This window comes from Enterovibrio calviensis DSM 14347, assembly GCF_000621165.1.
Taxonomy (GTDB): Bacteria; Pseudomonadota; Gammaproteobacteria; order Enterobacterales; family Vibrionaceae; genus Enterovibrio; species Enterovibrio calviensis.
Genome location: NZ_JHZA01000010.1, coordinates 230,435 through 277,932, shown reverse-complemented (window position 1 = coordinate 277,932; position 47,498 = coordinate 230,435). Strand labels below are relative to the sequence as shown.

General features: G+C 46.9%; 41 protein-coding genes and 1 pseudogene (1 of these 42 cut by a window edge). 21 read left to right on the top strand and 21 right to left on the bottom strand.

Annotated elements, in window-relative coordinates:
- Positions 1 to 1,776 precede the first annotated feature (1,776 nt).
- From Q365_RS0111105 to Q365_RS0111085, 4 genes are all read right to left on the bottom strand, one after another.
- A complete protein-coding gene (locus Q365_RS0111105) occupies positions 1,777 to 2,082 on the bottom strand; it encodes a hypothetical protein (protein WP_028023413.1) in 306 nt (101 codons plus the stop codon).
- A 114-nt stretch (positions 2,083 to 2,196) separates the two neighbouring features.
- Complete coding sequence (locus Q365_RS0111100; protein WP_211254252.1) at positions 2,197 to 2,652, bottom strand: GNAT family N-acetyltransferase; 456 nt, start codon at positions 2,650 to 2,652, stop codon at positions 2,197 to 2,199.
- A gap of 432 nt (positions 2,653 to 3,084) precedes the next feature.
- A complete protein-coding gene (locus Q365_RS0111095) occupies positions 3,085 to 3,606 on the bottom strand; it encodes a hypothetical protein (protein ID WP_028023411.1) in 522 nt (173 codons plus the stop codon).
- 1,703 nt (positions 3,607 to 5,309) lie between these two features.
- The gene (locus Q365_RS0111085) at positions 5,310 to 5,666 is read right to left on the bottom strand and encodes a DUF6404 family protein (protein WP_028023410.1); all 357 of its coding nucleotides are present in this window, start codon (positions 5,664 to 5,666) and stop codon (positions 5,310 to 5,312) included.
- Positions 5,667 to 5,966: 300 nt separating this feature from the next.
- Here Q365_RS0111085 and Q365_RS0111080 point away from each other — a divergent pair, with 300 nt between their 5' ends.
- Positions 5,967 to 6,929, top strand: coding sequence for an integron integrase (locus Q365_RS0111080; protein WP_028023409.1), 963 nt, complete (start codon positions 5,967 to 5,969; stop codon positions 6,927 to 6,929).
- A 176-nt stretch (positions 6,930 to 7,105) separates the two neighbouring features.
- Here Q365_RS0111080 and Q365_RS0111075 read toward each other — a convergent pair whose 3' ends face one another.
- Entirely contained in the window at positions 7,106 to 8,620 is a 1,515-nt protein-coding gene (locus Q365_RS0111075; protein ID WP_028023408.1) for a fumarate hydratase, read from the bottom strand.
- Between the two features lie 316 nt (positions 8,621 to 8,936).
- On the opposite strand from Q365_RS0111075, the gene pabB reads away from it, so the two are divergent.
- The 4 genes from pabB to Q365_RS0111055 all read left to right on the top strand — a co-directional run bounded on the left by pabB (position 8,937) and on the right by Q365_RS0111055 (position 14,063).
- A complete protein-coding gene (gene pabB / locus Q365_RS0111070) occupies positions 8,937 to 10,304 on the top strand; it encodes an aminodeoxychorismate synthase component I (protein ID WP_028023407.1) in 1,368 nt (455 codons plus the stop codon).
- A 49-nt stretch (positions 10,305 to 10,353) separates the two neighbouring features.
- Positions 10,354 to 11,049 carry a CoA pyrophosphatase gene (locus Q365_RS0111065; protein WP_035024810.1) on the top strand — a complete coding sequence of 232 codons (696 nt, stop codon included), beginning with the start codon at positions 10,354 to 10,356 and terminating at the stop codon, positions 11,047 to 11,049.
- 202 nt (positions 11,050 to 11,251) lie between these two features.
- Positions 11,252 to 12,517 carry an HAAAP family serine/threonine permease gene (locus Q365_RS0111060; protein WP_028023405.1) on the top strand — a complete coding sequence of 422 codons (1,266 nt, stop codon included), beginning with the start codon at positions 11,252 to 11,254 and terminating at the stop codon, positions 12,515 to 12,517.
- Positions 12,518 to 12,701: 184 nt separating this feature from the next.
- Complete coding sequence (locus Q365_RS0111055) at positions 12,702 to 14,063, top strand: L-serine ammonia-lyase (RefSeq protein WP_028023404.1); 1,362 nt, start codon at positions 12,702 to 12,704, stop codon at positions 14,061 to 14,063.
- Positions 14,064 to 14,294: 231 nt separating this feature from the next.
- Here Q365_RS0111055 and Q365_RS0111050 read toward each other — a convergent pair whose 3' ends face one another.
- The 4 genes from Q365_RS0111050 to Q365_RS25660 form a co-directional block, all read right to left on the bottom strand.
- Complete coding sequence (locus tag Q365_RS0111050) at positions 14,295 to 14,876, bottom strand: RNA polymerase sigma factor (RefSeq protein ID WP_028023403.1); 582 nt, start codon at positions 14,874 to 14,876, stop codon at positions 14,295 to 14,297.
- 334 nt (positions 14,877 to 15,210) lie between these two features.
- A complete protein-coding gene (locus Q365_RS0111045) occupies positions 15,211 to 16,434 on the bottom strand; it encodes an L-lactate MFS transporter (RefSeq protein WP_028023402.1) in 1,224 nt (407 codons plus the stop codon).
- Between the two features lie 428 nt (positions 16,435 to 16,862).
- Positions 16,863 to 17,585, bottom strand: coding sequence for an oxygen-insensitive NADPH nitroreductase (gene nfsA / locus Q365_RS0111040; protein WP_028023401.1), 723 nt, complete (start codon positions 17,583 to 17,585; stop codon positions 16,863 to 16,865).
- A 183-nt stretch (positions 17,586 to 17,768) separates the two neighbouring features.
- A complete protein-coding gene (locus Q365_RS25660) occupies positions 17,769 to 18,950 on the bottom strand; it encodes an iron-containing alcohol dehydrogenase (protein WP_035024807.1) in 1,182 nt (393 codons plus the stop codon).
- A gap of 317 nt (positions 18,951 to 19,267) precedes the next feature.
- Here Q365_RS25660 and Q365_RS0111025 point away from each other — a divergent pair, with 317 nt between their 5' ends.
- The 4 genes from Q365_RS0111025 (at position 19,268) to Q365_RS0111005 (ending at position 23,649) form a co-directional block, all read left to right on the top strand.
- Positions 19,268 to 19,531: a GrxA family glutaredoxin gene (locus Q365_RS0111025; RefSeq protein ID WP_028023400.1), complete on the top strand. Its 264-nt coding sequence runs from the start codon at positions 19,268 to 19,270 to the stop codon at positions 19,529 to 19,531.
- Between the two features lie 227 nt (positions 19,532 to 19,758).
- Entirely contained in the window at positions 19,759 to 21,444 is a 1,686-nt protein-coding gene (locus Q365_RS0111015; protein WP_028023399.1) for an aspartate:alanine antiporter, read from the top strand.
- Between the two features lie 181 nt (positions 21,445 to 21,625).
- On the top strand, positions 21,626 to 22,300 hold the full coding sequence (locus Q365_RS0111010) for a response regulator (protein WP_028023398.1): 675 nt from the start codon (positions 21,626 to 21,628) through the stop codon (positions 22,298 to 22,300).
- A 5-nt stretch (positions 22,301 to 22,305) separates the two neighbouring features.
- Entirely contained in the window at positions 22,306 to 23,649 is a 1,344-nt protein-coding gene (locus Q365_RS0111005) for an ATP-binding protein (RefSeq protein WP_028023397.1), read from the top strand.
- 261 nt (positions 23,650 to 23,910) lie between these two features.
- Here the strand turns inward: Q365_RS0111005 and pgsA are convergent, their stop codons facing one another.
- From pgsA to uvrY, 3 genes are read right to left on the bottom strand one after another with little or no spacing between them, the layout of a single operon-like run.
- Positions 23,911 to 24,462 (bottom strand): CDP-diacylglycerol--glycerol-3-phosphate 3-phosphatidyltransferase, encoded by a 552-nt coding sequence (gene pgsA, locus Q365_RS0111000; RefSeq protein ID WP_028023396.1) that lies wholly within the window; start codon positions 24,460 to 24,462, stop codon positions 23,911 to 23,913.
- Positions 24,463 to 24,505: 43 nt separating this feature from the next.
- Positions 24,506 to 26,332 carry an excinuclease ABC subunit UvrC gene (gene uvrC, locus Q365_RS0110995; protein WP_028023395.1) on the bottom strand — a complete coding sequence of 609 codons (1,827 nt, stop codon included), beginning with the start codon at positions 26,330 to 26,332 and terminating at the stop codon, positions 24,506 to 24,508.
- Between the two features lie 14 nt (positions 26,333 to 26,346).
- Positions 26,347 to 26,991, bottom strand: a complete 645-nt coding sequence (gene uvrY, locus Q365_RS0110990) for a UvrY/SirA/GacA family response regulator transcription factor (protein ID WP_028023394.1) — start codon at positions 26,989 to 26,991, stop codon at positions 26,347 to 26,349.
- A gap of 364 nt (positions 26,992 to 27,355) precedes the next feature.
- Between uvrY and Q365_RS0110985 the strand changes: the two genes are divergently transcribed.
- The 5 genes from Q365_RS0110985 to uraH all read left to right on the top strand — a co-directional run bounded on the left by Q365_RS0110985 (position 27,356) and on the right by uraH (position 31,392).
- Positions 27,356 to 28,099, top strand: a complete 744-nt coding sequence (locus tag Q365_RS0110985) for a type 1 glutamine amidotransferase (protein WP_245621539.1) — start codon at positions 27,356 to 27,358, stop codon at positions 28,097 to 28,099.
- A gap of 160 nt (positions 28,100 to 28,259) precedes the next feature.
- Positions 28,260 to 29,147 carry a sulfotransferase gene (locus Q365_RS0110980; protein WP_028023392.1) on the top strand — a complete coding sequence of 296 codons (888 nt, stop codon included), beginning with the start codon at positions 28,260 to 28,262 and terminating at the stop codon, positions 29,145 to 29,147.
- Between the two features lie 162 nt (positions 29,148 to 29,309).
- Positions 29,310 to 29,471 (top strand): hypothetical protein, encoded by a 162-nt coding sequence (locus Q365_RS26975; RefSeq protein WP_169737849.1) that lies wholly within the window; start codon positions 29,310 to 29,312, stop codon positions 29,469 to 29,471.
- A 57-nt stretch (positions 29,472 to 29,528) separates the two neighbouring features.
- On the top strand, positions 29,529 to 30,743 hold the full coding sequence (locus Q365_RS0110975) for an MFS transporter (protein WP_028023391.1): 1,215 nt from the start codon (positions 29,529 to 29,531) through the stop codon (positions 30,741 to 30,743).
- Positions 30,744 to 31,038: 295 nt separating this feature from the next.
- Positions 31,039 to 31,392, top strand: a complete 354-nt coding sequence (gene uraH / locus Q365_RS0110970) for a hydroxyisourate hydrolase (protein WP_028023390.1) — start codon at positions 31,039 to 31,041, stop codon at positions 31,390 to 31,392.
- 117 nt (positions 31,393 to 31,509) lie between these two features.
- On the opposite strand, the gene Q365_RS0110965 is transcribed toward uraH, so the two are convergent.
- The gene (locus tag Q365_RS0110965; RefSeq protein ID WP_028023389.1) at positions 31,510 to 32,058 is read right to left on the bottom strand and encodes a cytochrome P460 family protein; all 549 of its coding nucleotides are present in this window, start codon (positions 32,056 to 32,058) and stop codon (positions 31,510 to 31,512) included.
- A 12-nt stretch (positions 32,059 to 32,070) separates the two neighbouring features.
- Positions 32,071 to 32,697 carry a cytochrome P460 family protein gene (locus tag Q365_RS0110960; protein WP_028023388.1) on the bottom strand — a complete coding sequence of 209 codons (627 nt, stop codon included), beginning with the start codon at positions 32,695 to 32,697 and terminating at the stop codon, positions 32,071 to 32,073.
- A 100-nt stretch (positions 32,698 to 32,797) separates the two neighbouring features.
- On the opposite strand from Q365_RS0110960, the gene Q365_RS0110955 reads away from it, so the two are divergent.
- Positions 32,798 to 33,742 (top strand): AraC family transcriptional regulator, encoded by a 945-nt coding sequence (locus tag Q365_RS0110955; protein WP_028023387.1) that lies wholly within the window; start codon positions 32,798 to 32,800, stop codon positions 33,740 to 33,742.
- A gap of 123 nt (positions 33,743 to 33,865) precedes the next feature.
- On the opposite strand, the gene Q365_RS0110950 is transcribed toward Q365_RS0110955, so the two are convergent.
- The 3 genes from Q365_RS0110950 to Q365_RS0110940 are packed head-to-tail and all read right to left on the bottom strand — an operon-like array spanning position 33,866 to position 36,678.
- Positions 33,866 to 35,161, bottom strand: coding sequence for a TRAP transporter large permease (locus Q365_RS0110950; RefSeq protein ID WP_028023386.1), 1,296 nt, complete (start codon positions 35,159 to 35,161; stop codon positions 33,866 to 33,868).
- Positions 35,158 to 35,664, bottom strand: coding sequence for a TRAP transporter small permease (locus Q365_RS0110945; protein WP_028023385.1), 507 nt, complete (start codon positions 35,662 to 35,664; stop codon positions 35,158 to 35,160). Before Q365_RS0110945 ends, Q365_RS0110950 begins: the two co-directional genes overlap by 4 nt.
- A 9-nt stretch (positions 35,665 to 35,673) precedes the next feature.
- Entirely contained in the window at positions 35,674 to 36,678 is a 1,005-nt protein-coding gene (locus Q365_RS0110940) for a sialic acid TRAP transporter substrate-binding protein SiaP (protein ID WP_028023384.1), read from the bottom strand.
- Positions 36,679 to 36,964: 286 nt separating this feature from the next.
- Between Q365_RS0110940 and Q365_RS0110935 the strand changes: the two genes are divergently transcribed.
- The 4 genes from Q365_RS0110935 to Q365_RS0110920 are packed head-to-tail and all read left to right on the top strand — an operon-like array spanning position 36,965 to position 41,046.
- Entirely contained in the window at positions 36,965 to 37,609 is a 645-nt protein-coding gene (locus Q365_RS0110935) for a GntR family transcriptional regulator (protein ID WP_028023383.1), read from the top strand.
- A 41-nt stretch (positions 37,610 to 37,650) separates the two neighbouring features.
- A complete protein-coding gene (locus Q365_RS0110930) occupies positions 37,651 to 38,715 on the top strand; it encodes a Gfo/Idh/MocA family protein (RefSeq protein WP_028023382.1) in 1,065 nt (354 codons plus the stop codon).
- Between the two features lie 19 nt (positions 38,716 to 38,734).
- On the top strand, positions 38,735 to 39,196 hold the full coding sequence (gene aroQ, locus Q365_RS0110925) for a type II 3-dehydroquinate dehydratase (RefSeq protein ID WP_028023381.1): 462 nt from the start codon (positions 38,735 to 38,737) through the stop codon (positions 39,194 to 39,196).
- Entirely contained in the window at positions 39,193 to 41,046 is a 1,854-nt protein-coding gene (locus Q365_RS0110920; RefSeq protein ID WP_028023380.1) for a bifunctional sugar phosphate isomerase/epimerase/4-hydroxyphenylpyruvate dioxygenase family protein, read from the top strand. Before aroQ ends, Q365_RS0110920 begins: the two co-directional genes overlap by 4 nt.
- A gap of 162 nt (positions 41,047 to 41,208) precedes the next feature.
- Here Q365_RS0110920 and Q365_RS0110915 read toward each other — a convergent pair whose 3' ends face one another.
- From Q365_RS0110915 to Q365_RS26130, 3 genes and pseudogenes are all read right to left on the bottom strand, one after another.
- Positions 41,209 to 43,020, bottom strand: coding sequence for a M28 family metallopeptidase (locus Q365_RS0110915; RefSeq protein ID WP_028023379.1), 1,812 nt, complete (start codon positions 43,018 to 43,020; stop codon positions 41,209 to 41,211).
- A gap of 326 nt (positions 43,021 to 43,346) precedes the next feature.
- A pseudogene (locus Q365_RS27170) lies at positions 43,347 to 43,508 on the bottom strand (GNAT family N-acetyltransferase); the annotation flags it as partial.
- Between the two features lie 192 nt (positions 43,509 to 43,700).
- On the bottom strand, positions 43,701 to 44,195 hold the full coding sequence (locus Q365_RS26130) for a GNAT family N-acetyltransferase (protein WP_028023378.1): 495 nt from the start codon (positions 44,193 to 44,195) through the stop codon (positions 43,701 to 43,703).
- A 438-nt stretch (positions 44,196 to 44,633) separates the two neighbouring features.
- Here Q365_RS26130 and Q365_RS0110905 point away from each other — a divergent pair, with 438 nt between their 5' ends.
- Positions 44,634 to 46,274: an MFS transporter gene (locus tag Q365_RS0110905; RefSeq protein WP_028023377.1), complete on the top strand. Its 1,641-nt coding sequence runs from the start codon at positions 44,634 to 44,636 to the stop codon at positions 46,272 to 46,274.
- Positions 46,275 to 46,345: 71 nt separating this feature from the next.
- Here the strand turns inward: Q365_RS0110905 and Q365_RS0110900 are convergent, their stop codons facing one another.
- Complete coding sequence (locus Q365_RS0110900) at positions 46,346 to 46,840, bottom strand: DUF2867 domain-containing protein (RefSeq protein WP_028023376.1); 495 nt, start codon at positions 46,838 to 46,840, stop codon at positions 46,346 to 46,348.
- A gap of 391 nt (positions 46,841 to 47,231) precedes the next feature.
- Here Q365_RS0110900 and Q365_RS0110890 point away from each other — a divergent pair, with 391 nt between their 5' ends.
- On the top strand, positions 47,232 to 47,498 hold the 5' portion of the coding sequence (locus tag Q365_RS0110890) for an NRAMP family divalent metal transporter (protein ID WP_028023375.1). The gene runs 954 nt beyond the window's last position; only the first 267 of its 1,221 coding nucleotides appear in the window; it begins with the start codon at positions 47,232 to 47,234; its stop codon lies beyond the right edge, outside the window.

Genomic DNA, 47,498 nt, shown 5'->3' with positions numbered 1-47,498 from the left:
ACTTCCGCGGCTCACCGCCAACCCGCTTTAGAAACAAACCGATAAAGTTTCAATCACTGCCAAACCAGATACAAATCACCCGCTATGAAAAGCAGGTTTAGCTATCCAAAGCTCGAAGCAAAGTGCATTCATTATGAACACGGGATAACGTTCTAATAACGGGCGTTTACTAGCCCAAACTGATTGAAGCGCCTAAATCACAGCGTTTCTATGTAAAAATGCGCCACGAGTAAACGTCCGCGTTGATTTGCTTGTTAGCCCTTTCACCGTACTTTCGCGGCTTGCCGCCAGCCCGCTTTAGAAACAAACCGATAGAGCTTCAATCACGACCAAACCAGATACAAATCAACAGCGATGAAAAGCAGGTTTAGCTATCCAAACCTCGAATCAAAGTACCTTCATTATGAACACGGGATAACGTCGTTTTAAGGGGCGTAAAACATTAGCTTTACGCCAAAAAGCCACCGTAATCGCCATAAGTTGATATAAAAAAATTTGCGGAGATGTTTTGCGTCCGCCTTGAAAACCTTTGTTATAAAGCTGCCACCAAAACTTTTTGACTAGCCGCACCTCGCCTTTTGCCTTTGCAAGCAGCCCTGGGATGCTTGATTTGTTATGGCCATTGATGGCTTGTTTGCAACACTTTCAATGGTGAGCGGCGATCCAAAACCAAACCGCTTTTTTGTTGAGAAAACCACCGTGTTTGAGTTTCAAACTCACTGGCTTACATGTAAGTAAAATCACAGCGTATAACGTTCTAATAACGGGCGTTTACCAGCCCAAACTGTTTGAAAAGCCTAAGTCACAGCGTTTCTATGTAAAAATGTGCCACGAGTAAACGTCCGCGTTGATTTGCTTGTTAGCCCTTGCTCCGCACTTCCGCGGCTTGCCGCCAACCCGCTTTAGAAACAAACCGATAGAGCTTCAATCACGACCAAACCAGATACAAATCACCAACTATGAAAGCAAGTTTAGCTAGCCAAACCTCGAAGCAAAGTACATTCATTATGAACACGGGATAACGTTCTAATAACGGGCGTTTACTTGCCAAAACTGTTTGAAACACCTAAATCACAGCGTTTCTATGAAAAATGCGCCACGAGTAAACGTCCGCGTTGATTTGCTTGTTAGCCCTTGCTCCGCACTTTCGCGGCTTGCCGCCAACCCGCTCTAGAAACAAACCGAAGCTCGAGACCTCGACACTGTTGTTTGTTTAAACAACCAAGAAACAACATGTTGGATTTGAATTCAACTGGGCCAGCTAAGGTTTAAACGCTGGATACAAACCGATAAAGCTTCAATCACGACCAAACCAGATACAAATCACTAGCTATGAAAAGCAGGTTTTGCTATCCAAACCTCGAAGCAAAGTACATTCATTATGAACACGGGATAACGTTCTAATAACGGGCGTTTACTAGCCAAAGCTGAGTGAAGCACCTGATTCACAGTATTTCTATGAAAAATGCGCCACGAGTAAACGTCCGCGTTGATTTGCTTGTTAGCCCTTGCTCCACACTTTCGCGGCTTCGCCGCCAACACCCAAAAAACGCACCGTTTTGTGAATTCAACTTAGCAAAGATAGCCACATGATTTTGCATCGAGTTTGGGATTGGTTTGGTGAAGGTTTTGAGTTTAAACAACCTAAGACGAAGAGAGGAACGGTCTAGCCAAACATCACAAACTAAACACTGAGAAGAACTGAAGGATAATGCTTTGACTTACTGGTGGATGCGTGAAGGGCCGGAACGAACTGCAGCTACTTGTTAAGCATCTTCATAGCAATGATAACCATTCGATATTCTCAGACTGCGTGCTAACCATTACTGCAATATGGTTAGGATCCTTTGTAGCTACTGCAGGATCATCATTATCCAAGTCAAAATATACAGACCAATACTCTTGGCCCTCCTCAACTATCGTAATCCACGACATGCCGCGTTTTCTGCGATTAAGGATGGCGAGCCCAGTTTCGTAAGCCACAGGGATGTCGGATTGCTTTCTTTGCTCTTTAATAAAATTAGTAGCAAGTTCAACTGCTTTAGTTTCAGATATACTCATTTTTATGCTTAACGCTGGCATAACACGTTTATTACCATGCAAACCAACCTGAATTTTACTGTCTTAATCACGAAACCCTGGGCAAACCCAGAACGCCGAATGTAATAAATCGTGTTGATGCGATTGTTATGTTTATTAACTAACGTTGCGTGCAATCATTAATATTTCATCCGCAGAATATAGATTAGTAATCGTTGCTTCCACTTCTGCGCCTAATGTTGATTTATACAATTCTTGAGCAAAATTGTCGGCTCTCGTTGTAACAAACACATGCTTTAATACTGAGTCATTCTCTGCCAATTTTGCTTTTACTAATGGTAAAGAGTTCATGATTAAGCTGCGCCCAATACCTTTTCTTTGGTGGTTAGGAGAAACCGCTAATTGCTCAATTTCCATTACGACTTCAGGACGAAAACCACTTTTCTGAGTCCAAATAATATAACCAATAATCCCATTGCTATCTTCAGCGACAAAACACAAGACTCGCGGGAAAGCATTGAAATTACACACTAACCATTCATAAGATTGTTTCTGTCTTACGAAAGCTAATTTATGTACTTCTGCTGTATCATTTAAATCAGACTTTTCCATTAACCTCACTTTCATAAGTACCTCAATTTATTGGATAACGTTCTAATAACGGGCGTTTACTAGCCCAAACTGATTGAAACACCTGAATCACAGCGTTTCCATGTAAAAATGCGCCACGAGTAAACGTCCGCGTTGATTTGCTTGTTAGCCCTTGCACTGGACTTCCGCGGCTTGCCGCCAACCCGCTTTAGAAACAAGCCGACAAAGCTTTAATCACGACCAAACCAGATACAAATCACCAGCTATGAAAAGCAGGTTTAGCTATCCAAACCTCGAATCAAAGTACATTCATTATGAACACGGGATAACGCCGCATTAAGGTGTGAGCAACGCAACCACGGAACTTAACCAAACCACCGTAAACACGAAACCCAACGATGAAATGAAAAATGCCAAGCGTTGGGAATCACTCTTAAATGCTTTGTTATGTGCCTACTTCCAACGCTCCAGTTCCACTAACAAAGTTTTCCATTCATCTGAAGCAAACAATTTTTCTCGATTCTTTAGATTTTGATCTATCACTTGCTCTAACTTACCCCCATATTCTTTTAGTTCATTTACGTTCATAGAACTCTGAATATGTTGATTGCAACGTGCTGATTGTAAGCACAAGTTTTGGGCACAATGCGCAGCATCACCATTCTGATTTCGAGACTGAAGATGCCCCCACTCATATTTTATATAATCAATATCCCAGCCGTTTTTAGATGGAGAGTTCCAACAGTAAGGAAGTCCTGAGAGGGACTCAATATGAAAAAATGGTTTACGATCTTGAGCTTCAAAAATGAGGTCAACAAACTGCTTTATTGTTGACTCTGCACGATTTAAGGTAATTCGTTTATAGCCTGCATCTTTCAAGTGTTTAACTACTGTGCCGTAGCACCTTTCAATATCTACTTCATATGCTTGAACATTATTTTTTAAATTTTCACGATGCTCTAATAAGCTTTTCATTTTTCCAACCTAATTATTACTACTGCCTAGCACATAACGTTCTAATAACGGGCGTTTACCAGCTCAAACTGATTGAAGCGCCTAAGTCACAGCGTTTCTATGTGAAAATGCGCCACGAGTAAACGTCCACGTTGATTTGCTTGTTAGCCTTTGCTCCGCACTTTCGCGGCTTGCCGCCAACCCGCTATAGAAACAAACAGATAAAGCTTCAGTCACGATCAAACTAGATACAAATTACCAACTATGAAAAGCAGGTTTAGCTATTCAATCCTCGAAGCAAAGTACATTCATTATGAACACGGGATAACGTTCTAATAACAGGCGTTTACTAGCCCAAACTGATTGAAGCGCCCAAATCACAGCGTTTCTATGTAAAAATGCGCCACGAGTAAACGTCCGCGTTGATTTGCTTGTTAGCCCTTGCACCTTACTTTCGTGGCTTCGCCGCCAACACCCAAAAAACGCACCGTTTTGTGAATTCAACTGCGACCCTAAAGATAAAATCACTCAATAAAACCAAGGACGTTAAATTCAACTTAGCAAAGATTACTACATGATTTTGCGTCAAATATGGGATTGGTTTGAGGAGGGTTTTGAGATTATACAGCCTGCGACAGAGAGAGGAACTGGCCAGCCAAACATCGCTTTCTAAACACGAAAAGAACAGACGGATAACGTTCTAATAACGGGCGTTTACTAGCCCAAACTGATTGAAGCGCCTAAATCACGGCGTTTCTATGAAAAAATGCGCTACGAGTAAACGTCCGCGTTGATTTGCTTGTTAGCCCTTGCTCCGTACTTTCGCGGCTTGCCGCCAACCCGCTTTAGAAACAAACCGATAAAGCTTCAATCACGACCAAACCAGATACAAATTACCAGCTATGAAAAGCAAGTTTAGCCCGCCAATCCTCGAAACAAAGTACATTCATTGAGAACATGGGATAACGTTCGAATAACGGGCGTTTACTAGCCCAAACTGATTGAAGCGCCTAAATCACAGCATTTCTATGAAAAATGCGCCACGAGTAAACGTCCACGTTGATTTGCTTGTTAGCCCTTGCTCCGTACTTCCGCGGCTTGCCGCCAACCCGCTCTAGAAACAAACCACTGCACGAGACGTCGATACAATTGCTTGTTTAAACAACAAAGAAACAACAGCTTTGCTTTGAATTCAAATTCGTCAGTGACCGTTTCGACACTGGACACAAACCGATAAACCTTCAGCGAAGACCAAACCAGATACAAATCATCAGCTATGAAAAACAGGTTTAGCTATCCAAACCTCGAAGCAAAGTACATTCATTGTGAACATGGGATAACGTTCTAATAACGGGCGTTTACTAGCCCAAACTGATTGAAGCGCCTTAATCACGGCGTTTCTATGAAAAATGCGCCACGAGTAAACGTCCGCGTTGATTTGCTTGTTAGCCCTTGCTCCGCACTTTCGCGGCTTGCCGCCAACCCGCTTTAGAAACAAACCGATAAAGCTTCAATCACGACCAAACCAGATACAAATCACCAACTATGAAAAGCAAGTTTAGCTAGCCAAACCTCGAAGCAAAGTACATTCATTATGAACACGGGATAACGTTAAAATAACGGGCGTTTACTAGCCCAAACTGATTGAATCGCCTTAATCACAGCGTTTCTATGAAAAATGCGCCACGAGTAAACGTCCACGTTGATTTTCTTGTTATGGCGCTTTACTTATAGTGTTGCTGACACCAAGTTTCCCAGTTTGTTTCACCCAAAAGCTTTCGAGCCTTAATGGTGCGAAATACGTCGATAAATCCCATACAAACACCAAATAGAGATACTGAGACAAGATATGTTACCCAACTATTTGGCTCTGAATGCCAAAAAAATACCCACATCAAAGCTCCCCATAATAGCCCCATAAATAAGCCACGTGTTATGAGTATTTTTGCAGGAGATTGAAAAACTAGAGGCTTTTGGGAAGGGTCTTTATATCTAGACCAAATAAACGCTGTTGACTTAGTTAAATCTGCTGGGACACCCTTCTCAATTAGGTGTTTTTGAATGAATTCTGCCTTTTCCATCTTCGTCTCACTATACGTACGCTAGTTTGAATTCTAAGGCTTTATCAAAATTTATCGAGAATGATGATTGAAGTGGTGCGACTGACTTCAAAGCCAGACTGCGCTATAACAGTGTATTAGACACCCAAAGTGTCCAATAATAGCGTCTTAACCATTCGTGGTCTCTGAGCAACATATTGATTTCATGAATTCTTTCGGAAACCTCTCACAAATTGCCTGCGGAAATGCACCTATGCCCAATTGTGGCTACATTCCAAGCAAAGCGTAGACGTTTCCACCTTGTCGACATCAGGAAGAATCATGAAATCCCCCTATTTACTCTCAATCCAAAAATACATGTACAAACGCAGGTATGCGAAACGGACGACCGAGAGCTATTTAAGGTGGATAGCCTACTTCATTAGACATAACAGTATGCAACATCCAGATGACTTAGGTGATAAGGAAGTTGAGAATTTTCTCTGTTTTTTGGCCAACAAAAGAAACGTCGCTCAAAGTACTCAATCTCAAGCCCTAAACGCTTTGGTATTTCTATATCGTGAAATTGTTAAGTCACCTTTATCCGTATCACTGAACTATGTTTCCAGTTCAAAAAAGAAGAAACTACCTGAAGTTTTGACGCATGATGAAGTGCGAAGGTTTTTAAATTTGTGCCCAGAAAAACACAAGCTAATTTGCTCACTGCTCTACGGGAGCGGCCTAAGAATCATGGAGGCTGTCAGGCTCAGAGTGAAAGATATCGATTTTGAGTACAGTTGCATCAAAGTCATTGATGGCAAAGGTGGAAAAAGCCGTGTTGTGACGCTTGCTTCAGAACTACATCCCTTATTGCGGGCTCAAATTAAAATGGTTGAGCAGCAACTCTCTATCGATTTGGAGACCCCCGAATTCGGCGGGGTGTGGATGCCCCACAGGTTAAGGTACAAATATCAGGCCGAATGCAAAGACTTACCGTGGCAATATTTATTCCCATCATTAAATACCAGTGTGGATCCCGAATCTGGCGTGTTGCGCCGGCATCATATTGATGAAAAACCCGTGCAAAGATGCGTACGCTCGACGTCGAAGAGGGCAAACATTCAAAAGCACGTAACACCGCATACCTTGCGACACTCTTTCGCCACTCATCTTTTGCAATCAGGTGCAGACATCAGAACGGTTCAATCCCAGCTTGGTCACTCTGATGTACGAACAACCCAAATTTATACCCATATCCTTCAAAACGGGGCCAATGGCGTGAAAAGCCCTTTATCCGCAATTTAGGCAAGCTACCGCACCTAGAGGTCAATCCAGCAGCACGACTAGTGATGATTGTATCTTTCGGTGTGCACTATGAACGCCAAACTTTCCCCAACTTCGGCGCATTTCAAAATATCACGCACAAAAAAACCGCAGCCAAAACTGCGGTTTTTAATAAACGTCGAGATAGGGTTTAAGAATTAGCTATCCATCTCAGCGATTTTCACTTTCCACGTATCAGGGCCGATTTGGTGAGCGTTGTCTCCACGTGAATCGACGGCTACCGTCACCGGCATGTCTTCCACTTCGAACTCATAAATGGCCTCCATACCCAAATCTTCAAACGCCACTACGCGGGATTTCTTAATCGCCTTAGCAACCAAGTATGCTGCACCGCCCACTGCCATTAAATACACGGCTTTGTGCTGTTTGATAGATTCCACGGTGGCAGGGCCACGTTCGGCTTTACCAATCATGCCCATCAAACCGGTGTCACCCAGCATCATCTCGGTAAATTTGTCCATGCGTGTTGAAGTCGTTGGGCCTGCAGGGCCAACTGCTTCATCACCTACTGCATCAACAGGGCCGACGTAATAGATGAAGCGACCATTAAAGTCGACGCCTTCTGGCAAACCTTCACCGTTATTCAACATTTCTTGAATACGTTTATGTGCGGCATCACGACCAGTCAGAATTTTGCCGGACAGCAGAACGGTTTCGCCGGTTTTCCACTCTTGGATATCATCTTTACTGATGTTATCGAGGTTAACGCGACGTACGTTATCGCCCACTTCCCACGTCACTTCTGGCCACTCTTCCAGTTTTGGTGGCTGAAGGTCAGCAGGGCCTGAACCATCAAGCGTAAAGTGAACGTGGCGTGTTGCTGCGCAGTTCGGGATCAAACACACGGGCTTTGATGCTGCGTGTGTTGGCGCAGTTTTGATTTTCACATCAACAACTGTGGTTAAACCGCCAAGGCCTTGTGCGCCAATACCCAGTTTGTTAACACGGTTGAAAATATCCAAACGCAGTTCTTCTTCGGCGTTCACTGGGCCACGGTCGATCAATTCTTGAATGTCGATGTGTTCCATCAAAGATTCCTTCGCCAGTACCGCGGCTTTTTCAGCCGTACCGCCAATACCTATGCCCAGCATGCCCGGCGGACACCAACCCGCGCCCATGGTAGGAAGGGTTTTCTCTACCCATGCTGCCACGTCGTCTGATGGGTTTAGCATCACCATTTTGGTTTTGTTTTCTGAACCGCCGCCTTTAGCTGCGATTTGAATTTCAACGGTATTGCCCGGCACCATGTTGATGTGAACAACCGCTGGCGTGTTGTCTTTGGTGTTTGAACGCTTACCCGCAGGGTCAGCCACCACAGATGCACGAAGTGGGTTATCAGGGTTGTTGTATGCACGGCGCACACCTTCATCAACCATTTGTTGAACCGTCATATCACCTTCCCACTGAACATTCATACCAATGTTCACAAAGCAGGTGACGATCCCCGTATCCTGACAAATCGGGCGTTTGCCCTCGGCAGACATACGAGAGTTAATAAGAATTTGCGCGATGGCATCTTTTGCTGCTTGGCTTTGTTCCTTGTTGTACGCCTTTTCTAACGCTTGAACAAAGTCGATTGGGTGGTAGTAAGAAATGTACTGCAGGGCGTCAGCGACACTGTCGATGACGTCTTCCTTACGAATGACAGTCATAGTTGCCTCTTTCATTGTTATGATTCCTTGGCGCTGCCTGCTCGCTTATTGGTGCGGGCTAAACAGGGCTTCCAGTAAAGCGTTTGTATTATCAAAGCGTAGGCCGCTTTTCGAACAGCGACCTTTTGGTGTCTCTATTTATCAATAACGCTCACTCGGGCTTCATGCCCAAAAAATGCGTGACTGTTGCTTTCCACATGGTGCTCAGCGCTCAAACTGTCGATAGGTGACTTGAGAATAAACCCCGCGAATATGATACTCTTACGACTCTATCAGCGCCAATTGACGCTTCAATGCCGATCACAAAAACACGAAAATGACTGAATCCAGACGCACGCCCCTCGCTTTGCAGTTTCTTGAGTACTCACCGTCAGCGCTCACGTCACTCTTTTCTCGTATCGAACACCTTCCGTGGGCCATGTTGTTGCAGTCTGCTGCGCAATCTCACCCTGATAATCGATTCGATATTTTGGTTGCCGACCCTATCGCCACGCTTTGTCATGAAAATGGCATCAATCAGATCCGCCAACGTGACGGACGCACCTCGGCCAGTGAAACCGACCCGTTTGAAGAGCTTCACGCACTGCAAACGTCGTTACTGCCTAAGCTTGAGCCTATTGCACCATGGCCGTTCTTAGGAGGGGCACTTGGGTACTTTAGTTATGACTTAGGTCGTCAGGTCGAAACACTGCCATCACTAGCCTCTCAAGACATTGATATTCCCGATCTTGCCATCGGCATTTATGATTGGGCGATCATTGCCGATCATCAAGAAAAACAGCTGGTCGTCATTCAGCCTCAGGGCGATGATCGACTCGCATGGCTTGATAGCCATCATGTGCAAGACCACGCGGATTTTGAACTTGAAGGGCCATGGCAGGCGAACATGACACCGCAAAGCTACACCGAGAAATTCGACCGCGTTCAGGCGTACCTTCAATCGGGCGATTGTTATCAAATTAACTTGGCTCAGCGCTTTGAAGCGCCTTATCAAGGCAGTGAATGGGAAGCCTATCAACGGCTGGCGCGTATTAATGGTGCCCCATTTTCTGGATTCATCCGCATGGACGATTGCGCCATTCTTTCTGTGTCGCCAGAACGATTCTTGCAACTGCATGGCCAAGAGATAGAAACCAAGCCAATCAAAGGCACTCGTCCACGAAGTGATGACCCAAAAACAGACGCCGAGAACATTCGCTGTTTGCAGAATGCAGAGAAAGATCGCGCAGAAAATCTGATGATTGTGGACTTGTTGCGTAACGATATTGGCAGAGTGGCCTCGCCGGGTTCGGTAAATGTGCCTAAACTTTTTGATATTGAGACATTTCCAGCCGTTCATCACATGGTCAGTACGGTGACGGGAACACTCTCAGAGAATAGCCATGCGACAGATTTACTTCGTGCATGTTTCCCTGGTGGTTCCATTACTGGCGCACCGAAAGTTCGCGCGATGGAAATCATAGAAGAATTAGAGCCACACCGTCGCAGTATTTACTGCGGTAGCATGGGATACATCAGTAGATGTGGCACCATGGATACCAGCATTACGATTCGCACCTTGGTGTGCCATAAGCAGCGTGTTTATGCATGGGCCGGTGGTGGCGTGGTGGCGGACAGTGAAGCCGCATCGGAATACCAAGAAACATTAGACAAGCTCAGTAAGATATTACCCACCTTGTCATAGCCCAACTCTTCATCAGCAACACGGCCTTCGAAATACACGGGATGTGCGCATGGACAAAGCAACACGGATGACAAACACAGCCACGTCGAATCAATCGGCTCGCTCTGCGCCCAATATGCGCCAGAGCCCCATGCGCCCTCTTTCTCGTCACTGGCTCGTTCAACGATTTAGCTTAAGTCCGGGCTGTCAGTACGATGAACGCGTCATCAAACGTGCTACCGACGCTATGAAGCGCCAAACCCAAACCGAATTGCGCCCTGCCGCCGTGATGATTGCCCTTGCCGAACGAGAAGGGGAATTACATGTTCTACTCACCAAACGCGCGACACATCTGAAACATCACCCGGGGCAAATCAGCTTTCCGGGCGGTAAAGTTGAACGTTCAGACAAAGACATCGTTGAAACCGCCATCAGGGAGATGGAAGAAGAGATTGGTGTTACCGCTAATCGTACTGATCTGCTCGGCTCCCTTACCCCGCTGCCCACCGTAAGCGGCTACCTCGTCACACCAGTGATTGCCTTTGTTGATCCGAATTACGATGCCGTGATTGACGAAAACGAGGTCGACACGCTCTTTGAAGTACCACTTGCTCAGTTTTTGAGACGAAATGCTATACGCAAACAACCCTTCCAAGTTCGCGGAAACACCTATGACATTTATGCCATGACCTACCAAGATCACCTGATTTGGGGTGTTACCGCTCAGATTCTTCATGCCTTCAGTCAGCAACTTTGCTTAAACTAATTTTTAACTAATAAACTTTTGTTTAAGTCTTTAAACAGGTTTTTTAAACCCTAAAAAATGCATGTGTACTGAGATCAATTAAATTCGTCGCACGAATTATTATTGCTACAAAAAGTGATCAACATCACTTTTTTAACTGCAAAAATGTAAATAATACGCATCAGATTCAGATCCGTTCCGTATTTTTATTGGTGAATAATTGATGCAAACTCACTCCACCGCAACTTCAAGCGCAGACAAAATGAAGTGGTCAGCGCAAGACACAACTTGGATGCTATCGCTGTTCGGAACAGCTGTAGGTGCAGGTATTCTTTTTCTTCCAATCAATGCAGGCTTAAACGGATTCTGGCCGCTGGTTGCTCTAGCGATCTTGGTAGGCCCAATGACCTACTTCGCTCACCGTGGTTTGGCACGCTTTGTCCTGTCATCTAAAAAACCAGGTAGCGACATCACTGAAGTTGTTGAAGAGCACTTCGGCGCGACAGCGGGTAAACTCATCACTCTGCTTTACTTTTTCGCGATTTACCCAATCGTTCTGATTTACGGCGTTGGTATTACCAACACTGTTGACTCTTTCATGGTTAACCAACTTGGCATGGAATCATTGCCACGTGTTGTTCTTTCTATCGTTCTTATCCTTGGCATGATGTCAGTCATGTTGGCGGGTGAGAAACTGATGTTGAAAGTGACTCAGTTCTTGGTATACCCACTGGTTGCTATCCTACTGTTCATGTCGGTTTACCTGATTCCTGATTGGAACATGTCTGCCCTGCAACAAGTTCCTACCATGGGCGACTTCTGGACGACGATCTGGATTTCAATCCCAGTATTGGTATTCGCGTTCAACCACAGCCCTGCGATTTCTGCTTTCTCTATGGCACAAACGCGTGACTACGGTGATGACGCAGAACGTAAAGCGAAACAAATTCTTGTTCGCACTTCAGGCATGCTGCTTGGCTTCGTTATGCTGTTCGTATTCTCTTGTGTACTGAGCCTAACGCCAGCTGACCTTGCAGAAGCAAAAGCACAAAACCTAGCGGTTCTGTCATACCTTGCGAACAAGCACGAAAGCCCATTCATCTCTTACTTGGGTCCAATCGTTGCATTCGTTGCTATCGTTTCTTCTTTCTTCGGTCACTACATGGGTGCTCGTGAAGGTCTAAACGGTCTCATCATCAAGCAACTACGTTCACGTAACAAAACGGTAAACCTGAAGAAAATCGACATGTTCACCGTATCGTTCGTTATCATCACCAGCTGGATTGTTGCAACCATCAACCCAAGCATTCTGGGCATGATCGAGTCACTAGGTGGCCCAATCATCGCAACGATTCTGTTCATCATGCCGATGTACGCAATCAAGAAAGTACCTGCAATGCAAAAGTACGGTGGCAAAGCGAGCAACATCTTCGTGACCTTCATGGGTCTAGTAGCGATTTCAGCGATTATGTACAGTTTCGTATCGTAATAAATCGTGTAGAATAGCGCGAAAAGAAAGAGCAGGATGCCGACTACGCATCTTGCTCTTTTTGCTTTCCTTTCCTGAGCCACGGAATGAACGGCTCGCAGAATGTCACCTCCACGGATGGATACAACGAATTAATCCAAATGCCCGTCTATGTAGACCACGGGCATTGACTGAGGTATGACACATGATCAGCGTTTTTGATATCTATAAAATCGGCGTAGGCCCATCAAGCTCGCACACTGTTGGCCCAATGAAAGCCGGTAAATCATTCATCGACGATCTACGCAGCATGGAAAAACTGCGTGACGTAACCAAGATCACTGTTGATGTATATGGTTCATTGTCTTTGACGGGTAAAGGCCACCACACTGATGTTGCTATCATTATGGGTCTTGCTGGTAACTCGCCAGAGCACGTAGATATCGACAGCATTCCAGGCTTTATTGCCCGCGTAGAAGAATCTGAGCGCTTGCCTGTTGGCATGCACTGCCACACTGTGGATTTCCCACGTGAAGGCGGCATGAACTTCCACAACACCAATTTGCCAATGCACGAAAACGGCATGCAAATTCACGCGTGGAACGGTGAAGAAAAGATCTACACCAAAACCTACTACTCTATCGGCGGTGGTTTCATCGTTGATGAAGAGAACTTCGGCAAAGAAGACAACAACAAAATCAAAGTTCCTTACGATTACAACAACGCGGAAGAGTTGCTAGCACATTGTAAAGAAACCGGTTTGTCTATCAGTGCAGTCGTGATGGCAAACATGCGTGCAATGCACTCTGAAGACGAAATTCAAACGTACTTCGGTAACATCTGGCGCACCATGCGCGAGTGTTTAGACCGTGGTATGAGCAACGAAGGCGTACTGCCTGGTCCACTACGTGTACCACGTCGCGCAGCAGCACTTCGCCAACAGCTTATTGCGTCTGAGAAATTCTCAAACGACCCAATGGCAGTGGTTGACTGGGTAAACATGTTTGCGTTTGCCGTGAACGAAGAAAACGCCGCCGGTGGCCGTGTTGTTACAGCACCAACGAACGGCGCATGTGGCATCATTCCAGCGGTATTGGCGTACTACGACAAGTTCATCCAGAACGTTGGCCCACGTGAATACATCCGTTACTTTGCGGTATCAGGCGCGATTGGCGGCCTTTACAAGCAGAACGCATCTATCTCTGGCGCTGAAGTCGGCTGTCAGGGTGAAGTCGGCGTAGCGTGTTCAATGGCTGCTGCAGGTCTTGCTGAGTTGATGGGCGGTAGCGCACAACAAGTGTGTATCGCTGCAGAAATCGGCATGGAACACAACCTAGGCCTAACCTGTGACCCGGTTGCTGGCCAAGTACAAGTTCCTTGTATCGAGCGTAACGGCATCGCAGCAATGAAAGCGATCAACTCAACGCGTATGGCACTTCGCCGTTCGTCTGAGCCACGCGTTTCATTGGACAAAGTTATCGAGACCATGCTGGAAACCGGTAAAGACATGAACGCGAAATACCGCGAAACGTCTCAAGGCGGCCTAGCAATCAAAGTGATTTGCTAATCAACTCTGCTCGTTAATAAAAGCGAGCGGCTATCTGAACGCCCGCTTTGCTTAACGCAGACAAAAGAAAACCGCCAGCTGGCGGTTTTCTTTTAGTGAGTTACTCATATTCTTATACCGATCGGATTAAGAAGGTGGTCATTAATTTGTGTTGGGAAAATCATCAATAACTCATGTCGCTATTGTCGATTCTAACCATCCAAAATAGCCAAACTCTTAATCTCATTGGTATTAAGCCATCGCAAGTAACCCCTCTTCTCTCGACACGTGCTTTTCAGCCGCATCAATGGCTCGGTAAAGGCGCATTTTCGTCGCGCTTAAACCTAACCCTAGAACATTACTGATCTCTTCTAGAGACAGGTCATGCTCAAACCGGAGAACAAGAATTTCTTGTGCCGGTTTCGCCAAGGATTTCACAGTCTGGGAGATTCCCTCGTCTGTGGTAACAGGGCATTTTTCCTCGCTGCCCGGTTCTTCTTGCGTTTCTTCAGAAACGAAGCGCTTCGCGTGAGTAGCACGCTTTTTCAAGTAGCTTCGGCATTGATTGTCTGCAATGGCATAGAGCCAACTTCTGAAAGCAGCTTCGCCGCGATAGGCATGGATGTAACGGAAACTCCGCACTAAGGTTTCTTGCAATACGTCATCCGCATCGTAAGGACAACCTAACCAAGCCATGCATCGACGATGTAATGGCGACAAGTAGCAAGCGACCAATTGGTCGAAGTAATTGCGAGCTAATGGATGCTCCGCCTGAATCTTTGCTATTTGTTCACGCTCACTGTTATTAGAACAGGTTGAATCCACTGAATGCATGTTAATACCCTCCTGGTATTCGAGTGGTGAACACAACCTAGCCAATGCGAGACCAACAATCAAACAGTGTTTTCTATCCAAAAACGCACAAAAAGCACCCAAAAACGCAAACAGGTCATACCACAGATAATGAACAGTGTTTTATTTTCAGTCACTTATCAGTATTTATTCAGAACAACGTACAATATCGATAAAAATCATCAGTATTTATCTTGTCTCACGAATTCTCACCGTTGGAACACAATATTAAATACGGACACTGGTCTGACCATATTTCAGACATAAAAAAACCCGCTCAATGAGCGGGTTTCAGTAACCTTGTTAACGCTTTGCGTTACGCGGTAACAGCTTGTGTGTCTTGTGCTTGCACTTTAACAGGCTTAGTCACCAGAGACAGAACAACCGCCACACCCAGCATTGCTGCACAGATGGTGTAGGCCATAACGTAGTTACCCGTCATGTCTACCGCAGTCGCTGCAACAACAGGACCAATGAAGCCACTTACACCCCAAGCGGTGTAAAGCACGCCGTAGTTACCACCGTAGTTTTTCAAACCGTAGTAATCAGCAGTGATAGATGGGAATACCGCTAGAAGCGTACCGTAGCCAACACCCGCAACCGCTGCACCCACCATCAAGGTGAACTCAGTGTTGTACGTTGCAAACATCATCATGTTGATGCCTTGCATGATGAAAGCAATCATCAGTGTTTTCAGACCGCCAATCTTGTCAGAAAGGATACCCGCAACAACACGACCACCTGAGTTGAAGATTGACAGAACAACAACCAAGAAAGCCACTTGCGTCAGATCAGACTGGTTGATGGCGATAGAAGTAATGTTGCCGATAACCATCAGACCTGCAGAAGATGCCAGTGCATACATCAGCCACAAAGAGTAGAACTGAGGTGTTTTCAGCATTGCACGCCATTTCATGTCTGCTTCACCCGCACCGCTTTTAGCCACATAGCCAGCTGGCGCTTCAGGTACATAATCAGCAGGTGGGTTGTTGATGGTGCAAGCCAAAGGCACAGCAAGAACCAAAATACCCACACCCAGAATCAGGAAGCTCGTGTTTACGCCGTACGTGGTGATCAGCATAGATGTTAGCGGTGCAAGGTAAACCGCAGCCAAACCGAAACCTGCAGCGATAAGACCGTTAACCAAGCCTTTCTTAGAAGGGTGGAACCACTTCATTGCTGCTGGAGCAAGACACGCGTAACCGAAGCCGATACCGCAACCCGTGATAACACCAAAGCTTAGTAGCAGTGTCATTGGAGTCGTTGCAAAGCTAGACACGATCATGCCAAGACCGACCATGATGGTACCAAGGATCAACACTTTACGTGGACCCATGCGGTCTTGCAGATTACCCGCCACTAGAAGAGACAGCGCAAAACAGATAGTTGCGACGGTGTAAGGCATAGAAGCGTCAGCGTTTGTCCAACCTTGCTCTACCAAAGACTGTTTGAATACAGACCATGCGTACAGAATACCTATACACATATTGATAAAGAAACCGGCAGCTAGAACGCCCGCAGCTTTGTTCAGTTTTTTCATGTTACGACTCAATAAAATCACGAGTAAGAGGTGTCGCTGGAAAAACCCAAAGTCAAAGACCTAACAACGTCACCCAAGAACAGCCAAATCGCTTTAATGCCATGACTTTAAACGCCATATCGACCAAAACGACTCAACTCCATAAATTATTTTTGGTATTTCTCAAATCGAGTGAGAAGAACCAAAGCGCGCGGAGTCTATCAAGGATTCAGAGCGTGATCAAAATCTACTTTTGTTTAACGCGAAAAAAGTTTTTCCCGCGGTCAAAAAACCAACAGCAGAAGCGGTGGGCAGGATGAAATACGGGGGGAGAAAATCGCCCTAACCCCTTATAAACACTGGGTAGAGCGAGGAAATGAATTGTTACATCTTGCAATGTGTTAACACGAGTAGACCAAAAAGTTACCAGTTCGTATCGGATGAAAATGCTACTTAATGTCAAAGCCTTTGCTTTGCAGAAAATCGTGCATAAAAGGACGTGATTCTTTTTCTAGCGTCGCAGAAATCTGCTCACTCCAACTCATGGTCTTGTTTCCTCCCGTGCGGGTCAAATAATACTCGCGCACTTGGGCGTCATATTCAGCCAGTCGCGCTTTATCCATCAGTTGGTACGCATCGGTATGAACAATCAATTCCGCTGGCAATCGCGGCTTTACTTCAGGATCTTGTGCGGGGTACCCCAAGCACAATCCGAACAATGGAATAACCTGCTCGGGTAACTGAAGCAGTTCACTGACTTTTACAGGGTTGTTACGAAGCCCACCAATGTATACGCCCCCTATTCCCATCGATTCAGCCGCGGTTAATGCGTTCTGCGCCATCAAGGCTGTATCTACCGCGCCGATCAAGGTCTGCTCGGCAAACCCAACCAGCGCATCCGGCTTAATCTGTAAGTGTCGATTAAAATCAGCGCAGAACACAAAGAACTCGGCGGCGTCAGCTACATACGGCTGATTGCCCGCGTATTCGGCGAGCAGCGCACGCTTTCGTTTGTCGATAACACGAATGATGCTTGTGCACTGAATAAAGCTGGAACTCGACGCCGCACGCGCACAATCAATAATGACATTGCGCTGCTCATCAGAAATCGGCGTACTTTCGAATTTTCTTATCGAACGATGGGCGAGAAGCGTCTCTATCACTGCATTCATGGTATTTCTTCCTTTTTAACGACGCGACAAGTGAAGACTCAAGTAACACTCGCTGAACCCGGCACCTTCAGGTTGCTTGCGTATCTGTTGATTTGGCTGCGCGGATAAACCTAGTGGCTATGTTATTCACGAGCGTGTGAAAAAATCAAAGCAGACCACGAGGGGTCTGCTTTGCATCACATATCAATAGGGGTCGGCGCTTTCAGCAAGATCGGACGATTGACAGACACGATGGAGAATATGAAGCAAGCGTTGCTCACTCAAAGGAAGCGGGTTGCCTTTAATGGAACTTGAACGAAGTGCAGACGCTGCAACCTGCTCAAATAAGGTGTCGCAAAGACCCAGTGAAGGCAAAGAACAGAGATCCAACCGTTTCAATGTACGCTGCACCCACACAATGCCATCACTCGGCTCTGCATTGTGGCGCCCTGTGAGAATGCAGGCTAATTGCCGATATCGATTTAACAGGCTCATTCTTCCGGCTTCACGCGCCGCCAGAATATTCTCTGCCATGACATAAGGCGCAAGCTGCGCGGTGATCGCACCATGTGGTGCATCAAGCACGGCACCCAACGCTGCTGCCAACCCATGCGCCGCGCCCAGCTTGCCGTTCGACTGCGCCATGCCACCCAACATAGAAGCAAACGCCATGTCTGCCCTCGCCTTCGGATCGTCATCTTCACAGGCATGAATGATGGCAGGCGCGAGTCGGCGTAGCCCTTCTTCACACACCATATCAGTCAGCGGGTTTGGGTCACCGCACACATACGCTTCCATTAAATGCGTGAAAGCATCCATCCCGCAGCGAGCTGAAACGTCTTTACTGGTGCCGTAAGTTAATGTTGGGTCAATGATGGCCACATCAGGGATCAAATCTGGGCTTCGAATCGCGGCCTTTACGTTCTCCTGCGCAGAGATCAACACCGCGTTGCGTGTCACTTCAGACCCTGTCCCAGCGGTTGTAGGAATGGCGATACACGGCAGTGGTTTTGCGGTGAGTGGCAACGAGCGCCCCACCACTTCAACGTAGTCATAAACACTGCCTTGATTAGGAATTAACGCCGAGAGTGCCTTGCCCACATCCATCACACTGCCACCACCAATCGCGATGATCATGTCAGGCTTGAACAATCGCCCTAATGCTGCCATTTCTTCCACCATGGCAATCAAGGGTTCATCGTGAACGGCCAGTTGTTGAAAACGTAAGTTTTGTTGTTTGAGGTAACCAAGAAGCGGCGCTGCACGTTGCTCATCTCGCCCTGTCACGACCAGGGCGCTATATCCATAGTTGTTTAATAAAGAGAAAGAATTGTTGAGCGCACCTTCACCAAAAATAATCCGTGTCGCTGTCATAAACTGAAACATGGAACCTCCTCAATGATACATCTCGTACTAGCTTCGCTCAGGTGATAGATAGGTAAATTGATGCAGCGCAGGGAAGTGAATATCCAGCCTGCTTGTTTTAAACATGTGTTGCACCAATCACATACCAACAACGCACTGATTGGCGGCGAGCAACAAACCTAAAATCGCTTTGATAGATTTTATCGATGGGAATAAAAGGCAAAACCTTCTTTTAACTTACGATCGCATCAGGCATAGTTTGCACAAGTCAGATGATGAAGCGCATGGATGTGAACGGCGCCATCTCAAAAAATCAATAATTAATAGGATCGTATATTATGTTCGTAGTTATTTTTGGTCGTCCTGGTTGCCCATTCTGTGTGCGTGCGAAAGATCTGGCAGACAAACTGAAAGAAGATCGTGACGATTTCAACTACCGCTATGTCGACATTCATGCAGAAGGCATCAGCAAAGCTGACCTTGAGCAAACCGTGGGTAAACCAGTAGAAACTGTGCCACAAATCTTCGTTGACCAAGATCACGTCGGTGGTTTTACTGAGTTTGAAGCTTACGCAAAAGCAAACTTGGGTCTTTACGAGTAAACGCCCAACAAGCACTGTTTTGAAAGCCAGCCTCGCGCTGGCTTTTTTGTTTTTAAAATCAGCCAAATAGCCGTGCTTTGATGGCGATTTACGCCGTTATGCTGAGAGCCTGACAAACACTTGAAATAAAATGCCATTTTAGCTGTAAGTTTCCATTACATTTGACGTTAAATGCGTATAATACCCGCCCAGAAATTCTCCTTCCTCCCGCTGCGGATAATGGTTCAGTGAACATAGACGTCAACAATCTGCTCGTTCAAAACGACATACTTTTACTCTTCGTCGTATTGGCGATTGGCCTCACCATCGGCAAGATCCGTATTGGTGGTTTTCAGTTTGGTAATTCCATTGGCGTACTTGTCACGGCATTGAGCTTTGGTCATGCAGGCTTTTCATTTAGCCCAGAAGCACTGAACATCGGCTTTATGCTGTTCATCTTTTGTGTGGGTATTGAAGCTGGGCCTAACTTCTTCGGAATATTCTTCCGCGACGGTAAATCCTATTTAATTCTCGCCTTCACAGTGCTCGCCGCATCGGTAGGTATCACGCTGCTTATGCGATACCAGTTTGGTGTCGATAGCAGTATTGCCACAGGCATGATGGCGGGAGCCATGACCGCCACACCCGTGCTGGTAGGTGCAAAAGATGCGCTCAATGCCGGTCTGGCTGGTGTGAACTATTCTCCACAAGAAATTGCATCGATGATCGACAACTTAAGTGTCGGTTATGCCTTGGCATACCTTGTGGGCTTAGTCAGCTTGATATTGCTGGCGAACCTGATGCCAAAGCTGCAAAAAGAAAACCTTGAGCATTCAGCCCAGCAAATCGCCATGGAGCGCGGCTTAGGGGATTCGGCCCACCGCAAAGTCTATCTGCCCATCATTCGCGCCTATCGCGTGGGGCCGGAACTGATTAACTGGGTAGATGGTCGTAACCTTCGTGAGTTGGGCATTTATCGCCAAACGGGTTGCTACATTGAGCGCATTCGGCGCAACGGCATTTTGGCTAACCCAGACGGCGACGCTATTTTGCAAGAAGGCGATGAAATTGCATTGGTGGGTTACCCTGATAGCCATGCGCGTCTCGACCCTTCATTCCGTAACGGTAAAGAAGTATTCGACCGCGATTTGCTTGACCTTCGCATTGTTGAAGAAGAGATCGTGGTAAAGAACGACGCCATCATAGGCAAACGTCTTTCAGATCTGAATTTGTCTGAATACGGCTGTTTCCTTAACCGCGTTGTGCGTGCACAAATCGAAATGCCGATGGACCACAATATCTTGCTATCAAAAGGCGACGTATTGCAGGTCAGTGGCGAGAAGCGCCGAGTCATGGGATTAGCGGAACGAATCGGTTTTATCTCGATTCACAGCCAAGTTTCAGACATGTTAGCGTTCTGTTCGTTCTTCATTTTCGGGTTGATATTCGGTCTGATCACCATGACCTTCGGCCAAATGACACTCGGACTCGGTAACGCTTCTGGCTTGTTGATTGCCGGTATTTTGCTTGGCTTCCTCCGTGCCAACCACCCTACCTTTGGTTATGTGCCTCAGGGCGCAATCAACATGGTCAAAGAACTGGGTTTGATGACCTTCATGGTCGGTGTGGGCTTGAGCGCAGGTGGAAACCTGTGGGAATACCTACAGCAAATGGGCTTCACCATCATGTTTGGTGCGTTAGCGGTCAGTGTGGTTCCCGTGATCCTCGCGTATTTGGTCGGCGCTTACATTTTGAAGATGAACCGCGCATTATTGTTTGGTGCCATCATTGGCGCTCGTACTTGCGCCCCTGCAATGGACATGATTAACCAGCATGCTCGCAGCACCATCCCTGCATTAGGCTATGCCGGCACCTATGCCATCGCGAATGTACTCTTAACGTTCGCGGGTACGCTATTGGTCATCCTCACTTAATTCGATCGCATTCTCGGTCAACAAGTCAGCCACTATTCAGCGAACAGCGTTAAACTGTTCGCTGAATCATTTCATCAAATCCCATTTTTTATTGATGACATTTACGCTTTGCCAAAGAACCTGACTCTCTCATAAGGTTCCCAGCGCCAAAACAACGGTACCCACGTATAGGAATCTCATTATGCGAATTCTGATTGTCGAAGACGATCCCTTATTGAGTCATCACCTAAAAACAGAGCTGCAAGAGCTCGGCAATCAAGCTCATTGTGCCAGCACCGCCAATGAAGGCCTTCACATTGCCAAAGACTACCCCAATGACATCGCGATTGTGGATTTAGGCCTCCCCGATAGAGACGGTATTAGCCTGATTAAAGACATTCGTGATGCAGGCATTCGCACGCCTATCCTAGTACTAACCGCGCGCGCAAATTGGCAAGATAAAGTCTCTGCGTTAGACGCGGGTGGCGACGACTACCTCGTTAAACCCTTTCAAAAAGAAGAGTTAGTGGCGCGTTTGAACGCGTTAGTGCGCCGCAGTGCAGGCTTTGTAAAACCTGAAATCAAAGCGGGTGATATTGTGCTCGACTTGCTGGCGAAAAAGGTCACCGTCGATGACAAATCTCTCGACCTAACCGCGTTCGAATATGATTTGTTGGAATACATGGTTCGCCATAATCGCCAAGTTGTGTCTAAGCACCGCCTATTAGACGTGCTTTACCAAGATCAAGAAGGCGACCCGAATACCATCGAAGTCATGATGAGTCGCCTACGCAAGAAACTCGCGCAAGCCGGACAAGAAAACCCGATTTCAACCATTCGTGGTCAGGGCTATATTTTCGAACTGCAGGTAAGTTAACCCATATGGCAGCCAAGATTTCTTCCCCGATCCACAAACGCGTGATCTCTACGTCGATTGGCATTATTTTGGTGTTTTCCGTCGCGGTTGGCGTCTTACTGAATCAGCTGTATGTGCAGAACTACTCTGCACTCTATGCCGCTGATTTGGTGTCTGCTGTGCCTGACATTATTCGCGAATTGCGCCAAGACAAGCCTTTGAAACGCAAAGGCGATTTTATTGAAACGCAAGATACCGTGACAAACCCGCATTACCTTTCCTTCATTTGCAGCAAAGAACAAGACATTATCTGGATGTCTTCTGAAGCAAGAAAGGCAAAGCTTGATGATATCTGTCGCCATATTCCTACCGACATCCCAGAACTTGATCTGGTTTACTATCAAGAGAGTCCCTACGCTGTTCACACCATTTCTGGCGCGACACATGGCATAGAAGAACACTTTTTTGTTTTGCGCAATGTCGAAACTCAAGTTGAAAAATTCGCCATATTGAAGCGTAAAACGTGGTTCTACGTGGCACTGTTGTTTGTTGGTGCAACAGGGTTGCTGTATGCCGCTTCTTACTGGAGTTTCAGCCCGCTGCGTAAGCTCGCCGGAGAGCTGAACGAAATCGCCGAATCTCGCCGAGAAAAGCTTGATGAAGACTACCCGCCAGAGCTTGAAGACGTCACCGATGCCCTTAACCGCATGATCACTTTGCGAAAAGCGCAAACTCAACGCTATCGTCATGCCATGGATGATCTCGCCCACAGTCTGAAAAGTCGTTTAGCGGCAACCAATGCACTGCTGGATGACGGCACGTTAGAGCGCGACATCATGAGTAAGCGCATCGTCGAGCAAGTCAGTCAAATGGATGACATGGTCCAATATCAGCTCAAACGCGCACTGCTAGGCCAACAAGGGCTCATGCGAGAAAATACCTTGTTACAGCCTCAAGTAGACAGTTTAACTGGCATGTTCATTAAGATTTATGGCGATAAACCCGTTGAAGTAATCACTGATTTCAAAAGGCTATCTTCCCTGCCGCTCAACAAAGCTGACTTAACCGAGTTGCTGGGTAATTTGCTGGAAAATGCATTCCGTTATTGCATTAGCCAAGTTCGCATTCGCACGGAAGAGAGCGCAGACAGCTACTTGCTGATCATTGAAGACGATGGCCCAGGCGTTCCTGAAACCTATCGCGATTCGATTTTCCAACGTGGTGTTCGCGCTGATCAGTTAAACCCTGGCACGGGCATTGGCCTTGCAGTGTGTGACGATATTGTTCAAAGCTATGAAGGCGCAATCTCGGTGGTCGCGTCAGACCTTGAGGGTGCAGCGTTTATCATGCGCTTTCCGAAGCACCGCTAGTGTGTTGAAGGAAGGCAATACTAGAGCCCATGACTCGGTTTTAGCTTTAAGGTTCTAGGTTCTAGGTTCTAGGTTCTAGGTTCTAGGTTCTAGGTTCTAGGTTCTAGGTTCTAGGTTCTAGGTTCTAGGTTCTAGGCCCTAAAGTTTGGGCGCTAAATTCACGTAAGCCTCAATATTAAAAACAAAAAAAGGCCGCATTCTCATGCGGCCTTTCTTTTAAATTCTGTATTCACATCTGCAGCGTACTGCTCTGCTGCTCAATTAATCGGCGTTAAGCAAATCGTCTTTGGCAGCGCGTAAGTATTGGTACATCGACCAGTAAGTCAAACCCGTCGCGACATATAGCGATGCATAGCCAATGTAGATAATGATGTCATTATCGTGCCAAAGCAGCATGGTTAATGCGAACATTTGCGTTGCGGTTTTGAATTTACCTACCCAAGAAACAGCAACACTGGCGCGTTTTCCCAGTTCCGCCATCCACTCACGCAGTGCAGAAATGATCACTTCTCGTGCAATCATTGTCGCAGCAGGAATCGTTACCCACACCGAATGGTAATACTCAGCAATCAGTACTAACGCAATCGCCACCATGACCTTATCGGCTACGGGGTCAAGAAATGCGCCAAACCGAGTGGTTTGATCAAGAGAACGAGCCAGATACCCATCAAGCCAATCTGTAAAACCGGCGATAACGAAGATCAAGGCAGCGGCAAAAGCCGACCATTCGTAAGGCAAATAGAACGCGACTACAAAAACGGGAATTAATGCGATGCGTATAAGGGTCAGGATAATGGGGATATTCAGTCGCATAGTTCTTATTATTTATGAGTGTCGCCGTTATGGTGCTTGAAAGTCACTGCTGTTGCAATGAGGAATGAATCTTCTCGGCTAAAACTCGGCTAATTCCGGGCACTTTGGCTATTTCTTCAACAGAAGCACGCTTAAGTTCCTGAATTCCGCCCAAGTATTTTAACAAAGCTTGTCTGCGCTTTGGCCCAACTCCTTCGATTTCTTGCAACACACTGCTTTTTCGCACTTTTGCACGTTTTGCTCTGTGGCCGGAAATTGCGTGATTATGGCTTTCATCTCGAATGTGTTGAATCAAATGAAGCGCGGGAGAATCCGACGGCATAGAAAACTCTTCACCGGTAACTTTAATCAACGTTTCAAGCCCTGGGCGACGTGTGGTGCCCTTGGCAACCCCCAACATGAGCGGATGCCTTGGCCACTCTTCCAAAAGCGGCTCTACCACTTCCCACGCTTTATTTAACTGCCCTTTACCACCATCAATAAGAATGATGTCAGGGATCTTATCTGGGTCGGTTTGCTTGCTGTATCGACGCTCAAGCACCTGAGCCATTGCGGCATAGTCATCGCCGCCCGTTATGCCCGTGATGTTGTAACGTCGGTACTCTTGCTTTACAGGGCCATCTTGGTTGAACACCACGCACGAAGCGACCGTCTGCTCCCCCATCGTGTGACTAATATCAAAACATTCCATACGCTTAATTGGCTCAAGGCTCAATACTTCTGCCAAGACAGAGAAGCGATTATGGATGGTCATCTTCTGGTTAATTTTGGTCGTTAATGCCGTCGCCGCATTGGTTTGAGCCAGCTTCAGGAAACGCGCTCTTGCGCCACGAGGCTTACTTTGCAGGCTCACTTTTCTGCCCGCAATCTCAGAAAGTGCGGTCGCAAGTGACTCACTTTCATCGCCCAAATCTTGCCCCAGCAACAAGCTGGTTGGAATGGTGCGCCCTTCGGCCTGATTGAAATAGAATTGGCTAACAAAGCTGGATACCAGTTCAATCACATCCGTATTGGCTGGCATTTTCGGGAAATAACTTCGGCTCCCCAACACCTTGCCCTGACGCAAGAACAGAACGTGGATACAGGCAATGCCATTTTCGATAGAGACGCCAATCGCGTCCAAGTCATCTTCACTGTTTTGCGAAACGAATTGTTGCTCTTGCACACGACGCAATGACTGAATTTGATCGCGGTATTCTGCGGCTTTTTCAAAAGCGAGAGACTTACTCGCCGCTTCCATTTTTTCCACCAGCGACGCTATCACTTGTCGGTCTTTGCCCTGCAGGAACAACCGTGTGAAATTGACCTGTTCGGCATAGTCATCGTCAGAAATAATACCGCTAACACATGGCCCTGAACATCGGCCGATTTGATACATCAAACATGGGCGAGAACGGTTGGCATACACCGAATCTTCACACTGGCGAACAGGGAATATTTTCTGCAACAGATACAAGCTCTGTCTCACCGCGCCCGCATCTGGGAACGGGCCAAAGTATTCGCCTTTACGCTTTTTAGCGCCACGATGAATCGACAAACGAGGATGTTTACTGGCAGAAAGGAAAATGTACGGATACGACTTATCATCACGCAGCAAGACGTTGTAACGCGGCAAATGCTGCTTGATAAGATTGTGTTCGAGAATGAGTGCTTCTGTTTCGCTGTGAGTGATCGTGACTTCGACATTGGCGATATTTTTCACCAGTGCACGCGTCTTCTCCCCCACTACATTGGCGCGAAAGTAGCTAGAAAGTCGCTTTTTCAGCGACTTTGCTTTACCGACGTAAATGATCTCACCGGAGTCGTCCATCATTCGATAGACGCCCGGTTTGTCTGAGACGGTTTTTAGAAAATTTTTGGCATCAAACACAGCAAATAGATTACTTAGAGAGCTTCTGTGTCTAGCATACCATGGCGAATTGCCAAATGGGTCAGTTCAACGTCACCATTGATACCTAGCTTACTAAACAAGCGGTAACGGTAACTGTTGACCGTTTTCGGGCTGAGGTTCAATTGCTCAGAAATATCTGTCACCTTCTGCCCCTTGGTAATCATCATCATTATCTGAAGCTCACGCTCAGACAGATTCTTGAAAGGGTTCTCAGCATCAGGTGTGAATTGACTCAATGCCATTTGTTGAGCGATTTCAGGCGAAATGTAGCGCTGACCGCTATTCACTGCGCGGATCGCATTGACCATTTCGTTCGCACCAGCGCCTTTCGTCAGGTAACCAGCGGCACCAGCCTGCATGACTTTGGTTGGAAATGGGTTTTCTGTATGAATAGTAAGAACAATAATCTTAGCATCTGGGTTATAGCGAAGGAGCTTACGCGTCGCTTCTAAACCACCAATGCCAGGCATGTTCATGTCCATCAAGATAATGTCCGCATGATTGCTACGACACCACTTGACTGCTTCCTCACCGCTTTCGGCTTCCCCTACCACTTTTACACCACGTTCGTCTTCAAGAAGACGACGTATCCCTGTGCGAACCAGCTCGTGATCATCTACAAGGAAAACACTAATCAAGCTTGTTTCTCCACTATGATTTTGGCTCGCCATGCGCCAGTATGGCGCTCGACTTTGTGCTGCATCTTACTTGAGTTTAACCTAACAATAAAAGACCGAACACTTTGATTCTGTGTAAGAGAGCATGTTTTTAGATCCATTTAGTCACAAATTAACCATCACAGTCGTTAAATTTGGTCTTAATCAAAAACTTAAAATAAAAAACTCATTCACGACAGTGAGTTAGAATTGAACCCCATTCTCGGGGTAAATGTTTGTATATCTAGTTATCAGTACACTGAATTATGCCAAAAAGGCATAAAATATGCTTAATAGTGAAATGGATAACAAATAATCACCATAACGTGCAAGGAGCGCAAAGCCGATGATGAAACTAGGCATTCTACTCTGTGATGATCACTATCCCGATTCCATTCCTACCTATGGCCATTACGACGATGCCTTCAAACGCATGCTTCATGGCAGTGCAATATCCTGTTATGAAACGTATCGCTGTTTCGAACAACACTATCCTAAACATCCTGACGAATGTGACATCTGGATAGTCACAGGCAGTAAATGGGGTGTTTATGACAATGAGCCTTGGATTGGCGCTGTCAGTAAGTTTGTTCAACAATGCCATGCTCAACGTCGCCCACTCATCGGCGTGTGTTTTGGTCATCAACTGATTCATCATGCCCTCGGGGGTAAGGTGGCAAAATCAGACAAAGGCTGGGGCATGGGTGTCTACCCCATCGAAAACCTCAAGCATGACCAATATGGCTTTACCCAAAGTGAAGCACCAGATGCACTCAATTTGATCGCTTGCCATCAAGATCAGGTACAAGAGCCTGCGCCCGCGTTTTCTGTCATTGCAGGCTCTGACTTTTGCCCAATCGCGATAACAGCAAAAGACCAACACGTGCTGACCATGCAGTGCCACCCAGAATTCACGCCTGACTTTCTCATTCAACTGATTGAACGATTAAGAGATAAAGCGGGTGATGACACCGTTGATCAAGCCATTGCATCTATAAAGCAATTTGGCGGCGGCGATCGTGACCTTGTGATCAGCGCACTGCATCAGTTCATCGCGCAACAAAATCAGTCGGCCTCTTCATCTCACTAACAAAGTGAAATCGGCGTCTGCTTGTGCAATTTGTCTTTTCAAATTGCAACCCAAGTTGCCACGCCGTACTGCATACGACAATAAGTCATTGATTTATAATATGTAACACTCTGGCATTCAAATTGCTCCCTCATCAATATCTCGTTGAAGGAGCGTTCGTATGAATACCAAGACCACAGTGTTGAGTCAGCCCCTGATTTTTGTCGGCCCGCCTCGCTCGGGGGTGAACTTAATTTCGGATATCGTCTTTCATCACAGTGATCTTTGTTGGCTTGATAAGAACTTCGAAAAACACCCGCGTTCGCAATTTCAACATCGTCTCTTTCAGCACACCACACGCTGGCGAAATCATGCGGTGCACTCTTCCTCTCTGTTAGGCAGCATTGCGAAAGAATTCTCCCCCGTTCCGACCGATGCGATGTCTTTTTGGGATGACGTAACACGAGATGACATCGACTTTGAACGAGGCTTTTTACGTGGAAAGCATGCTACGCCACTTGAAATTTCTTCCATTAAAGATGTGCTAGAGGCACGCCTCGCGCTTTCACAGAAAGAACGCCTCGGACTGCGCTTCACTGGCCCATCACGGCTTTGCTTCCTTCACAGTATTTTTCCCGACGCCAAGTTTGTGAACGTTATCCGCGACCCTGCCTCTACCGTGCATTCCATGACCAACTCAGAGGAATGGGAGTATCAAGGCCGGCGCTTGCTTTGGTGGCGCGGTGCATATTCACTTCAAGAACTCGCCCAATACGACATGCTGCGAGACCATGCAGTTGCTGGCACTGCTTTTCAATTGAATAAGTTGATGCAAACAACCAAACAAGAAGCGAAAGAATTAGACATCGACATGATCACCGTGGAATACGAAGACTTCGTGAAAAAGCCGCAAGATACTGTGGCCAAAATTCTGGCTCACGCCAAGCTATCAGAAAGCAAAACCATAGACACTGTGTTGAAAAATAATGAAATTCGAGGCAGTAATAAGGTTCTTAAAATGCCGGCCACCGATATCAATACCGTCTACACTTGGTGTCCATCTCACTAGGGTCTAGGCACTATCTACTTGCCTTGGCAAACGAAAGTTTGCGGTCTCTCATCAAGTTATCTCAAGGTCATGCGTTTTATGCATGACCTTTCTGCATCTAATTCATTTGCTTCATAATCTCACTACCACTACTCTACGCGCCTTTCTGCACTTGGGAACGTTATGAACTCGCAAACACTATTCGCGCAATTATCCCGCTGGTTAGTTGTGCTGATCATTACGTTGGTCGCAGTTCATCATTGTGCGCCACTGCAACGCGCGCTCTCAGACTACGCCGTGGATGGAGGTTGTCATCAACGCCATCATGTCGGACATCACGAGTAACGCGAGCGACTGCGACCTAACGACACCCCTGTTTTAATTACATTTTAAGGTACACCTATGAGTATTTTCCGGTTCCCACTTCTTGTCTGGCTGGGGATAGGGATTTTGATTATCAGCCTAGGGATCAGGCAATCTTTCGGCATTTTCATGATGCCAATCAGCGACACGTTTCAATCAGGACGTGAATTTTTCAGCCTTGCCATTGCCCTACAAAACCTCATGTTTGGCATGTTCCAACCCTTTATCGGTATGGCAGCTGATCGCTTCGGCTCAAAACGCATTATCGCCGCAGGCGGTATCGCGTATGGTCTCGGCTTATATCTGACATCTATCGCCACCAGCTCAGGTATTCTTTACCTGTCTATTGGCGTGCTCGTCGGTCTAGGTCTTAGCGCAACCAGCTATGTGATTGTGTTGGGTGCGGTGGCGAAAGTCGTGCCAGCAGAACACACGGCGAAAGCTTTTGGCCTGACCACCGCTGCGGGTTCATTCGGTATGTTTGCCGTGATCCCTGGCGCGCAAAGTTTGCTTGCACACTATGATTGGCAAACGGCGATGCAGGTATTTGCCGTGCTATGTACCTTGATGATTGCGTTCTCAGCATTCATGAAAGCTGCACCTAGTCAGGGACAATCTCAAACAACAGCTGACACTCAAACCCTGCGTCAAGCTTTGGCTGAAGCCTTCCGACATCCGGGCTATTGGTTCATCCATGCTGGCTTTTTCGTTTGTGGTTTTCAGGTCATGTTTATTGCTACCCACTTGCCAAGCTACATTGCAGACAAAGGCTTGCCGGGCAACACAGCCGCCATGGCGCTTGCTTACGTCGGCATTTTCAATATCTTTGGCTCGTATTTTTGGGGCGTGATGGGCGACAAATTCAACAAGCGCTATGTCATGACAAGCCTCTACGTCATGCGCTCTGTCGTGCTGGCATTGTTTGTCACATTGCCACTGACCAGCGAAACCGCCATAGTCTTTGGCGCAGCTATTGGTTTCTGTTGGCTAGGTACCGTGCCACTGACGTCAGGTTTGGTAAGACAAATCTTCGGTGCGCGGTATATGTCGACGCTATACGGCTTGGTGTTCTTCACTCACCAAATTGGTAGCTTCCTTGGTGCGTGGGTTGGTGGTCGCGTGTTCGACTATTACGGTTCGTACGAACCTATTTGGTGGGCAACCGTGGTGTTGGCGTTAGCCGCGGCGCTACTGCACCTACCAATCAATGACAAACCGCTAGTGCGCCCTGCTTTGCAGCCCGCGACTGCGTAAATAATATTGATTCAATGATTCGGTCATGCGCTTAAGTCTTGACCCGATAATCTGCGAGTTGAAAGGGCGAAACACCTCGGTGTTCGCCCTTTTTGTTTCTTGGCTCCTCACCTACATTCGCCTGTCTATTCGAACTCTCATCACGTCATTAAAAGTCCCCATCACACTCAACATGCCTCTGCGCACGTATTGAACGAATCGCGTTAGAAACCACACCGATGAAATGCTAAATTTTAAATGAATGATGACGCAACGTTTATGTGCCGCTCGGCAAAACGCTCAAAGGTGATTGTAGATGGGAAAGCTCACAACGCATGTCCTCGATACCGCAAACGGTAAGCCTGCCCAAGGTATCAAAGTCTCTCTCTATCGCATCGACGATGACGGACTTCAACCTCTGCTGACCACCATCACTAACGATGATGGCAGAACAAACGCCCCTTTGTTGATAGACGATGCCTTCACCTCTGGTCTCTATCAGCTTGTTTTTTCGACCGCGGCGTATTTTCGAGCAACCAACACCACGCTCGACCCTGTTCCCTTTCTGGACGAAATCGTGATTCGGTTTGGTATCTCGGACGAAAACCAACACTTACATGTTCCTTTGTTGGTGTCGCCTTACGGTTATTCTACCTATCGCGGAAGTTAGCGATTCGCAAACAGCAACACCAACACCAACACCAACAAGTAAAAGCAAAAAGCAATAAAACCAGCCATAAAGGCTGGTTTATATCTTAGTATCTTGTTGGTCGTTGGTCGTTGAGCGTTACTCGGCCAAAATTGGATACGCTTCGGTATAAATCCAATCGTTGTCTTTGGCTGGTATATGACAACCCAAGCAATCCGTTTTGTAATCTGATGAAGCATTGGTCGTCAGATTGTCAGGCTTGAACAATGCCCATCCCCAACCATCCCCCCAAGAACCATTGTCAGAAAAACGACCTGTGCTGTCTTTCACCATCACAAACCACTGTTTAAGGCTCGCAGTCTCATGGCTAACGTCAGAACCCGTGGTGTAATTGCCACTATTATGTGCTCGCAGCTCTTTCACCAGTGTGGCACCGTCTGGGAATTTTCCCGTCTTACGGTAAGCGTCTACCGTCGATTTTTCGGTGTAAACGCCATGGAAGCCGCTCGCGCCGCCCTCTGGAACAAACCATGAGCCTAAATGCACCATGTCCGTTCGAAAATCTTGAGGGAAACTGATCGCGCCCTTGTCATCCACAATAGGTGAAAAGCCACCACTCGTGGCAGCGATACTTACACCTGATGCTGCGACACTCACAAGCAATGCAGCAATAAAGGTCTTCTTCATTATGCCGCTCCTCTATTTCAACGAAGACGTGTGACCGCCCGTCGCCAACATACCCGCGCCTTTACCAGCACGAAGAACCGGATAGTATTGGGTAAACACGAAATCGTCTGCAGCGGCAGCTGCGTGACACGCATTACACGCGGCGGCTGGGAAAGCCTTCGCCGTGTCAGTTAACGATTTATGGTCTGGCGTAGAGAAGCTGTAGTAAGACCAGTTTCCCGGTTCATTAGGGTTGATTGACGTACTTTTGATGGTCGCTTCCAATCCGATGAAATCACCCTGAAAATAACCTGCGCCGCTCACTGCCGCTTTTGAGCCGACAGCCACCAACTCTTTGATGATAATAGTGCCATCACGAAATTCGCCAGTTTTCTTCCAGTGAGACCAGCTGGTTGGGTCGATGTACACGTTGTGGTGCTCTGGAAACGCGGCTTTACCATTGTTCATATCGTTAGGGGTGACAGGAGTACCGACATAAACCCACTCACGATAACCCGTTGGTCGTTGCAATTCGCCATCAACTACCGAGAAATATTCTTCAGCCATCGCTGATGTTGTTGAAGTCGCTCCTCCTAATAAGATTGCTCCAATACACAAAGAGCGACGTAGAGTTTTTGAGCTTATTGTTTTTCTGTCCATTTTCTCACCTCACTTACAGTTTGAACGCGCAAATTTTAAGCGCTCCGCCATAGTCTAAGCTAAAGTAGGAAAACCAAGGGCTGCCGAGGGAATCAGATCTGTGTCCAAAGGAATCAAAGACGTAAACACATTCAATTTATTCACCGATATCATTGAAACACTTAAATTTCGAGGAACGATTTTCTTCAGTTCCGACCTTAGCGCTCCATGGGGAATATCACTAGAAAAGCGCAAGTATCCTCGCTTTCATATTGCACTAAAGGGAGAACTCTACGTTGGTGCAGAAAGCACATCGAACGTCAAAGCCAATGAAATGGATATCTTCATGCTCCCCAAGGGAGACAGTCATTGGATCGCTGATAATCCGAGTAACAAAAAAATACCAAGTAGTCAGGCGGTTAATGCTTGTGAGTTAGGCACACCACTTTTTCAAACTGGCCCAAAAACCCATAGATTAATGTGCGGTCTTGTTGAGTTTGATGAAGGGCTAACGCACCCAATATTGGACGCATTACCTACTGTTATTCATGTTCAAGGCGTCAACCACAACAGCGTCATCTGGAAGCTGGTTATGCTTATTGATCAAGAAATTAGAGAGAGTGGCATTCATAGAAACCCAAGCATCGATAAGCTTACAGAAATTCTATTTTTGAAGATTTTGATGCAGTTTTTCAACGAAAATACTGAAAACTACAGTTTCTTACGTGTTATCCATGACAAACGCATTCACCAAGCGCTTATGCTCATGCATCAAAATCCACAACACGATTGGACCCTAGAAGCACTCGGCAGCGAGATTGGTATGTCAAAAGCCACGCTTGTTCGTCACTTCCAAGATTCGCTCGGGATCGCGCCAATTGCATACCTGAATCACTGGCGCCGCCTCAAAGCTTACAATGCGATTCGTTACACCAACGACTCAATGGACAAAATAGCGAATTCACTTGGCTTTACCTCCGGCAGGACCCTCAGTCGGGCATTAACGCGAGAACTAGGCAAAACACCAGCAGAAATTCGACAACAACAAAAAAGAGAAGGCATTTAGCCCTCTCTTTTAGTGTTACGTTTTGATGTTGACTACGTACGTTATGACCACGATGACTTCAAAACCAAGCTGACCACGCTTTTTGTAATCAGTTAGCCATCAGCCAATCAACCAGCCACATGGCTATCCCTGATAGCCCATGAGGCGCGGAACATACAGCACCACATCAGGAGTCAAAATCATGATCATCAGGGCCCCCAACAAGACAATAATAAACGGGATGACTTGTTTGATAATGCCAGCTAATGGGATTTTGGTTGTACCGTTAATCACGAACAACAATACCCCATAAGGTGGCGTAATTAAGCCAATCATCAAGTTAACAATCGTGATAACGCCAAAGTGAACAAGGTCGATTCCCAACTCGCGACATGCCGGAATAAACAACGGCACTATCACCAATATTACCGTGGTCGCATCCAGCAAGAATCCTAGCAACAGATAAATCAAATTCACCAGCAGCAAAAACGCCAGTGGCGATAAGTCAGCCTGATCAATCAGTGCGGCAATTGCCGTTGGCACGTTCTCTGTCGCAATGATGTAGTTGAAGATCAACGCTGAGCCGATCACCAAACCAACCGAAGCCGACGAGTAGGCGCTTTCCTTGAGCGCGGCATACAGTTGTTTCAAGCTGATAGAACGATAAACAACAGCAGCAAGAAACAAGGCATACGCAGCAGCAACTGCCGCAGCTTCTGTCGGCGTCGTCACGCCACCATAAATACCGAATAGCAGAATGGCTGGCATCATCAAGGTCGGCAACGCACGGAACGTGATTCTAGGAATATCTTTGACCGGGGTTCTTGGCTCTTTGACGATATTCATCTTCGTTGCCATGTAGGCGTTCATTCCCATCAGAACAATACCCATCAGCAGCCCAGGAACGAGGCCGGCAATAAAGAGATAACCAATCGATGTATCCGACACCAAGGCATAAATCACCATGGGAATTGACGGCGGGATGATCGGACCAATCGTCGCTGAAGCCGCCGTGATCGCCGCAGCATACGCTGGAGGATAACGACCGTCTTTCGTCATCATGTTAATGATAACGCGCCCAATCCCCGCGGCATCCGCAACGGCTGAGCCAGACATGCCAGAGAATATCAAGCTAGACACAATATTCACGTGCCCCAGCCCGCCCCTAAAATGACCCACCATGGCGACACAAAACTGGAGAAGTCGGTCAGTGATACTGCCTGCATTCATGATATTGGCAGCGGCAATAAACAATGGAACAGCCAGAAGAATAAAGCTGTTGTAGAAACCCTGAATAATTTGCTCACCCGCCAGTGCCAAATCTTGACCGCTTACCGCGAGATACACGATGGCACCAATAATCATTGAAAATGATACTGGCGTACCAAAGGCAGCCAAAAGAAGCACTGTCACTAAGCAAAGTGTTAACGCCAAACTCATTCTTCCACCTGCTCGTCCTTGTCACTGTCTTGCACTTTATAGTTCGGATTCAAATACTGAATCAGTGCAACACCGTAGCGGAGAATAATGACACCCAAGAAAACCCCGTAAATGCTAAACACATAGTCGAGGCGCCACTTCAAGATCGCGCTCTTTTTGATCTTATAAAAAGTGATGTAATCCCATGTCGGAAGAAAGCTGATACCAAAACCGATGATGATGCCAAGCGCCGACAAAATGAGAAAGATACGTTGCACTTTCCCGGGTACGTTTAAATAGAGAAGATCAAAGCGAATATGATCTTTGTTACGCAAGCAGAATGCTCCCGCCCAAAAGATGACCCATAACCAGAGTGTCAGAAGTAACTCAGACGACCAACCGAGGGGCATGTTAAGCACATAGCGGGAGAATATTTGCGCACAAAAAATAAGGAACATTGCGGCCAACATAGTGACCGCAACCCCATCTGCTATTCGCTGAATCCAAAGCAGAATCGTTTTCACGCGTTAACCTCACAGGTTGTTGATGTTTTCCACCATGCCTTCTGGCCAGGTTTTAGAAAACTCAGACTCAAGGTACGCTTTTTGAACGTGGGTACGGAACGCTTCAAGGTTTGGTTCGTACACTTTCAAGCCTTGCTCGCGGAAGAAATCAACCAACTCAGCTTCCAGTGCCAACTGATTCTTACGACCAAATGCCGCTGCATCATCCGCCGCTTTTTGCGTTTGAGCTTGCTGCTCTGGCGTCATGTCATCCCACACTTCTTTCGAGATAGCGAGGTAGTTTAAATCCACCAAGTGATTGGTTAACACAATCTGCTTGGTCACTTCATAGAACTTCGCATCTTTATCTGTCGGCAATGGGTTGTCTTGACCGTCAACCGCGCCAGTTTGTAACGCTGTGTATACTTCGGTGAAAGCCATAGGCGTCGGGTTTGCACCCAGTGCTTTACCCAAGAACTGCCATGCATCAGAACCCGGCATACGCAGTTTCACACCATCAAGATCCGCTGGTGTTTGCACTTCGGCATCCGTACGCAAGTTCAGCTGACGACGACCAAGGTAGATAACACTCAACAGCTTCACGCCCAAGGTGTCTTCGACTTCTTCTTTCAGCGGATCCATCGCTTTAGAATTAAAAACAGCCACTTGGTGGTCAGCATCACGGTGCATGTAGCCCGCAGAGAAAATGGAGAACGCAGGAATGAATTCTGCCAGCTCTTGCGCCGATGCCATCGCCATGTCGAGGTTACCTCGAGCAATGGCTTCCAACTCTGTACCTTGCTTAAACAACGAAGCATTCCAGTGCGGTTCAAATTCCGCGAAACTCGCAACACCCGGACCAAAAACTGTCGTCAGTGCAACTGCACGCTGATCAGTTTCTGAGCTTGGGGCAGACAAGCGTAACTTCATGTCTGCTGCACTTGCAGCAGTTACTGAAAACATCGCAATCGCTAATGTCGTTGCTTTCGTAACGTTACCAAGCCACTTAGCCGAGGTTCTGGACAACAATTTCATACACCACTCCTTAGTACGGGCACTTGACGACCAAATACCCAATGTTGGTTTGCTCAATGACCCCCTTGGTCAAAAAATCAGCTCACCGTTTAACATGAACATAGCGTAGACGATCGCATTACGTGATTGTTGGTCAAATGTGTCTCAATTGTTAAAACATCACCTATTTTTCATTTTGGGGGGTATTTTTTGTCTTATAGTGAATTCATGAAAATAAGACATATTCGATGTCGGAATAGGACCAGAATGTGGATCTGAGCTAACCCAAGGATTGAGGCGAGCGGCAATGAACCTCTACGAAACACTAAGAACAGACCTACTTCGGGGCGATTTTAAACCGGGAAGTCGTTTACGCATGGAGTCGCTAAAAACGCGATATGGCAGTGGCGTCAATCTCTTGCGCGAATGCCTTACACGCCTTGCCAGCGATGGTTTAGTCATCGCTGAAGGGCAAAAAGGTTTCCATGTCGCCAGCTTTTCCACGAAAAAAATGGAAGAGCTGACACGGCTTCGCATTCTTCTTGAAGCGGATGGCGCGGAGCAGTCATTCGTTAATGGCGATATGGAGTGGGAAAGTAATTTGGTTGCTGCTCACCACAAGCTAGAGCATGTCGAAAGCAAGATGCGCGACAACATCGTCGACAACTTTGTGATGTGGCATCGCTGTGATTATGAGTTCCATGCGGCACTCATTGGCGCGTGCAATTCGGAGTTGCACATGCACTATCACCGCCAAATCTACGACCAGTTTCGTCAGTTTGTGATGATGGAACTGCGCACGAACGGCTTTCGTGGCACCCATATCATTGACGAACATCAGGTCATTCTTGAAGCCGCGTTAAATCGTGACTTAGCGGCCTGCGTTGGCGCACTGGAAGCGCATCTAGGTGGGTTTGTCGAACGCTTGCGTGAATTTAACGAGCAAGAGTAGTACCGATTAACAGCTAAAAACAATAAGGACATTCAACTTAAATGGAACCATTAAACCTTGCCGTTGTTGGCGCGGGACTGATTGGAAAGAATCACATAAAGCTCATTAAAAAAAGTGATATTTGTCGTCTCGCCGCCATTGTTGACCCGTTTGAAGCGAGTATCACGCTAGCCCAAGAAAATGGCGTACCCCATTTTTCAGACCTTGAGAGTATGTTATCCACGCTAAAAGTGGATGGAGTCATTCTCGCGACGCCGAATAATCTTCACGTTCTGCAAACCAAGCAGTGCATTGAACGTGAAGTGCCGGTTCTTATTGAAAAGCCCGTTGCCCACTCGGTGGCAGAAGCCACTGAATTGCTCAACATTGCCGTCAGCTCTCCTGGCATTTGGGACACCCTGCTGGTTGGGCATCACCGCATGCACAGCCCGATCATCAAACGCACACGTGAATTGATTGATTCTGGCGTGCTAGGTGCGCTCGTGGCAGTGCAAGGCAGTGCTTTGTTTTACAAACCCGACGACTACTTTGATGCCGCGCCATGGCGCACCAAAGAAGGTGGCGGTCCTATTCTGATCAACCTCATTCACGACATTGGCAACCTTCGTTATCTGTGCGGAGAAATTGTCGCCGTTCAGGCCATGGCGTCGAATCGACGTCGCAACTTCGATGTGGAAGATACGGTGTCCATCAATCTGAGTTTCGCCAACGGTGCGTCTGGGACGTTTTTGCTATCTGACACGGCAGGTTCAGGCCGCAGTTGGGAGCAAACATCGCTGGAAAACAAAGCCTACGCCAGTTATCCCGATGAAGATTGCTACCACATTGCAGGCACAGATGGCTCAATCTCAGTGCCGACTATGCGCCTTAAACACTACACAGAAAAAGCCAACCGTTCTTGGTGGAAACCGTTTGTCAGTGACACGCTGGCGCTTCAGCGCAAAGATCCGTTAGTCGAACAGCTCAATCACTTCTGCGATGTGATCAACAAACGAGCCAAACCACTTGTCACGGTGCGCGATGGATTGCAAAACCTCCGTGTGACAGAAGCTGTTGTGGAAGCCGTGAAAACCGGAAGAACCATATACATTGATGATATTGGCTGAGCAGACAAGGAAGGATGCAATGAAATCGATTCTCGTAATGAACGGCCCTAACCTCAACTTATTAGGGCAACGCGAACCCGGACTCTATGGCCACACGACGCTGGCTGACGTAGAAACCCTGTGTCATCAAGCGGGTGATAAACACGGCGTCGCCATTGAGTTCATGCAAAGCAATCACGAAGGCGTGTTAATTGACACCTTGCACGATGCCGGAAAACGCGTCGCTGTAGGTGAAATGATCGGCGTGGTGTTTAACGCTGGCGCATTCACCCATACATCGGTTGCGCTGCAAGATGCTATCAAGGGGGCTCAAGTCCCTGTCATTGAAATCCATATTTCCAATGTACATGCCCGCGAACCCTTTCGAAATCACTCTTACCTGTCCCCAGTAGCCACAGGCATTGTGGTTGGCTTTGGCGTAAAAGGATACGCGCTGGCCATTGATGGTCTTGTCATGAAGCATGGCGAGGAAGCCTTATGATTTACTCCATCGCTACCGTCTGTTTGTCTGGCACTTTTCGCGAACGCATCGAAGCCATCGCTAAAGCAGGGTTTCGCGGCATCGAAATTTTCGAAAATGACCTGATCACACACAAAGGGTCCGTCAAAGATATTCGCAGCATGTTGGACGATCACGGCTTAGAAGTCGTCACCTACCAGCCGTTTCGAGATTTTGAAGGCTTACCTGCCCCTTATCGTCAAAAAGCCTTTGACCGCGCCGAACGAAAATTCGACCTGATGGAAGAACTCGGTACGGATTTGCTGATGGTATGCAGCAGTGCATCCCCTCACGCGCTAGGTGGTATTCAGCGAGCTGCGGATGATTTTCATGAGCTGGGAGAGCGCGCAGCAAAGCGGAACATGCGTGTTGCCTATGAAGCCTTAGCGTGGGGGAAATATGTCTACGACTATCGCGACTCATGGGAGATTGTGCGTCGAGCGAATCACAAGAATGTCGGCATCTGTTTAGATACGTTCCATATTTTCTCTCGCCAGACTGAACTAGACACCATGCTCAACATTCCCGGCGATCGCATATTCCTCGTGCAAGTTGCCGATGCGCCGAGTCTGTCAATGGACCACCTAAGCTGGAGCCGGCATTATCGTTGTTTCCCGGGGCAAGGTGATTTACCCCTCGATAAATTCGTTGCCAACATGCACGCGACAGGATACGACGGCCCTTTTTCACTTGAGATCTTCAACGATCAGTTCCGCGCAGGTTCCGCAGAAAAAACGGCCAGAGATGGCTATCGTTCACTGGTATATGCAAATCATGCTGCCGAACAAACGCCAGAGAGAGCAGCAACGCCGCTTCCTGTTGTTTCGCCACCCAGTGATGTCGAATTTATCGAATTCGCCCTCAATGACAATGAGAAGCAAAGCCTCACTGCCCTGCTATCCCAGCTGGGTTTTGTCCATGCCGCCACACACAACAAGAAACATGTTGAGTTGTGGCAACAAGGCAACATCAATTTAGTCATGAACATGGAACCTGACAGCTTTGCGCAGAACTTCCATCACAACCACGGCGTTTCAGTATGTGCTGTAGGCATGAAGTGCAACAACGTCGATGACATGGTGGAACGCGCCAAAAAGCTCGAATTTGCGCCTGTTTACGGCAACCCTGATACCGATACGCACGGCATCCCTGCCATCTATGGCCCGGGAGAAAGCTTGCTCTACATGGTCGAAGGCTCAGACAAGCCCGCGCACTGGGAACGTGAATTCCGTTGGCACGATGATGTCGATCCCCAAGCGTATTTGAGTAATGTTGACCACATCGCGCTGTCAATGAGCTACGAAGAGATGCTCCATTCCGTGCTGGTATTCCGCTCCATGTTTAACATGCAAACGATGCCAACCGTCAATGTGACCGATCCGGGTGGCCTGATACGCAGCCAAGCCCTGCAAACACCGGATCGAAAAGTCAGTTTCACATTAAACAGCAGCCAAGCATCACGCACGGTATCAAGCCGGATCCTTGACCAGTATGCAGGGACTGGCGTTAATCACATTGCGCTTTCCACCAATGATATTTTCGCCACCGCGGAATTCATGAGTGAGCAAGAAACAGAAACCTTACCCGCCACCAGCAATTACTATGAAGATCTTGCCGCACGCTTTGCGTTGTCAGATGTAACCATCAATAAGCTAAAACAATTCAATATCTTGTATGACGAAGATGAAAATGGCAGTTTCTATCAGTTGTACACTACCTTGTTCGCAGGAAGGTTCTGCTTCGAAATCGTTCAACGCAATGGTTACAGAGGGTTTGGCGCAGCAAACAGCCAAATGCGGCTAGCCATGCAGGCGCGAGAATTGGCGAGCTAAGTGAGATAACCGCACAGCCTTCATGATCGATACTGGTTCAGCGATGTGAAACAACGATAAATAAATAAAAATAAACAGAAATAAACAAAAATAAACAGGGAGCTATTCAGCTCCCTGTTTTTACTTGGTTCTCATGTGAATTTTTATGTGAATCAAGACAAACTATTCGCGGTCTTGGTCAAAGTCACCGTGGAAGTGACCATGGTCCGCCACTTCACGAGAAGCAGATTTGATTCGCTCGCCAATATGGTGCTGATGGCTTGACTCTTGCGCTGAGAAAGAACGCAGCAGTGTGCGTGTTTCTGGCTCATCCTCGCGACCATCTGCGTACAGATCTTCGCTCATGGCGTAGAACGTCGCGACATATGACAAGGCTTTCGAGTTGGTTGTCATCGCCGAATTGCTGACGTTATTCAAGTCATCACAGGCTTGGTGATAGCACTTGTCATATGCCACATCGACATCGCCTCCAAACTCTTCGACTTCTTCCGCCGATTTGATTTTCTCTGCACCGGTGAATAGACCACCAAATGCGATACCCCAATCAGCAAAACCGGAATAGTCAGACCGTTTCGACAAGGCTTGTGGAACAGTCGACTCACCAATATCAGCAAAGAATTCGTTAAACAAACCTTCGATATGCGATGTACCTTCCGGTGGCTCAAAGTCCCCAGGGTAAGCGTTGTCTGGGCTGTCTTTAGTATCCGATAAGTCTCCGTCCATGACACCAAAGATATAGTTTGGCGAGCCAATCATATCGAAGTTGAGGTACATCTTGATCGGATTGATATCGAGATAACGGGCTTCCACCAGCTCACGCTGTTCAGCTGTTAAATCTGAAGGGTCAGTAATGCCCAGCTCCTCCATGATTTGAGTTTGAGCCTCATCGTAATACCCGCCCAATATTTCATTGGTGTAGTATTCAGAGCCAATCAATCCCGCTTCTTCTGCCGCCCACCAAGCAAAGCGGACTTTGTTCTTTTGGGTAACAGGCAGTTGTCTCATTTTCTTTTTCAGGCGAATCGCGTATTCCAAGATCCCAGCACTCCCCGTGCCGTTATCGTTAATACCCGGACCTTCAGGGACAGAATCCAAGTGTGCGCCCAACATAACGATTTGATCAGGGTCGCCTTTCTTGGTTTCGGCAATTAAGTTTTCTGTTACTACCACGGCATCTTCAACCGTGATGCTTAGGGCCGCAGCCACCGTGCTCGATTGTGTTAGGTCATACCATTCTTTGCCTAAATCATAGCGTGCACCAAACGCAGGAATGGTTGCTTCACTATCACTGCCCAAGGTGCCATTCACCACGGCTTTGCGACCATCGTTATTGCCTTGGTTAAACACGATTGCGCCTACAGCACCTGCATTTTCAGCATTCACCACTTTAGAATCAAACGTACAACCGCCGCGCTGAATCACGGCTACCTTACCTGTCACATCAACGCCGTCAAAATCAGACGCTTCGCAGCCATCAGTATCGTCATAATCTGGGGATTCAAAATCAAAATCGGGAGTAACAAAAGCAATATCAGCGCTCACTGCGCCGTCTGAACTACCAGAATATGACATAGCAGCGTAATCCGCCGGAATGTCATCTGTGGCATCACGAACATGCACCAATTCTTGACCGTTTACGGTCAGCGAAGTGCCGTCCAACTCCGCCCAACTTCTGAAGTCGAATGATTGGAATTCCACCTCATAGCCATGTTTTTCGAGCGTGGCTTTGATGTATTCGGCAGAATTGGCGTAGCCATCTGTACCCGCAGCTCGCGTCGTTGAACCACCATCAGGCGTAGGCACAGCGGCAGCTTCCATCGCTTCAAGGTGATCGACGAGACGCTTTTCTTTGATTGCGCCACTGACTTTGTTTGCTACCCACCTTGGGTCTTCACAGCCTGCAAAGCCCGTCAGCAGTGCAGCGCTCATTGCCACAACGATGACTTTCTTTGCACTAACGTTGAATGTCTTCATATATGTCGTCCTTTTTATTTGACTTAACCAGTCAAACACTCAGAACGACATTCTTCCACTCAATGTAAGGGTAATATTTTCGCTAACGGAAACAGCATCACGGTTTATTAATAAAAAGAAACGTAGTGTTAAATTCGAATATATGACCAAGTGCAGACACTAGCCTCTCACTTTGAAATTAGCGATGTAAAGCCAATCGTATTATTAAGAAGCCAGCAGGCAGTGAATAACTATATTCAAGAAAAAGTAATATTACACTCCTGAGCCATGTGATCAACAGGATTTATAAACATAATGGTGAATAGACATTCAACAATCAACATACATCAGCGAGATAAAGACTGTCGCATAATGTGTTGAGGGCCATTGGGACCCCCTAAGAAATGCGTTTTTGTGTCATCAAATCCACCTCTCAGATAACACTGATATGCAACTGTATTTTTGCAGTTCACGGTCAGGTACAACCATTTGTCTTCTGGATAATAGCTATACCCAAACAACCTGAAGATGCAGGATTCAGCGAGCTTTACTGACGTTATGATCAAGGCGTCACTTTGCCGATGTAGTGCGCTCCATCAAAAAGGGACAACACCGAGCATGGCGTCAGTAAACTCGCCCGAAGGGAGGCCCTCAGAGCGTCCACTTCATCGTTAAATTCCTGTGAAATAGAATGACTATTCCTACAAGAATTTGCCTCGAATTGAACACTCTGATGGCCTCTGAAATCGAGCATCTTCAGGTTGCTTGGGTATAGGCAACACGGTGGCGAGTTCTTTCACTGTTGCTGTGCCCAGTCCCTTACCTTGCTGCCTCTGATCTATCGCAAACTTTCGCAGGCCAATCGCATTAGTTTCACAAGGTTGGAGTTGATTGGAGAAATGGCGATAGATCTTAAAATATCCAATGATATTCCCTTCATAGCCGACAACAAACCTGTCAGCGCTCCCTTGCTCTTCAAAAAGGAAAGCACGGGGAGACGCAGTATATTTTTCTTGTTCCTCACTCAGTGAAATTTCAAGTAACGCTGTTTCATCTTCTGGTGTATACCGCTCGATCGTTATCACCCGCGCCCCCTTAATTTTTTCTTTTTGTAAACTGCGTTTCCATGGATTAATTTTAAAATCGATTTTCAAAGCAGCGTTTAAAGCAGCTTTAAATGCCAGAATTAAAAACAACCATCTTGTTTTAAACGCTAGCCACCATAACAATCATTACAGATATTATAACCCATCAAATTCTCAGCTTAATATCTTACATTTTCGGTTTCACACGCTTTAGCCAATATTTGAATGAAAACATCAAAATATATTCATTCGCCAACCCATATCAACAGTGAGAATATCGTCATAAAGACAAGAGAACCGCCTATTGCCCTACGATCAATCCAAGGCGACATGTCATCCAATGATACAATTTCGACACGCAACATTCTTAGCCCTCGTCTCGTAAACGCGCTGTACCAACACGTTTGTTGTGTTCCCAGTTCACTTCCTCGCGCTTTCTATCGCCTGAAAGGGGTGACTGTTACCGACTTTGCCCCAAACAACGTGAAAATGCAGAACTCTGGCTACGGGGTATATGCTTAATTTGGACCCATTGACCGACATACGGATATGAAAGCAAACATTTTTTGGCGTATACGCCCTATCCTCTTTACCATTTTTGGCTTCGCCATTAGTCACAACTTATTTTTCATCATGCTACCGATACGCATGAAGGAGACGGGTTACGAGACCTCAAACATTGGTCTCGCCATGAGTATGTTTGCGGTGGGTGCCATTTGCGCTGGCCTGTTTGGCTCCCGCGCTGTGCTGCGGGCGGGTCATATTCGTGCGTTTGCTTCCATGGCAGCCACGCTATCGATTGTCTCCGTTATTCACAGTTACACCACGGACATTTGGTTAACGGGCGCATTACGGATGATCGCTGGTTTTTGCTACGTCACGTCATTCATCACCCTAGAAAGCTGGCTAAACGTTCTCAGTGACCGAAGTAACCGTGGCCGAGTCTATGGCACGTATCAAATCTGCTTCGCGATTGGGTTTGGTACCGCGCCATTTTTGTTCGGGATGTTTAACGAACAAGATCCACGCTTGTTTGGTTTAATCTCAGTATTCCTTTGCTTCTCACTCATCATCATGTCGATGAGCCGATTACCTGCCCCTGAGCTACCCGCGAAAAGCACCCCAATATCGTTGAAAAAGCTTTGGTCCTATTCCCCATCGGGCACGCTGTCGTGCTTTTGTGCTGGCTTAATCAACGCCGCTAGCGTCTCGCTTATTTCCCTGTATGCCTACAGCAAAGGCATTTCGGGTCTCTGGCTATCAATCATTCTAGGTTCCTATCAAATGGGCGGATTGCTCACTCAGTTTCCTACAGGTTGGTTGGCAGACAGATACGACAAACGTGTGATTGCATCAGGGTTGATGGTGATGGGCGTGATTAGCAACAGCTTGATCATACTCGACAACTTCCATCCCTACCCGATCGAACTCTTAGCCGTTCTGTTCTGGATTTCCGGCGGTTCAGGCGTGGCGTTGTTTCCATTGGCCGTCACTCAAGTGTTTGACCATATTGATCCAAAAGAAGCCATGCCTGTGACCAGCACCATGCAAATCCTATTAGGTGCGGGCGGCGTGATAGGACCGATTGTTGCCAGTGCATTGATGAGCGAATTTAGCGTGGTGTGGCTCTACTACTACATCATCACTGTGCATATATTTGTTTTTGCGTTCTTAATGATCCGCAAACTCTACGTGCGGACAGAGCGAATGCCTTCTACCAACCCAATGAAGGTCAGCGTTCAACCGATTGGTTCGACAGATTTCGACCCCATGCTGGATTTCAAAGACACCAACACCACCAATCCGGAATTGAAGCTATTGCTTGCAGCACTAGGGCAAAACCCGACAGACCCAGGCTTGCTCATAAAGCTAGCGTTGCAAGGCTCTGCGTTGAACGCGAATGATGTGGCCAAGAGCATTGTGCTCGCCTACCCCAAACGCTCTGGGGAAATGATGCGTCACCTGATTGAACAGTTCCCTAAGCGTCGACTCGAAGTTGCCGATTCATTGCATGATTTGTTTATTCTGAGGAAGGAGCGAATCAATACGCTGTTGCAAGATGCTTTGCTTGATGGGGCAACGCCCGATGAAGCGTCAGCCATTATGGATTTGATTGACGAAATTAAGTTCAAACTCGAAGAAGCCGAGGGCGGAGAGACGCCCAGCACTCAGCCAAATTCCCCAACGTGACCCAAATATCGCTCAAAACATGAGAGGTTCGCGTTAGGGATTTGAGCTTGTAGGATTTGTGCGTAGAAAGACTATACCTTGGGTAATTTCTTCAATGTGGCAGGCACAATGATCTTATGAGCAGGCCCAACAAAGAACATGTATAGCTTGCCGAGACGGTTCTTCTCATGCACAACGGTACTGGCTGTGACGGTAGCACGGTTTCCATTTGGGGCAATGTGGAACGACACTTTTACGTCGAGGTGTTTGTCTTGATCTTCCATGATCACCTCAACCGGTGATTGGTAAATCATGGTGAAAATACCCACACGATCACCCACCTTGTAACTCGTTTTTTCAGGTGCAAAATCTTCAAAGTTCCCTAGGTGTTTTAAACCCAACGCCGAGGCAATGCGGTTACGCAATCGCATCAACGCGCCAACCCATTTGGGTGTGCTGTTCATTACCTGCAAGTAAATATCCATTGCCGTTTCCCCGTTATAGGGAATTTCTCGAACATGGTTATCTGAAAATGATGCTTCTTCACTGTACTGTTTGAGCATGACATGGTTTGGTATTCCGTCCATAAATCTTCCCCTACATGTTTAAATCAAAAAAACGCTCTACATCGACCTTACGAATTGCCATGCCCAGTTTCAATGGCAACACTTGCCAAAAAGCGCAAACATCGACCACTTATAGTGGAATCCTTGACCATATCTCAGAAACGCTGTCGAACAATACAGATGTGTTACATGATCAGGCCTCCACTTTCAGGTATTCCATCGACATAAATTATCGTTTTTTTGCGACTTAATGATTGACTTACTTTTGGTGAGTCTTTAGTATCCGCTCCCAGCAAAAAGAGGGGCCGCAAGGGCCAGTCTTTTCAAATAGTTACCCGCCAAACATCAGCTGATCCCGGTCAGTTGTTTTTCTTTTTTTATAAAGAGAGAGACAACAATTTTTGGAATCGGCATGACAACGCAAACAATCAATCAAAACACCTCAACAACGTCTTGGCAGAAAAAAGCCATTCTTAGCGTTGCATTCCTGATGGCGACAACATCTGTCGGCCCAGGATTTCTGACCCAAACCGCCGTATTTACCAACATCTACAAGATGGACATGGCCTTCCCTGTCTTCGCCTCCATGTTTATCACTTTCGGTATTGTGATGAACCTTTGGCGCATCGTGGGTGTGTCTGGCTTACGCATTCAAGACATCGCCAACAAAATCGCCCCA

Bases quoted from the DNA above. Each gene is read 5' to 3' on its own strand.
- Q365_RS0110940 (WP_028023384.1), bottom strand. From the start codon at position 36,678: ATGAAATTGTTGTCCAGAACCTCGGCTAAGTGGCTTGGTAACGTTACG.
- Q365_RS0110935 (WP_028023383.1), top strand. From the start codon at position 36,965: ATGAACCTCTACGAAACACTAAGAACAGACCTACTTCGGGGCGATTTT.
- Q365_RS0111050 (WP_028023403.1), bottom strand. From the start codon at position 14,876: ATGCATTCAGTGGATTCAACCTGTTCTAATAACAGTGAGCGTGAACAA.
- Q365_RS0111065 (WP_035024810.1), top strand. From the start codon at position 10,354: ATGGACAAAGCAACACGGATGACAAACACAGCCACGTCGAATCAATCG.
- Q365_RS0110930 (WP_028023382.1), top strand. From the start codon at position 37,651: ATGGAACCATTAAACCTTGCCGTTGTTGGCGCGGGACTGATTGGAAAG.
- Q365_RS0111095 (WP_028023411.1), bottom strand. From the start codon at position 3,606: ATGAAAAGCTTATTAGAGCATCGTGAAAATTTAAAAAATAATGTTCAA.
- Q365_RS0111080 (WP_028023409.1), top strand. From the start codon at position 5,967: ATGAAATCCCCCTATTTACTCTCAATCCAAAAATACATGTACAAACGC.
- Q365_RS0110920 (WP_028023380.1), top strand. From the start codon at position 39,193: ATGATTTACTCCATCGCTACCGTCTGTTTGTCTGGCACTTTTCGCGAA.
- Q365_RS0111055 (WP_028023404.1), top strand. From the start codon at position 12,702: ATGATCAGCGTTTTTGATATCTATAAAATCGGCGTAGGCCCATCAAGC.
- Q365_RS0111105 (WP_028023413.1), bottom strand. From the start codon at position 2,082: ATGCCAGCGTTAAGCATAAAAATGAGTATATCTGAAACTAAAGCAGTT.
- Q365_RS0111060 (WP_028023405.1), top strand. From the start codon at position 11,252: ATGCAAACTCACTCCACCGCAACTTCAAGCGCAGACAAAATGAAGTGG.
- Q365_RS0110915 (WP_028023379.1), bottom strand. From the start codon at position 43,020: ATGAAGACATTCAACGTTAGTGCAAAGAAAGTCATCGTTGTGGCAATG.
- Q365_RS0111010 (WP_028023398.1), top strand. From the start codon at position 21,626: ATGCGAATTCTGATTGTCGAAGACGATCCCTTATTGAGTCATCACCTA.
- Q365_RS0110905 (WP_028023377.1), top strand. From the start codon at position 44,634: ATGAAAGCAAACATTTTTTGGCGTATACGCCCTATCCTCTTTACCATT.
- Q365_RS0110965 (WP_028023389.1), bottom strand. From the start codon at position 32,058: ATGAAGAAGACCTTTATTGCTGCATTGCTTGTGAGTGTCGCAGCATCA.
- aroQ (WP_028023381.1), top strand. From the start codon at position 38,735: ATGAAATCGATTCTCGTAATGAACGGCCCTAACCTCAACTTATTAGGG.
- nfsA (WP_028023401.1), bottom strand. From the start codon at position 17,585: ATGAATGCAGTGATAGAGACGCTTCTCGCCCATCGTTCGATAAGAAAA.
- Q365_RS25660 (WP_035024807.1), bottom strand. From the start codon at position 18,950: ATGTTTCAGTTTATGACAGCGACACGGATTATTTTTGGTGAAGGTGCG.
- Q365_RS26975 (WP_169737849.1), top strand. From the start codon at position 29,310: ATGAACTCGCAAACACTATTCGCGCAATTATCCCGCTGGTTAGTTGTG.
- Q365_RS0111005 (WP_028023397.1), top strand. From the start codon at position 22,306: ATGGCAGCCAAGATTTCTTCCCCGATCCACAAACGCGTGATCTCTACG.
- Q365_RS0111075 (WP_028023408.1), bottom strand. From the start codon at position 8,620: ATGACTGTCATTCGTAAGGAAGACGTCATCGACAGTGTCGCTGACGCC.
- Q365_RS0110900 (WP_028023376.1), bottom strand. From the start codon at position 46,840: ATGGACGGAATACCAAACCATGTCATGCTCAAACAGTACAGTGAAGAA.
- Q365_RS0111085 (WP_028023410.1), bottom strand. From the start codon at position 5,666: ATGGAAAAGGCAGAATTCATTCAAAAACACCTAATTGAGAAGGGTGTC.
- Q365_RS0110985 (WP_245621539.1), top strand. From the start codon at position 27,356: ATGATGAAACTAGGCATTCTACTCTGTGATGATCACTATCCCGATTCC.
- Q365_RS0110960 (WP_028023388.1), bottom strand. From the start codon at position 32,697: ATGGACAGAAAAACAATAAGCTCAAAAACTCTACGTCGCTCTTTGTGT.
- pabB (WP_028023407.1), top strand. From the start codon at position 8,937: ATGACTGAATCCAGACGCACGCCCCTCGCTTTGCAGTTTCTTGAGTAC.
- uraH (WP_028023390.1), top strand. From the start codon at position 31,039: ATGGGAAAGCTCACAACGCATGTCCTCGATACCGCAAACGGTAAGCCT.
- pgsA (WP_028023396.1), bottom strand. From the start codon at position 24,462: ATGCGACTGAATATCCCCATTATCCTGACCCTTATACGCATCGCATTA.
- Q365_RS0110975 (WP_028023391.1), top strand. From the start codon at position 29,529: ATGAGTATTTTCCGGTTCCCACTTCTTGTCTGGCTGGGGATAGGGATT.
- Q365_RS0111100 (WP_211254252.1), bottom strand. From the start codon at position 2,652: ATGGAAAAGTCTGATTTAAATGATACAGCAGAAGTACATAAATTAGCT.
- Q365_RS0110980 (WP_028023392.1), top strand. From the start codon at position 28,260: ATGAATACCAAGACCACAGTGTTGAGTCAGCCCCTGATTTTTGTCGGC.
- Q365_RS0111045 (WP_028023402.1), bottom strand. From the start codon at position 16,434: ATGAAAAAACTGAACAAAGCTGCGGGCGTTCTAGCTGCCGGTTTCTTT.
- Q365_RS0110950 (WP_028023386.1), bottom strand. From the start codon at position 35,161: ATGAGTTTGGCGTTAACACTTTGCTTAGTGACAGTGCTTCTTTTGGCT.
- Q365_RS0111025 (WP_028023400.1), top strand. From the start codon at position 19,268: ATGTTCGTAGTTATTTTTGGTCGTCCTGGTTGCCCATTCTGTGTGCGT.